Origin of the sequence: Oceanirhabdus seepicola, assembly GCF_023684385.1 — a bacterium.
In the GTDB taxonomy this organism is placed as follows: domain Bacteria; phylum Bacillota; class Clostridia; order Clostridiales; family Clostridiaceae; genus Oceanirhabdus; species Oceanirhabdus seepicola.
This window is the reverse complement of sequence record NZ_JAGSOJ010000002.1, coordinates 173,014-230,684: the sequence shown is the minus strand read 5'-3', so window position 1 is coordinate 230,684 and position 57,671 is coordinate 173,014. Positions and strand designations below refer to the sequence as shown.

The following is a 57,671-nucleotide window of genomic DNA, read 5'->3' as shown; positions in this document are numbered from 1 at the left end:
TGGACGTGCCTTATTAAAAGAAACTGGCAAAGATTATGGATATATTGACAAATCAGGCGACTATGTTATTGAACCTCAATTTGATTGGGCTTCTCCATTTAATGAAGGTGTTGCTACTTTCTTACACAGAAAAAATAATATTTTCTATGAATTCATAAACCCAAATGGCGAAATATTATTAATAATTGAAGATCAAAATAGTTTTGAAATGGTATCTGATTTCAGCGAAGATCTCATAGCAAAAGAAAACGATAATGGGAAAATGGGCTTTATAAACATTTACGGATAATGGATTATTCCTCCAATATACCAAACATCATTCCCATTCAAAGAAGGGTTAGCCTATGTAGAAACTAAAAACGGAAACGGCTTTATTAATAAGAATGGAGAAAAAGTAATAGACCTTAAATACAACACTAGCATTGAATTCAATGACGGATATTCCATTGTTACTTCCTTCAAAACTAATAAGGATGGAGTTATAGACAAAGATGGCAATTTAATTATACCCTATATATATGATACTCTCTTAGATTTTCATGAAGGGATTGCATGCTATAATTCAGGAGGAAAATGGGGTTTTATTGATACCACAGGTACTGAAATTACTCCAGCAAAATTTGAATATGACAGCAACTTTACAAATGGCTTGGCTTCTGTTTGTCTTAAAAATAAGTGTGGTGTAATCAATAAAAAAGGCGAATTGGTTATAGATGCTAAATATGATTGTATTGGAAATTTTGTAGAGATAAAATAGTAAAAAGAAGTTATTAAACCTGTATTTGAAACTGCTTTAGATTTTGTAAGATAAGATTAAATAGCTTAACATAATAAGCATCCACATAAATTTATATTTCCAAAACTTTCTTTACAATCACAAGAAACCTTTTATTCTATATAATACTTATTGATTTTCGGGGGTGTTAAATATGAAAAATGTAAAAAAAAAATTAATGTTCTTATTCTTTATTCAAGTTTTTTTGATGTTTGATTTGTGTAGTTGTGATTCTACCAAACCATCAAATAAAAAAAGTACTCTTTTAAATTCAGTCAAAGAAGAAACAATCACTATTGAGGATGTTAAAGATGAACCACTGGCTATGGTTAAGCATGAAGGTAAATGGGGTGTTATCGACAAAGAAGGGAATTGGGTTAAAGATCCTACTATGAGTTTTAAAGACGTTTGTCAATTTTCAGATAGCTTAGCAAAAGCACAAGCTGAAAATGGCAAATGGGGTTTTATTAATAAGCTAGGGGATTGGGTTATTAAGCCTATATTTATAGGTGATTATGCAAGTGGTTCAACAGGTATGTTCTTTAATAATGATAGAGCGTTCATTGGACTTAGGTCTTCATATGGAATAATTGATAAAGAAGGAAATTGGATTGTAGAACCTCGTTTTTTTTCGATTCATGAATTTTCAGATGGATTAGCTTATGTTTCCTATTATGAAAATGATGAAGAAAAAGAAGGTTATATAGATACTAACGGAAATATTGCATTCATTTTTTCTGATGATAACAACTACGAACTCATTCTTGGTTTCTCAGAAGGATTAGCCCCTAAGGCTAATTCAAAAGGGGAAATAGGCTATATAGATAAAACTGGCGAATGGGCAATAGAGCCAATTTTTGAGGACAGCGGTAGCTTTCATGAAGGGCTTGCATCAGCTACACTAAATGCCAAAGTTGGATTCATAGATAAAGATGGTTCATGGGTCATTAAGCCTAAATTTAGTCTAACTTCTCATTTTTCCGAAGGACTTGCTGCAGTTGAATTAGATTGTAAAGTAGGTATGATTGATACTTCTGGTAATTGGGTTATAAAACCAAAATATTATTATCTCGGTGATTGTATTGAAGGTATGATTGAAATTTATACTGGTGATAAATCAGGATATTTAAATAAAGATGGTAAGGTAATAGTAAAACCCAAATATGATGAAACTTACCCATTCTCCAATGGATTATCAGTAGTTATTCTTAACGAAAAATACGGTTATATAGATAAGAATGGTAATGAGGTTGTTAAACCGGTTTTTGAAGATGCTTTGAATTTTGTAGAATAAACAAGCCCAGCCACAAGGCTGAGCTTGTTAATTCTCCCTATAAACCTGATTCCTCAAATGGAATCCATCCTTTATAATAGTTTCATCAATATTATATTTATCTACTGCATATACATCTATAACGTAATAAGGTATATCATATGTTCCATCACTGATGGTTTCTTCTATTCCTAGTTCTTCGCCTCTAGCAAGTTTCATAGCTATTTCCGCACCTGCTGTTGCCATATCCTCCATGGATTTATATACTGTCATAAGTTGAGTACCTTCAACAATTCTCTGACATCCATCAAGGTCTGCATCCTGCCCTGTAACATATACCTTACCTGCTAATCTATGTTCTGCAAGTGCTCTTATAACTCCACCTGCAAGACTATCATTTCCTGCAATTACACCATCAAATTTCACTTTTTCTGCTAGAAGCTCATTAGTTGTATTAAATGCATACTCCTGCATCCAGTCCTCTGCCCAATACTCACCAATAACCTCAATATACCCATCATCAATATACTCCTGAAGCACATTGTAATAACCTTTTCTAATGAGTCTAGTGTTGTTATCACTTGGATCTCCATGAATTATAATAATTTTAGATCTAGCAATTTTATTTACTATTGCCTTAGCCATCTTCTCTCCCACTGCTACATTATCGAATGAAAGATACACATCTGCATTAGAATCAAGGACTAATCTGTCATATGCTATGACCTTCACCCCTGCATCCTTGGCCATCTTAACAGCTGTAGATGCTTTAGTATGATCATTAGCAACAAGAATAAGTACATCTATCCCTTGTTTTAGAAGATACTGTACCTGTTTTATCTGGTCATCATCATCATTATTGGCATTCTTAATTATTATCTCTCCACCATACTCCTGAATCTTAGCCATTAAGATATCTCTATCCTTTAGCCATCGCTCCTCTTTAAGAGTCCCCATTGAAAATCCAACTTTAACCTTACGACTCACATTTTTTTCTTGTTCTTTCTTCCCATCTTCAATCTTAGAAATACTACTTATCTTAGATGCTGTAATTGTTATAAGAACAGTTAAAATTCCAACTAATATTAAAATAAATAATACCTTTAATTGCTTCACCCCAACATCCCCCCATTAATTAAAATCGCTCCCATAAATTATATACTCAATTTTTCCTAAACTCTGTGGGTGTTACTCCTGTAGCCTTCCTAAATGCTTTACTAAAATAGTTTGGATCTCTATAACCTATCTCATAGCATACTTCTTTCACACTTAAATTTCCCTGTTTCAGTAATTCCTTTGACTTCTCAATTCTTATCTCAGTTAAATAATCAACAAATTTCTTTCCTGTGGATTCCTTAAAGAATTTACTGAAATAGTGATAACTCATATTGAACTCCTCAGCAAGATCATTTAAGCTAATGTTCTTGTTATAGTTACGCTCCATATAATCAAGAACATTGGCAATTATTCCATGAAGTTCTTGCTCTCTCTCCTCATTAATTCCTGTAATAATACTCTTAAGATGATCTGAAAATGTCATCTTCAACACATCAAGATTTGTAATCTTTAAAAGTTTCCTAAGATATTTATGTTCATATAGGTCCTTTTGCAATATATCATATGGTATATTTCTTTTCATCAGTATTAGTATCTCTATAAGATAAGATTTTATCTTATCAAGATCATCACTGAAATTTGATGTAAAATACAAGAAAAGATTCTCGAAGGCTCTCAGAGCCCCTTCCTTATCACCCATAAGTGTCTTATTTATTAATATACTCTCCTTAACCTTAGGGTAATCATCTACTTTTTCCGTTGTTATTGCAACATCTTCAAAATGAGTTACCTTATGAAGATTTGGGAGATTCGCAGCCATATAAGCTTCATTACACCCGTTTGAAAAGTTCTCTATAGTATACGGTCTTCCAATTCCTATTCTATACTCTATTCTTATTTTATCATCTATTCTCTTGTATAATTTACGAGCTATATCTATTGACCTATTTCTGATTTCATACGTATCCTCAATTTCTTTAACTGGAATGTATGCAACTACCCTGTCAACCAAAGGTAATCCTACAAGACATGGTGTGAGTTTCTTGATCTCATGAGTAAATATTTCAAAGAACTCTTGATCCATCAAGCTATCATTTATCTCCTCTTCCTTTGAATCTTCCTTCTTATGTTTAACAATCCCCATTATTGTATATCCATAATTGAGATTCATGGAGAACATATCCTGATAAAATGCAATTCCTTTTGTTTTTGAATTTATCATCTTAGAGTAAATAAACTGACCTTCAATTATAGGAAGCACCTTATTTACCTTTTCTTTAAGTATCATCTCTCTTTGAAGTGCTTCTCGTTTATCCTTTATTTCTCTCTTAATAGCTTTTAGCACATCAATCATCTTATCCTTGTTAATTGGTTTAAGCAGATATTCATACACACCCAACTTAACCGCCTCTTTTGCATAATCGAAATATTCATATGCTGTTGTAATAATAAAATAAATATCATCAACTCTCTCCTGTATCTTAGCTATTGCCTCAATACCATTTATTCCCGGCATTCTTATATCCATAAAAATCACATCTGGTTTAAGCTCTATCGCCTTCTCAATACCCTCTCTTCCTGACCTTGCTGTGCCAACTATCTCAATATCATCAAAGTTCTTCTCCACAACAAACTTTATAAAATCCAATGCTAAGTATTCATCATCTACAATAAGAAGCTTTATCATATCTACACCCCATAACCTTTTATATTAGTAAAATTGCCCTTTGGAATCTTTAATGTAACCGATGTTCCCACACCTTTTTGGCTCTCTATATGAATTATGTCTTCCGTATCACTTATTCCATAGAAAAGTTTTAACCTATCAATAACATTTTGGGTACCAATTCCAGTAACATGACCACTGCTGCCCTTATCACCGCTGGGATTAAGTATCTCCATAACCTTGTCTTTTTCCATCCCTGCACCATTATCCTTAACTGTCACCTCTATGGTATCATTATAATCTTTAACCTTTAAAAGTATCTCTCCATGCTCCTCTATTTCCTCAAGTCCATGTATATATGCATTTTCAACTATAGGTTGGATTATTGTACAAGGAATTTTCTGTTCCTTAACACTCTCATCCACATCTACTGAGAAACTTATCCTATCTCCGAATCTTGTTTTAAGAATGTACATATAAGCACTAACATTATTAACCTCCTCCATTATTGTCACAGGTTCTTCTAACTTTCTAAGACTATATCTAAATAACTCTGCTGCTTTCAAAATGAACTCAGATGACCTATCAGCCCCCTCCATGGCTGAAAGCTGAGATGCTGCATTTAAAGTATTGAAAAGAAAGTGCGGATTTATCTGAGACTGGAGTGACTTTAGTTCCGCATCCTTAAGAAGATTCTTCATTTTTAAGTTCTGCATCTCCTGCTCCTTTAGTCTCTTTTCTGTCTCAGCTTGAGTCTTTATACCCTCAATATGAAGCTTTATACTATCTGCCATCTTAGTAAAACCTGTTGCCAATGTTTTAAGCTCATCATGAGTCTCTACATTTATATGTTCAATATCGTAATTTCCCTTTGAAATCTGCTCAGCCGCATTAGAGAGATCAATTATAGGTTGCGTTATCTTGTATGTAAATACCACTGCCGTTATTATACTAAATACTATAACCATAACAATAAACAAAATATTAAAAACATTGATCCTTTCTTGATTACTGCTTATAACCTCATATTCAATAGAACCTGTCTTTAGCTTATTATTAAGAAGATTATTTACATAGAATTTTATATATTCACTTATCTTATATGTTCTTATAAAATGATTATTATATTCACTACTGCTCCTTCCACGCTTTGCATTTATAGCCTCATCTGCTTCTTTCAACATTTCATCTATCATATAACTAATATCTTTCATCATAGTATCATACTCACTAAAACTATTATCTCGACTTATGGCCTTAGCCTTTTCGCTGAGTTTACTATGTATATTATAGTAATTCAATAAAGCCGCGGAAGACTTTGAAGAAAGATACTTCTCAACTTCTGTTTCTAATGTTATTATGTCCTCTCCAAGTTCATTAAGATATACATATTCATCTATTATATGTGAGAATTTTTCAAGACCTTCTTTTCCATTAATATATGAGTAAATGTTTGTAGCACCAAACACCGCTGTTATCACAAGAATTGCCAATATCATTTTAGATCTAAAACTACTTAACCTGAATAACTCCTTCACAAAATCACCCACTGTCTCTATTTAATAATCCTAAAACCTGTATCAATAAACGTTGATACACTCTTTCCCTGTTTTACCTGAACAAGAGTCTCTATACTCTTTAAACCAATCTGCTTAGGGTTCCCTATTATAGTTCCATAAACAACACCTTGTTCAATAAGTCTTTTTATCTCCTCAGTATCACCATATCCAACAAGCTTCACCTTTCCAACCTTATTGTTGTCAATTATAGCCTGAGCAGCACCCATAGTATCTATGGAATTTGTTGTGTATATAGCATCAACATTCTCATTATTCTTTAATATATTCTCCGTTATCTCCTCAGCACTTAGTATTCCAAGCTTTGATGACTTTGTTTCAATTATATTCATGAAATTATTATCCTTAAGTGAACTTATAAACCCATTGACTTTATTATCATTGGCAGAGGAATTTTCCTCATATCCACCACCCTCAATTACTGCAATATCCGCTATCCCACCAGTTCCTTTAATCATGAGATTAGCTGCTTTCTCACCTAACTGAAAACTATTTGCCCCAACAAAAGCATCTATATTGCTATTAGGAAGATCATTTTCTACGAGAATAACAGGTATCCCCTTCTCCTGTGCTCTATTTATTACCTCTCTATAGTCCTCATTATTAAATGCATGTGTTATTATTCCATCCACATTTGATAATACAGCAATATCTATATACTTAAGCTGTTCCTCAATATTTGTGAATCTAGGAGCATTATATTCAACCATAACATCATATTCTGATGCTCCCTCTTTCACCCCTATCATAACCTCCTGCCAGAAAGGATCTACCTTATTCTGCCCTATGAAATAGAAGTGATAATTAGGCTTCATACTATCCACCTTATAGTCTAATAACCTATTAACATACATCATTATCCCTGACGTTATCAATATCATAGTTATTAAGATTACAATTATTCTATTTAAAAAAATTCTTTCTCCACTGTTTTTCATATTCAGCTCTCCTATATAAACTCTTCAAGTTCTTTATATCCTCTATTATTATATAATTCTTCAAAATCGATTCTTTCCCTCTAGTAATTTCTTGTCATCATAGGGGAGATTATTGTTTTAAAAAGCACCTGCGGGGCTTTTTTAAACTTTTCATTCAGTTAAGTTTTCCATGTAATACTATAGAATTTACCCAATCTTCAGCATATTCTAAAGTGAGGTGGTCTCATGAAAAAGTATAATGTTCTTTTATTAATAGTATTAATACTATTAATAACTTCTCAAGTAGTCCTTATTATTGAGAAGTATGACCTAAAAAGATACATTACAAAGAACATCACCATTGAGAGTATTCCATTAGATGAACTTGATAGACTCCTCCTTAGAAGTCAAAATATAAACTCATCATATTTATTTAAGCTCAATGGTTTAAGAAAAGACTACACATATAATATTCACATATGGGTAGAGCAATGTATAGACGGGAATTTAATTAAAAAAACACTATTAATAGATTCTATAAACACTTTTTCCACAAGCAGGGATATAAAACACACCTATGTGTTGATAACTTTCAAAGATTCAGAAACTCAGTGTATTGTATTTCTAGCAAATCAACCTGATATTAGTTCCTCAAATGAACCTTTTGGAAATATTAACTCATCAAGATCTGTCCCTATTAAAGATACTAAAGATTTTAAAAATAATATTCCAATTACTATACTAACCATGAAAAAAAACTCTTCTGTAGAATACAAATTTAAACTTAAATTATCAAAAGTTTCTTAAACACAATAAAACACCAGAACCTTTGGATTAATTCTGGTGTTTTTCAGTACGATATATTTTATTACTTCAGGAGAAGTTAATGTTTCCTATGCAATTTTATCTTATCTATATTGAATATTCTCAATGAGTCTTTTATTTTCTTTTCAATAGCCTTGTCACCATATTGATCTACAATAGTTTTACTCTTTGGTCCAAATGAGATTGAACCAGCACCGTGGATACATCCACCTTCACAGGCCATACCTTCAATGAAGTTCCCCTGTAACCTTTTAATCTTTGCCATTTTCAATGCCTTGTCACACTCTTTTAAACCATCACACTTAATAGGCTTAAATTCCCCTTGTATGTCATATTCCTTTATAGCTTGTATTATGGCTTCTGTTACCCCTCCGCTTCTTGCGAATATCCTTCCATAATAAGAACCATTATTTAGTTGTGCCTCAGGGCATTCCTTAACATTTATATCAGCAGCATCAAGCATTGCTAGTAATTCCTCAAATGTTAAAACATAATCTACCCCATCTTCAATATCACTTTTCTTTGCCTCCATCTTCTTAGCCATACATGGTCCTATGAAAGCTACCTTTGCATTCTTATCTGTATCCTTTATCAATCTAGCTGTTGCTATCATAGGAGATACAGATGTTGACATATTATCAATTAACTCTGGATAATTCTTTGTAATATACTCAACAAATGCTGGACAACATGATGTTGTCATAAATTCTTTATCTTCCATCACTTCTGCAAATTCTTTTGCTTCATGCTCTGCAATAATATCTGCCCCAAGTGCAACCTCTACAACATCATTAAATCCCACTTTCTTTATAGCACTAACTACTTGTCCAATATTAGCAAAAGTAAACTGACTTGCTATTGCTGGAGCTATTATTGCATATATATTATGCTGTCTTGATTCATCCACTATATCTTTTATAACATCACTTATCTGTGATTTATCCATTATCGCTCCAAATGGACACGCTTGTGAACATTGTCCACAACTGACACATTTTGAATTATCTATAACAGCTTTTTTTTCATCATTTATTGAAATAGATTTTGCTCCACATGCCCTTATACATGGTCTCTGTATATCAGCAATGGCATTATACGGACATGCCTTTTGACATCTACCACACTCTTTACATAAATCATAGTTAATCACTGGTCTTCCACCAACAATCTCTATAGCATTAAACGGACATGCTTTAGCGCATTTATGAGACAAGCACCCTCTACAAGCTTCTGTAATCTTATATCTATCTATAGGACATTCATCACATGCCGCTGGAATAACCTCTATTATATTCTCATTCCCAATATCCCCACCATTTGCAAGTATCACTCTTTCTCTAATAATTTCTCTCTCGTGATATATACAACATCTACTTATAGGTTTAGGACCTGGTACCATCTTTTTTGCAATCTTATTTACATCACAATCTATACCCTGAAATGCTACACTAGCCACTTCTTTCAAAACATCATATTTTATCTGTTGAACATCACTTTCAAATTTCATTAACTCAACATTGCTTCCCTTCCCCATAACTTCTTCCTCCTATAGCCCTGATTAAATGGTTATTTTTTTAACAAGTATCCATAAAAAAATTATCTTAGTAAAGATAATATTTCTTTTTCAAAAAACTCATCCACCTGCTCTGGAGAAACGGAGTGAATTTTATTATCATTGACTCTAACAGATACCGATTCAGTACATCTTCCTAAACAGAAAGCAGCCTTAATCTCAACTTCATTCTCTAATGATTTAACCTTAACTATTTCCTGAAGTCTATTAACAACATGATAAGAACCTTTTAAATGACATGCACTACCAACACAAATCTCTATAGTAACCATATATTCAGCTTCAATATATTTTGAAGCTTTTCACCTCCAAAAATTTATTGTCTTTATGAAAACGTAAGATAATTTCCTTCATATATAATAATTTCCAAGAATAGTGTAACACTTTAGGATTGTTAATTCAATAACAATATCCATATCTTTTAAAAATTCTTTATTTTCTAATTTTACAGAAAACAAAAGAACGGTGGTCAGCCGTTCTTTTGGGGAGGATATTACATTACCTCAACAATATTAGGTAATATATTTCTTTCTACCTTTTTTTATTAAACTTCATGGTCAGTGAAGTTATCAAAGGTAATTTGTTCAATTTTATCATTTCTTATGTCACTTAGACTTTTATATCAAAGCCTTTTAATTTGTTCTGGAGGTATAAATTCCATTACTCTATGTTACTTGTTATCTTTGCATCTGGTCAAAATGCGATTTTTATTAAGGATATTAGTATGTTTTGTTCTTTATCATGACTTTATTATACTGCTAATGATAATCATTGTCAATAACATTTTGTATTTTTTTTATTTTATTTCTGTTATGTAGAGTTCTTAACAATCCTCGTATCTCATTAGCAATCTCAACTTCTTTAAAAGCTATTTCCATTGTATTATTATTGCTCATTATATGTACTCTTGCATCAATCCCTTGTACTATATTTATTGGCAGTATTAAGTCTTTAATTTTTATAATCTTATCTTTATATATAATTCTATCTATATGTATTTTAAATATATTTCTTCTTTTTTTTATCTCTACTATAGGCTTTTCCCACTCATATAAACTTCCTATGTACAAATATTTGGCATCTATTCTCATCTTTATCTCTCTCAAAGAATTTAAATTTATAGCTATCCTCTCATCATTATTTAACAACAACATTTTACTTATTTCATTTTCTGTAAATGATAAACTCATTTTATTCCCCATAGTATCTATACACTCATTAAGTATTTTTTTCTCAATATCATTAGCTATATATTTATCCATATTTAAATTTTCACAAACAATATTAAGCATTTGTTTTCCATTTCCATATATATATGACCCATCAATCACTCTTTCCCTTACCTTATCAAGATATAATTGTTCCATGAAATTATTTTTCATAACTACACTCACTTTCAATTCTATTTCTTTTATTTATAAATTATTCTCCCTTCTATTCAAAAATATAATTCAGTTTTACTCAAAAACACTGTCAATTCAGTTGCTTTTTGCTTATATTAATAGTAAAATATTGGTAATCAATAGTAGGAGGGATCCCAATGAAATATATTTATTGCAGCAAGTGCGGTCGCTATGTTCCTCCAAAATATGACAATTGTCCCCATTGTGGGAGCATAGTGTGTGAGAAAAGATATTCTAGTAAACTTAAAATATTAATAAAAAAAATATTGCGAAGAGAACACTAAGAATAAAAAGCACAAAGTTCTTACTTAAATAAGAACTTTGTGCCTTTTTATACTATATTTCACATATTATCTCTATTGACAATCACTATATGATAGTTTGTCCACTTCACCTGTGCTTCCATTCACTATCTCTTTTTAGATTTCCCTTTGTTATCTTTTTCTTTCTTCTTCATTTCTTCTCTTTTTTTGTCATACTCTTTTCTTTTTTTCTCATATTCTTTTTTTCTATCTTCTTGTTTCTCTTTCATTTTTTTCGTATATTCTTCTTTTCTTTTTTCTTCTTTCTTCAATCTTTCTTCATACTCTTTTTTGATTTCTTCTTCATTCTCTTTTATTTCTTTCATATATTCTTCTTTTCTTTGTTTAACTTTATGTGTATATTCTTTCATTTTTTCTTCTAAGTCTTTTTTCTCTTCATAAAGCTTTTTCATTTCTTCTTTAATCTTAATTTCTTCTTCTTCAGTTAAATCTTCATCTTCAAGCTGTTCTTTTAGCTCTTCTTTATCTTCTTCAATTTCGTCAACAGCCTCTTTATATTCTTCCTTTACTTCTTCATACTCTTCTTTTAATTCTTCTTGTACCTCTTCTAATTTTTCTTTAACTTCTTCATCTTTTATAAATGATTTTTTACCTCTATATTTTTTATTTATGTCCTTTTTATATTGGAAAGCTTCATTCATTTCTTCTTTAACGTTTTTATATTCTTCTTTTATGTTTTTATATTCTTCATTAAGATTAGTGATTTTCTCTTCAATTAATGCCTTTTCTTCTTCAGTTAAATTATTTTTCTTAAGCTGGTGCTTAAGGTTTTTCTCAATCTTTTTAATTTCATTTTCAGACTTTTTAAGTTGCTGTCTTGTTGAATTTAATTCATGTCTCTTTTCAACCATTTCCTTAACAGATTCAAGTTTCTCTCTTTGCATTTGGAAAACAGCTTCTAATTTTTCATTACCTTCTGCATTCTCAATTCTTTCTAAAATTTTTGAAAGAATCTTATTGTAAATGTCTAACTTTTCATTTTCTTCTTCGATTTCTTCTTCATCTATTTCTTCGTCAACTTCGTCTTCTTCAGTTGTTTCCTCTTCAGTTGCATCTTCTTCTGTTGATTCTTCTTCAGTTGTTTCTTCTTCAGTAGCTTCTTCCTCAGTTGCTTCTTCTTCAGTTGCTTCTTCTTCAGTTGTTTCTTCCTCAGTTGCTTCTTCTTCAGTTGCTTCTTCTTCAGTTGCTTCTTCTTCAGTTGTTTCTTCTTCAGTTACCTCTTCTTCTGTTGCTTCTTCTGTTGCTTCTTCTTCTGTTGCTTCTTCTTCTGTTGCTTCTTCTGTTGCTTGTCCTTCTGTTGCTTCCTCTACAGTTTCATCTATCATTTCAATCTTTTCTTCAATGTCTTGAACTAATTTATTTATAAGCTCTTGTGTATCTTCTTCACCTTCTAGAGCCTCAATTTCTGCTAATCTCTCTTGGATTATGCTACTTATAACTTCTAATTTTGATTCATCATCAAAAGCTAATTGCAATTTAATATCTTCCACTAATTTATCAAATACATAAAGAATATTATCTGGTAAAATTCCACTTTCTACTTCTTCATTTTCTACTTCAGTCGCTTCTTCTGTTACTTCTTCCCCTATATTTTCTTCTGTTTCAGCACTTTCTGCGTCCTGGCTATTTGTTTCTTCAACAGTTTCCTCGTCAGTTGCAGTAGTCTCTTCTGCTGTTATATTTTGCTCTATCTGAGTTGTTCCATCATTATCAGCCCTAGCAATTGTATACCCCTGACTAAACAATACTGATATAGCTAATAAAATAGCTGCTGCTTTTTTCATAATTAACTCCTCCTTAAGTTCCTTTGATAATCAAATTATCCTTATACTTATATTTACGAGTAAAATATGAAAATTTGAGGGGGTAAAATAAAAAAAATTTAATGACATGTAAAACATTCGCTAAAAGGAACTGAGAGTTGAGAATTATAAACTGAGAATATAAGAAAAAAGATGGTGTTCACACACCATCCTTTTTTCATTTACAAGTAATACATACTATTAATAGTTTATTACAAAGTCAATAGTAACTGCTTCTGATAATGGGTTCATAGTATCCCATCCATCCCATACATAAACCTGAGCTTTACAGTTTCCTAAAGTTTCATTGTCTAATGTAAATCCTATTGCATATTCATTCATAATTTGTTTTTTCAATTCAGTGTCTTTTATAAATCCTATTCCTATTACTTTATTCTTGCTGTCAGTTAGTTTTACAATAACTGTTCCATTTGCAGAATCTTCTGTACTATTTTTTATATTTGCTTTAACTACTACAGTTGCGCCTTGTTTAATTTCTGTTAATACATTACCATTTATATCCATAATTATAACATCTTTTATTTCTATATCTTTTTCAGGGATAGTTGTATCTGAATCAAAAGCTATCTGAGCTAGTACAGGATCATGGTCACTTGCTCTTCCCTGTTCTTCTGTAAATTCAGCATTAATGTGCACTACATCTATTTCTGTAGTATCCTTTAAATTATTAGTTACAAGTATATTATCTAGTACTTGAGAATTGCCTGAATAAACGTAAGTAAATCTTTCATTTTTAGGCAGTGAATCTATCATATTGTGCATTACTCCACCTTTAAGAATATTTACAGTCTCAGAGAACTCGAAATCATTTAAATCACCTAAAACAACAACATTTGCATCTGAATTCTTTGCTAAAACTGAATCCACAAAATCATTTACTATTTGTGCTTGTGCATGTCTCTGTACCTCTGAACCTCTAACTGGAGGTTGTACATCTCCAAATAATCCATTATCTCCTCTCTTAGAACAGAAATGATTTGCAATAACAATTACTTCATTACCCTTAAAATCAAACTCTGCAGCAAGCGCTTTTCTGCTACTTTCAAAAGCTGCGTCATTAGGCACTATTTTTCCTGGATTATGTGTTAAATTACCCTGATTAGTAACGCCTACTGCTGTAGTAGCGTCTCCACTTGTTCCTTCTTTTAAAGAAACTCTTTCAGTTCTATATATATATCCAACTCTAATATTTCCACCTGGTATTCCACCATCTTGATCATCTACAGGTGCTATATCTGTATAAGCATATAGTGGTCCACCCTTACTTGATATTGCATCTATAAGTGTTTGGTAGCTTTTAGATGCATCTGTGATACTATCATCTTTGTCTCCATTATTATCTTGAACTTCTATCAACCCAATTATATCTGGATTATTTAAATTATTAACTATTGAGTTTGCTATTTTATTTACCTTTACAGTGTCAGTTAATGCTGAGAAATTTTCAATATTGTATGAAGCAACCGTTAATTTATCTTCATCAAATTCAATTGAAGTTGTTTCTCTTTGTAATCCTGCACTTGTAACACTTGGCAATACCTGTGTATTGTATACCTTATACATCCCAAAACCATAACTCATTACACCAACAACAGAATCATTGAATTTATCTCCAACATTAACCGATGGCTCATTTTCAATAATTACATCATCAATCATAATTGTATTTGGATTAGTCTTTTCAGCAGTTATCATTATACCACCATGAATTGTTCTTTCATTAACTGCATCTTTACCATTTTCCGGCATTACCACTATTTGTCCATATTTATCAGTTGAGGCTACAACAACTGCATTATCTATTTGTATAAGCATTCCTTCTAAACTTTCATAGAAATCAATAGCATCCTCTTGTGGCTGGAATTTACTAAAACTATCATTTTCAATTATTTCTTTAGGTGGCATAATTCCATTATCACCTATAATAATTGGTTCTGGTAAAGCATTACCAGTTGATTCAATTTCTACACTAGCATTCTTTATATATGTTATTGAAAGTTGATTATCGAATGGATAAAGTTTTTCTTCATATACCTTACCATTTACAGTTACCAAGTCACCAGCTTTAATTCCAATGCTTGTAATTCCAGAATAATCTACATAAATACCTTCTGATGTATTGTCATTATCATCTGCAATAACTTCTTGAATATAGAAACCTTTATCATATTGTCCGTTTACCACGCTTGTTACAATACCTTTTATCTTAACTTTGTCTCCTACTAATGGAGATATATGTGCTTTTCCCTGTATTTCGCTAATCTTTGTTATTTCACCAGGTTGGGGATGACCTCCGTCTCCATCTCCTACTTTAATTACATCACTTTCATTTCTTATTTTTAATTGATAAGTTCCCTTGAACTGGTCAACTACTGCAATAACATCTACTATATTACCTTCTACTATACTACTATTTATTCTTGGTTTAAAAGCCGTAATTGTTCTTCCTTGAGAATCTTCAAATACTGTATTTCCACTTGTATTAAGAGTTGTCATTGTTAAATTCTCAAGTTTCACAAGCATGCTTTCTTTTGATTCTACTATTTGATCAATTGTTACTACTTCTGGTGTAACAGTGTTTCCTGAATTTATTATCTTTACATCCTCTATACCTGATGGTACTATTTCTAATACATCAAAATGTGCTGTTACTGTTCCTGTAACCTGAACCTTATCTCCTTCTTCTACATTTAATCCACCATTTTCATCGTAAATGAATATTCCTGCTGTCTCGTCTTGGAAGTATACTTTTTTACCATCTGTATAACAGTAAGTTGCGATACCTTCTACAGTTACGATTTCACCAACTTTTTCTCTTGCTGCTACTATAGTATTATTTTGTGGTGTAGCCCCTTCTTCTAAAACTGTAACAGTAAAGTCTTTAGTATCATTTGCATTTCCTTTAGTTATTGTTGCTTTTAATGTTACCCTTATATTTCCTTCACCATTTATTGGTCTAGTTACTGTTCCATCATTTGCTATAACTGCTTTATTGCTTGAATCCCAGCTTATTATTGTGTCATATGAGCCTATTGTTGATAAATTTAGATTTGAAGTTACTTCAGTTGTATTTCCTAATGTTAATGCATTTTTAGCAGCTATTACTGCTTCTTCATCTGTAATGTTAGATGGTTCTCCCCATATTTCATCTGCCCATTCTGGATGATCTATGAAAGGATTTCTATTATGCTGATATTTTTCATATATAATATTATTTCTTGTCATTTCAAATTCACTTATAGGGTCCTGCTTATTCCACTCTAACAGTACTGAAAGTTTACCATGCTCAGGATTTGGATAAGTATTTACTCTGTCTGCAAGTTCTAAATCTTTTTCCCCATGTTCACCTTCATATCTAACAGCCATGTAGAAGATTATTCTGGCTACGTCACCCTTAACTTCATCTCTTGGTTCCCAAGAATCACTATCGTAATTACACTCTGTTGCTTCTGAATGAGGTTTTCCACCATTATCAAAATCAAGATGTCCTCTTGAACTATTTACACTAACATCTGTTGGTCTTAATTGATGTATGTCAGTTCCTGGCCCCTTTGATGTACCAAAATCGCCATGCGACTTAGCCCATACATGCTCACGATTCCAACCAGCTCCATCAGCATATTTTGCCGGTCCATTAACAGAACGACCAGTATATAATAATATTACATTTCCAGGCTTATTTGGATCTTCATCTGTTTCTACTAAAGCATCATATGCTTGAGCATAAGATAAGGTTGTATTATTATTATCTATAATATCATTTAGAGCTGCTTTTAGCGCTTCTCCAGTTTTTCCATATGCATCAGTATAATATGTTTCATATGGATCAGCACCTTCTTCTAAAACAGTAATAATAAACTCCTTAGTGTCATTTGCATTGCCTTTAGTAATTGTTGCTGTTAATGTCACTTCTATATTTCCATTTTCTGGTCTAGTTACTATTCCATCATTTGTTACAACTGCTGTATTACTTGACTCCCAACTTATTATTGTTTCATTTAATCCTGTTGTTGGAAGATTTAAATCTGTAATTACAGAAGTTGTATTTCCTAATGTTAGCGCTGCTTTAGCGCCCGCTACTGCTTCTTCATCAGTCATAATTACTGTAGTTGCAGTTACATCACTTTCACTTCTTATTTTTAATTGATAGTTTCCTTTGAACTGATCAACTATTGCAATAACATCGACTATATTACCTTCTACTATACTACTGTTTATCCTTGCTTTAAAAGCCGTAATTGTTCTTCCCTGAGAATCTACAAATACTGTATCAGCACTTGTATCAATAGTTGTTATTGTTAAATTCTCAAGTTTCACAAGCATACTTTCTTTTGATTCTACTATTCCATCAATTGTTACTACTTCTGGTGTAACGCTGTTTTCTGAACTTATTATCTTTACGTCCTCTGTACTTGAAGGAACTATTTCTAATACATCAAAATGTGAAGTTACTGTTCCTGTAACCTGAACCTTATCGCCTTCTGTTACAGTTAATCCACCTGCACTATCATAAATGAATATTCCTGCTGTTTCATCTTGGAAGTATACCTTTTTACCATCTGTATAACAGTAAGTTGCGATACCTTCTACAGTTACGATTTCACCATTTTTTTCTCTTGCTGCTGCTATAGTATTATTTTGTGGTGTAGCACCTTCTTCTAAAACTGTAACAGTAAAGTCTTTGGTATCACTTTCACTTCCTTTAGTAATTGTTGCTGTTAATGTTAAAGTTGCATCACCTTCACCATTGGCTGGTCTAGTTACTGCTCCATCATTTGCTACAAAAGCTGTATTACTTGACTCCCAACTTATTGTTGTTTCATTTAATCCTGTTGTTGGAAGATTTAAATCTGTAGTTACAGAAGTTGTGTTTCCTAAAGTAAGTGCTGCTTTAGCACCAACTACTGCTTCTTCATCTGATAAAGAACCTGAACCATCATCAATAAATTCTATAGATGATACACTTACGATACCTTCCTCTCCACAATAACTATCTCTTATCCCTGTTACTCTTACTTTTTCACCTTGTGCATCTGGATTCTTCTGAGGGTTGAACTGTTCCCTATCTCCAGAATTTAGTTTAACAGCTATATATGTTTCTACTTGTGCATCATTTATATCCGCTACTTTTATACCATATTGCGTGTTAAAGCCATCTACCAAATAACCTTGTATTGTTACTTCTGTACCCTGTGCTTCACTAAGTGCTTGTTCAACAGTTAAATAATCTGCTGCTTGAGCTGCATTTACTGTTACATTAAATGTTGTGTTTACTGTTCCACCTTTATTATCATTAGCAGTCACTGTTATATTAGTGGTTCCCTCTGATACTGGTGTAACTATAACATCTGTTCCATTTACTACTACTGTTGTTACCTCTTCATTATCTGAAACTGCACTTATTGTAAGTGTATCTCCATCTGCATCTGAGAATGTTCCACTTACATCTATTGTTATTTCCTCATCACCTTCTGTAGCTATTTGGTCTGTTATTGTTTGTGCTACTGTTGGTGATTGATTTTTTATTACTTCTGGATTTACTGTTACATTAAATGCTGTACTTACTGTTCCACCTTTATTATCATCTGCAGTTACTGTTATTACAGCTGAACCTTCTGATACTGGTGTAACAACAACCTCTGTACCATTTACTGATACTGTCACTATCTCTTCTTTATCTGACTCTACATTTAGTGTAAGTGTATCTCCATCTGCATCTATGAATGTTCCACTTACATCTATTGTTATTTCGCCCTCACCTTCTGTAGCTATTTGATCTGTTATTGTTTGTGCTACTGTAGGAGCTTGATTTGACGTAACAGGTGCAATACCAAAACCAGTTAAATCTGTACCATCTGCCACTTTCTCAAATCTTATACTTGGATCTGTCCATCCAAATGAATCAGCCCCTGTAGTAATTCCAGATTTCAATTGAATATTTGTGTTTTTTGTCTCAACACCATTTCCACTCCATGCTTTTCCTGGATCCTCTCCTGGAGTACCAAAAGTATCCACAATTTCTCCATTTAACTCTATTTGAAGTGAATCATCTCCATTAAATTGAAATGTTTTTTCTTCATATAACACAGAACTTAATCCATTTTCATCCAAATAAGTCCCCATGTCCCTAGTACCTATTACCATTACTTCACCAGAAGCTAACTTTCCTGCATTTAGAGTAAAAACACTACTTGGTGCTCCACCATTTCCGCCTTTTAATACACTGAGATTAGTTGTTGAAAAGTCAATATCTGATCCTGAAACGTTCCAAAGTTCTATTCCTTTTGGATATGTTCCTGAACTAGTCTCAATATACTGACTTATTACTAACTTACTTACTTCATCAGCTTTTACATTCTGTATACCACCTATAAAAGTAAGATTGCTAAATATCATTGCAGCTGCAACAAAACTACTTATCCGCTTTAGAAATTTGTTTTTCATGCTTATCCCAATTGCAGATTTTGCAATCAGTCCCTCCTTTTATTTTTAATTATCAATAGTAAACCCTTTAGCTTGAATTTTATTCAAATAAACTATATTGATATACGCCTTATAAACTCCTGGCTCTAGTCTTATCCTAAACTCACATACTCCATTCTGAAATTTACCCTGTTCGTTGTATTCAATGGAATTATTGCTTTCGTCAATTATTTTAATAGTTACAGTGGTTCCCTCAACAGCTGGATTCATTACAGCATATGGATATATCATTCTAATTACTGTATCATCTTGATCTTTATAGATTTCAATATTTCCATATTCCCCTATTACAGTAAATGTTGATTGAATTATCTCTCCACTATTAACAACATTTATATATACATCATATCGCCCAGCTTCTAGCCTTACACGAAATTTACACTCTCCATTTTCAATTTTAAGTTGCTCATTGTACTTTATACTATTGTTACTTTTATCAATTATTTTAATAGTTACATCGTTACCCTCAGCAGTAGCATTTTTCACTTTAACTGTTGTATAACCTAAAAACTGATCAATAGATACAGATGTTTTGTTTTCAAATACAGTCATATTGAAATTTGTACTTACTGTTCCACCTTTCTTATCATCTGCAGTTACTTTTATTACAGCTGTTCCCTCAGATACAGGTGTAACTACAAGCTCTGTTCCATTTACTACTACTGTTGCTACCTCTTCATTATCTGACACTGCACTTATTGTAAGTGTATCTCCATCTGCATCTATAAATGTTTTGCTTACATCTATAGTTATTTCATCTTCACCTTCTCTAGCTATTTGGTCTGTTATTGTTTGTGCTACTGTTGGCACGTGATTTATTATTTCTTTTGGATTTACTGTTACATTGAATGTTGTACTTTTACTTTTATATCCATTTCTTCTTCCAGTTACAGTTATTAAAGCTTGTCCTTGGTTCTTCCCAATCAAATGAATGGTATGACCATCTATAACAGTCTCTACTATATCGTTATTACTTGAAGAAACCTCTATTCTTACATTTGAATCAACAGATAAATCAATTGCTTTTTCTTGGTCAACATTGATACTCACATCATTAATATTACTTAGTCTTACTGTTGGTTTGTTGTGTTCAAAATCACTTCCATTATTTCTTTCATTTTCATATTCATGACTATCATGCGGTTTATCTCTTGATGATTTATCATCTTTCCCTTTAATCTTAGTAACTCTCCCTTTGCTTTTACCTTCAAACTCAGCATTATCCCTGATATCTTCCAACAATTCAATCACAGCATCTTCTAGAATTATTAATATTACTTTTGAATTAGCAATTAACTTCTTTACCTTACCACTAGTAATTCTCATATTTGACTGTCTATTAACTTCTACAGATTCAAAGTTACCCTCTAGATTAATTCTAGGATTGAAATTCACTGGTTCTATTTTAACTTTTTTAATCTTTGCATTATGTGCTGCCTTTAAATTAATATTACCCCGTAATACTATAGAACCCCTGAAACTTCCTCTTAACTCCACTATTTTTTCATCAATATAAAAATTTTCTATGTCCACTGTTCCAAACTCGCCGTTTATTACATCTAGGATTACATTTGATGAAATAAATGTTTTAAGAATTTTAGTATTAGATTCTAATACTACCCTCACTAATTTACTTTTATTTTTACTCATAATATTTAATTTCTTAATTTCTGAGTCTATTAAATGTATACTATTTTCTCCACCAGATAATACAACTATTTCATCAGCTTTTACATTAGCTATTTCTACATTACCCTCGTCTCCTGGATCAACAAATATTTTACCTTTAATAGTACAATTCTTAATCTTTAGATTACTTCCACTTAAATAAATATCTCCATTAACCACTTTTGAACTAAAAATCTTTTCTGTAGCAATAATATCCACATTGTTAAGTGTTGATTCTTGCAGCTTACTAAAGTCATTCAATAGTAACGTATTTTTCTTATAGGCTGAACCAATACTATTATGATATGAGTCACTTATTTTCTCTGAAACATAGATGTTATGCTTTTTATCTAACTCTAATGGACTTTCCAAAACTATAACTACGGTTTTCTTATCATCCAATAATTCAATCCTATCATTGTCTCCAAGAATTTTGCTATCCACAACATACATGCTCTTATCCAATGCTGACGCTTGATCCACTTCCTTGTTAAATATAATTTTCACTTGACTATCAGATAGAAATGATGCAGAAATAACTTCTAACTTAAACTCTTCTCCATCATAATGATAATACTCTGTAATTTTCCCCTCCCCATTTTTATAGGTTACAAATGGAATATTTGTATTATCAACAATGTTACCACTTGAATTTTGATACCAATTGCCATCAGACCCTTTAAGATAGATTTGATAATCGTCAATTAACATTAATTGTTCAATAATTTCTGGATAATGCTCTTTTGAGTTGGCATATTTAAAATTATATGCTTTATCCCCCAGTACTACTGTTTTATTAGGAATATCTGCATAAACTGATGGCATAAATATCAGCATACCAAAACACCAGAATAGAAACATTAATTTAAAGCTCCTCATAACTGTTACCTCCTTTCTCATATTTAGGAAATTCAACACAAATGAAAGCAATTCTAAATCAGCTTCATTTATGTTAAATTATATCATTTTTGTTATTATTTAACAACGTTTTCCAACACTATTATCTATATATGACTTACAAACATTTTCAACATTAATTTAAACCACGACCAAAAATTCTTGATATAATTATTAAGTGGGAATATATTTACCTTAAATTGGAATGCAAAAAAAACAAAAATTCCCCCTTAAACTTTAAGATTATATCGTATACTTAAATATAGAGGTGATATTAATGTCTTTTCTCTACTCATTGATCAGTGGGGTAATACTAGAACCATTTAAAAGATTAAAATTTAATAAAGATAAATTAAAAAAAGAAAATAGAGAAAAATTTATTGAGGAAAATAAATCTTTCATATATAAATCTGCTTCTTCTATATGTAATAGAAAGTTAAGCTGGGAAAATGACGATGAACTAAGTATCGCTATGATTGCTTTTAATAAGTCATGTGACGTATATGAAGATACAAGAGGAAATTTTTATTCTTTCTCAAGAATGGTAATAAGGAATTCTATTTATGATTTTTTTAGAAAAAGGAAAAATACGCCTTACCTTGCCTTTCAAAAAGAAGATGAAGATTTTGATTATATTGATGTAGTTCAATCATTAAATGAACATGAAAAAAAGTTGGAAAATAAGAATAGAGCAGATGAAATATCTGTTTTAAAAGAGGAACTTTCAAAATATGATATTTCCTTTGAAATACTTATATCTTCATCTCCAAAACATAAAGACACTAGAAATCATCTTTTAAATCTAGCTTTCAACTGTGCTAAAGATGATACTATTGTTGACCATATAAAAAACAAAAGAAGACTTCCTGCAAAAAAGATTATAGAAATCTTTAATGAAAAAAGAAAGTTCATCGAGAGATGGCGTAATTATCTATTAACATTGATAATTGTATTATCTAATGATGAATATTTACATGTTAGAACATATTTGAATATAAAAGCAGGTGATAATAATGATTAGAACTGGTATGGTTTTAGAAATTAATAATAACAAAGCTGCAATTCTTACAAATGATGGTCAGTTTTTTAAGGTATGGTCTAAGAAAAAAGCCCCTTCTATAGGTGAGATTTATTCAGGTCAAGTTATACAACAAAATACACACTTAAGATTTGCTTCATTAGCTGCATCACTGCTCCTTCTTGTATTTCTAGGAGCATTTACAGGATTTTATTTTACACCTATAACTACAGTTGAGGTTAACATCAATCCTTCAATTGAACTTAAAGGAAATGTATTTAATAGAATTATCAAAGTTACTCCTTTAAATCAAGATGGTGAACAAATTTTACAGAGTACAAATTTAAAGAACAAAACAATTGATGATGGTCTTTCAATGATTATTGAAGAAAGTAAAGAGCAAAATTTCATTAATGAAAAATATATTTCTTCTGGTAAAATTATTAATGTTACATTTACAGGAAAAAAAGATTCTGAAGTAAAGCTTGATAACTTCTATGAAAAAGTAGAAAAAGAAGGTTTACATGTTAATATTAAAGGTTCTGAAGATAAATCAAATGAAGAACATATTAAAATCAAGATTAAAAAAGATTCTCATAATGAAATTGAAATTAAACCTAAAAAAGAAAAAGATAAACCATCTAAAGATGATAAAAAAGATGATTTTAAAAAAGATACTGAAAATAAAATAAAAAATCCTAAACAAAATAAAAAGGATAAAGAAAAAAATCTAGATAAATCAAATAATGATAAAAAGAATAATTCATCATATAAAAATAAACCAGATGACAAAAATACTTTTAAAGGTATTGATAATAAACAAGACCATGAATCGTCAAAAAATAACAATAAAAATACTGATAAAAAACTCAACTCGAAAAATGAGAATAATTCAATTAAAACCAAGGATAAAACCCAAGAAAATAAAGGGAATACTTCCTCTCAAAAGAATTCAAGTGGAAGTATTCCCGATAAAGGGGCAAAAAAGAAAACTTACATAACTAAAGATAAAAAAGATAATTCAAATACTGATAATAGTAAAAAAGAACATAACAATAAAGATACTAACATAAAGAATAACTCAGAAGAGAAACATAATTCTAATAAAAAAGAAGATAAAAGAGATACTTACATAACTAAAGATAAGAATAATGATTCAGTTAAACATAATGACTCAAATGAAAATAATAAATCAACTGAAGATAATGATTCATCTATTGAAAACAAAAAAGACAACATTAATCATAATAATGATAAAGATTCTAAAAATAATAAAAAAGATGATGAACTACAAAAAGATAAAAAATATAAAAAAGACAATCATGAAAAGGGCAAAGAGGATTCGGTAAATAAAAAGCCATCCTCAAATCCAAAGAGAGATAAATCTGATAAACATAAAAAATGAATAAATTTCTAAATTCACCATTAAAAAATGGCTATAAGTATCACCTAAAAAACTTATAGCCATTTTTTTAATTTTATATATAACTTTTATATTTTCATGTCGTATATAGCTATGTAAATATAACAAACGAATATTTACTATAAAAAATAAAGATAATATAACTACGGAGGAATAATAATATGAAAAAGATTTTAAGTATTTTAATGATAGCATTTGTTATGATTTCATTTGCTGCTTGTGGTCAAAAAGAGACTGTTAAGGATATTTCAATAAAAGAGATGGTTGATAAAATTGCAGAGTTACCTACTGCTCAACGACTTATGAAAACTGATCTTTCAACACCAAGCGATGAAAATCAATATTTAATTGACTCAATGGAACTTAATACTGAGGACCTTGAAGAAGGTTACGCTATATACTCTATGATAAATGTAAAATCAGATATGATTGTTGTTTTTAAAGCAAAAGATGAAAGTTCAGTAGAAAATTTAAAGAAAGTTTTAGATAAGACTGCTGAAAATCAAGAAGGGATTTGGTCTCAATACCTTCCTGATCAATACGAGAAAGTACAAAATAGAATTGTTAAAGAAAAAGGTAAATACTTAATCTACATCGTTACTGATGAGCCTCAAGAGGTTGAAAAGATCTTCGATGAAATGTTACAATAATTCTCAGTCAGTTGAAACTCTATAATCAAGAAATATTAAAGCTTGCTGAATAATCAGCAGGCTTTTACTATGACTTAGGCACATGAAGGAGGCAATATGGTATTCAGTAGTTTAACCTTTTTATTTGTTTTTTTACCTGTTACTTTATTCTTATATTTTTTATTCCCAAGAAAATTCAAAAATTTAATTCTTCTTTTAATGAGTTTAATTTTCTATGCCTGGGGAGAACCTGTTTATATTCTACTTATGATTTTTTCTTCAGTAGTTGACTATACTCACGGAATGTTGATTCATAAATACTGGGACAATAAAAAACTTAAAAAAACTTTTTTATTATCCTCAATTATTATTAATATAGGTCTACTATCATTTTTTAAATACTCTGATTTTATAATTTTTAATATAAATAATATTTTTGATACAAGTTTCAAGCTTCTTAACCTCCCCTTACCTATAGGTATATCATTTTATACATTTCAAACTATGTCGTATACCATAGATGTTTATAGAGGTGAAGCCCCTGTTCAGAAAAATTTCATATCATTAGCTGCATACGTTACTCTTTTCCCGCAGCTTATTGCAGGACCAATTGTTAGATATCAAACAATTGCTGATCAGCTAAATGATAGAAAGGAAACCCTTGATCAAATTGGTACTGGAATAAGACGATTTATTATTGGACTTGGAAAAAAAGTTTTACTTGCTAATAACATTGGTTATCTTTGGAGTGAAATAAGCACTTCAACTTTAACAGATATCCCCGTTATCACAGCATGGCTTGGAATAATAGCCTTTGGGCTTCAAATATATTTTGACTTCAGTGGATATTCAGATATGGCAATTGGACTTGGAAAAATATTCGGTTTTGATTTTTGTGAAAACTTCAATTACCCCTATATATCTAAGAGTATTTCTGAGTTCTGGAGAAGATGGCATATGTCATTAGGAACATGGTTTAAGGATTATGTTTATATTCCACTAGGTGGAAATAGATCAGGAACTTTTAAAACAATAAGAAATCTTATTATTGTTTGGTTCTTAACTGGACTTTGGCATGGAGCTAGCTGGAACTTTGTTTTATGGGGAATTTACTTTGGATTCTTTATAGCACTAGAAAGATTCTTATTAAAAGATATTCTTCAGACAATCTCACCCCTATTAAGTCATATTTATGTATTATTAATTCTTGTTATAGGATGGGTATTATTCTATTTTGAAGACATGTCTCAAGTTGTAATATACATTAAATCTATGTTTGCTTTAAACAATAATTCATTTATGGATAATGAAAGTGTATACTACTTCTTTAATAATATAATTATTTTAATTATAAGCATATTAGCTGCAACACCTATTTTTAAAAAGCTTCATGATTATTTAATGAAAAGGTCAAAACTTAACACTTTGTATGAAAATGTTGTAGTTAACTTTAATTGTTTTCTTGTAATGTTTTTATCAACTGCTTATCTAGTTGATGCGAGCTACAATCCTTTTCTATACTTTAGATTCTAAAAAGGGATGGTGATAATTTGAGTAGAACATCAAATAGATTTATTACTTTTATGTGTTCAATTTTTATGATTATTGGACTTTTATTTCACATTATTATTCCAGATAGAAAATTTTCTGAACTAGAAAACAGAAATTTAAGTGCGTTTCCTAAATTCAGCTTAAAGACTCTTTTTTCAGGAAAGTTCACTGAAAAATTCGATGAATACATACAAGACCAATTTCCTTTTAGGGACTTTTGGGTTGGAATAAAATCTGATACAGAAAGAGCCTCACTTAAAATTGATAATAATAATGTGTATTTTGGAAAAGATGATTTTCTTCTAGAAAAGTTTAAGAAACCTGGAGAGAATCTTGATAAAAATATTGATAGTATTAATACATTTAAAAATTACATTGGTGACATACCTATAAACTTTCTTTTAGTTCCAAACTCAGTGAAAATCTACGAAGATAAGCTACCTAAATATGCTATTAATTATGATCAAAAGATACTAATGGAATATGTTAATTCAATGATTAAAAATGAAATTAATTTTATAAATCCTATGGACTATCTTCTAGAAAATAAAGATCAATATCTTTATTTTAAAACTGATCACCACTGGACTATGCTCGGCGCATATTATGGATACAAATCTTTTATGGAAAGTAAAGGTTTGGAACCTATAAACCTAGAAGATTTTGAAATAAAAACATTAACAGATAACTTTTATGGAACATTATTTTCTAAAGCTAACAATACCCATATAGCACCTGATGAAATTATAACTTTTTACCATAATGCATTTGAAGATATTGAAATCACCTTTAATAATAAAACAGAAACCTATGATAATTTTTACTTTAATGAAAATCTAGATAAAAAAGATAAATATACAGTTTTTTTAAATGGAAATAATCCTCTACTTAAAATAACTACTAATAAAAAAAATAATAAAAAAATAATGTTAATAAAGGATTCATATGCTCACTGCTTTATTCCTTTTTTATCAGCCCATTACGAAGAGATACATGTGGTAGACCCTAGATATTATAAGGTTAACTTAAAGGAATATATTAATGAGAACAGCATTAACGAAGTTTTATTCCTTTATAATGTTTCAAACTTTACTGAAGATCCAGCTTTGCCGTGGATAAACATGGGGATTAAGTGATTTTGTAAATGAAACGAGCCTAATCATATTGTTCAGAGAACAATATGATTAGGCTCTGTTTTAAAATAATATCGATAATATCATGATTTAAAAGGAACTCATGGTTCCCTTAATCCGTATTTTATAATAGTTACAATACAAAATATTCTCATCAAGTTACCGCTTTTTATATTTATTAATTAACTCTTTGAATCGCTCATTACCTTTTACCTTATCAAAAATTTCATCTTCAAAATAATCATCAAAAAATATGCCTTTTACAAAGGCCATCTCTAGGTTTTTGTAAAAATCTTCATTGTTATTTTTAATTAAATCAATCTCACCTAAAATAATGTATGAGTCTCCATCATTTGAATCTAATTCAATAGCTTTATTTATATGTTCCTCTGCCAATCGGTTATCTCCAATTTTAATTAATAAATGAGCATAATTTTTATGAGCCTTGTTTAAATTAGGCTTTAGTTCAATAGCTTTAGTTAAATCTTCTTTAGCCTTATAGAAATCTTTAAGACGAATATAAGCAAATCCTCTGTTATTATAAGCTAATTCATTATTAATGTTAATTTCAATAAGTTTTGAAAAATCTTGAATAGCTTTAGAAAATTGTTTTGTATGTATATAAGCATAACCTCTGCCATTATAAGTAATACTATCATTTGGGTTAAGTTCAATAACTTTAGAAAAATCATAGATAGCCTTATTAAAATTTCCTAGTTCAAAATAAGTTGCTCCTCTACTTTTATAACTTTCAGTACTTTTAGGGTTGATTTCAATAACCTTAGAAAAATCTTTAATAGCTTTCAGGAATTCTTGTAATTGAAAATAAATCCCTCCTCTGCAATGATAACTCATCATATCACCAGGATTCAGCTTAATAGTATTCGAAAAGGCATCAATCGCTTTATCAAATTGTTCTAAATTACTATAAATGCATCCCTTCCCATAGTACCCTTTAGAATTAAGTGGATTAAGTTCTATAATTTTAGAAAAATCTTCAATAGCATTATCAAATTCTTTTAGTTCAGAGAAAGCAATACCTCTAGAATAATACGTATCTACGTCATCTGTATAAATATCAATAGCCTTTGAGAAATCCTTTACAGCATTATTATATTCTTTTAACCCAAGATAGACTAAACCTCTGTCTTTGTAACCTAAAAATTTTTCTGAATCAAACTTAATTGCAAGAGAATAAGCTTCTATAGCCTCATCATATTGTTCATTATTAAGGAATGTAGTCCCTTTATTCACTAACTTCATATAATTTTTATCTTTTCTCTTCTTATTCATTAAATCATTCATACGTATAGTACCTATTATAATAACAATTAATAGAAATACTAAAGCAATAATTACACTTAAAATATCTATTCCCCCTTAATATATTTATATCTTAAACTCTAATAATAATGTAGGTTCCGACTTTAATCAGAACCATTCATTATTTCAATTATGTTTTTTAGTGTTTAATTAAAAATCCATTTCAAAAATTCTATACGTCTTATACTTCTTAGCTCCAGCCTTCACTACATCTCTCATCATTACATCATTATATTCCCATATAGTAGAGCCTTCAGCATAATCATATCCTTTTTTCTCACATGCTCTAAAACAATTATAATATATAGCTCCTGCAACTCCTTTTTTTCTATACTCAGGAATTACAAATAAAACAAATAATCTCATTCTGTTAATTTTTTTTCTTCTCATTAAGAACTTAATAAAGCCAAAGGGAAGAACTCGTCCATCTATTTCTTTTAATGGTTGATTATAATCTGGAAGAGCAAGATTAAACCCAATTGGCTCCCCATTCTCATCTCTAGCTATATAAACAAGTTTTGGATCAACAATTTTCACTAGATGTTTTCTTATTATGTTTATTTGATTATCATCTGGTGGTATAAATTCCATCCATTCTTCTGGCATAGCTTTATCTATTATAGTTTTTATATCATCAACTTCACTGTCAACATTTTTCATATCAATAGGTTCTACAGTGAATCCATATTTTTTCATAGCATATGGAACCAACTTACCAAATCGCTCCTGTAATCCCTCTTTTACATTGTACTTATAAGCATAACAATCCCAATACTTCTTAAATCCAAAGTCCTCAAATAATTCTTTATAATATGGTTTGTTATAAGTATTCATAACTAAAGTCGGCTCCTGAAAGTTATCGATTAATACACCTCTATAATCTTCTCCATTTGGTAAAGATAATGGGCCTAATACTCTATTCATACCTCTATCTTTTAACCATTTAATACAATATGCGAATATCTCCTTGGCTACTTCTTTATTATTAAAACATTCAAACAAAGCAATATATCCTTCTTTTATCCCCTTAGCCTCATTGATGTCTTTGTTTATTCCTACAGTAGCTCTTCCTAAAAGTTCTCCATCTCCATATGCAAGTATGTGCTCAAATGTTCCACTCTCTTTGATAGTATTATTCTTTCCCCTTATTGTATTTAAAGCTTCGAAATCAAAGTTAGGTACATAAGCATCATCACCTTTATAAATTATTCTTGGTAGTTTTATAAACGCTTTTTCCTGAGCTTTGTTTTCTACTTTAACAATATTTATTCTCCCCATATCCCTTCCCCCAATTTTTGACACTTACCTTTATTATACTCTTTTTTACTAATATATTCCATATATTAGTAATTATTAAACTTCTACAACAAAAAAAAGTGCACTATTTAATCTAGTGCACTTTATAATATGCTATTTTCTATTTAATCTTGTCTTAATTTCTTTAACAGCTAAATATCCTACCCCAAGTATTGTAGCTCCTAAGAATGAAAAATATAATTTACTTGTGAATAAAAATGTATTATTCGGATAATAAATTATTGTGCCTTCATTTGCATATCCTCTAGTTGCCACCATATCTAAAATCAATGGTGCAAATGCTATTGCAACTATCATAAAAATCATTACCCCAAATGTTAGAATACTAACTTCCCTTTTTCTAGATAAACTATTTCCCATAATTCTCCCTCTCAATTTTTATATGTTTTTATATTTTATGTCGAATAATAATTCCCTTGTTATGATTTAATCTTAAATATATTAAACAGTACTTAATACCACTTTGTTATCAATGATATTATATACCTTTTTTTTCTATTTGTAAAGACTTCTTGAACATATTTAAGGATTTTTATTAAATAATTCATTATATTTATATATACGAAAAAGTTTTCAAAAAGTTACTAAATATCCATCAAATAAATATTCACCAAATCATCATACTTTCTATTTATCTTCTCCTCATCAATAATATTAATAAATATTTCTGCTGTCGCTGTTATAGTTCCCTCTTCAAGATGTCCTCCATATAATTTCATATCTTCATTTGCCATAGATATATGAATATGAATATATGGCTTATTATCCTTTAATGTTATGTTTCCATTTAAATCTATTATCTCATGCTCACCTTTGAATCTCTTTCTCTTATATCCTTTCTTATTCTTTCTGTACACAGCTAAATGAAACTCCTCACCTGCTCCTATACCACTTATTTTTGCGCAATTAACATGCGCATCACAGCAACATTTCATTATGCTCTCCATTATTTTGTCACCAGTCTCCAGTCTTAAGACAATTAACTCTTCTCTCAATCTTTTATATTTCAAAAAATCACTCCTCTATTAAAGTTAGACGCTCTACTTATCAGAAACATCAAATAATTTCTCACAAAATTTTTTAGGGGTTTCATATATATAATTCCAATATTCTAACATTTATATAATTACAATATTCAAACATTCTAAATCTGTATATTAAAATTATGATTATTTTGGATAAATTTCTATAGATAGCACAACATAAAGTTGAGGTAATTTAATTCTACATTAGAATAAGGAGGTATAAATTGGTGAGTCATAAGACATGTCGTAATGAACTAACTGAATCAAAATTTAAAGAGCTCCAAGACTTCATCAATACTCGTCCACAAAACCAAGATTCTCTAATTGAAGTTCTTCATAAAGCTCAAGAAATTTTTGGATACTTACCTGATAGAGTACAAGATTTCATAGGTGAAAAGCTTCATATTCCTACTGCAAAAGTTTTTGGGGTAGTTACTTTCTATTCTTACTTTACGACTGTTCCTAGAGGAGAATATGTAATCAGTATATGTATGGGAACTGCTTGCTTTGTAAGAGGTGCAGAGGACGTATTAAAGGAGTTTGAAAATAGGCTACAAATAAATGCTGGTCAAACAACTCCTGACGGAAAGTATACAATTGAAGTACTTAGATGTGTGGGTGCATGTGGATTAGCACCAGTTGTAACTATAAACGATAAAGTTTACGGTCACTTTACTGTAGAACAAGTAGATGAAGTTCTCGCAGAATATGGGGAATAGGAGGTATATATAATTGAATAAGATTAGTTCATACCAAGAACTTCAAAAAACATATGAAAAATACCGTGACTTATTAAAATTACGAAGAAATGAAGAAGTAGAAATTTCTGATACTTCTCAGATAACAAAAAGAGATATTTTAGTTTGTGGCGGAACAGGATGTCAATCTGCAAATAGTGAAGAAATTATTAGTAATTTAAATAAAGAAATTGAAAAAGCTGGATTAAAAGATAATGTTACAGTTTCTCTTACAGGCTGCTTTGGTTTCTGTGAAAAAGGCCCTATTGTAAAAATTGACCCTGATAATGTTTTCTATGTAAAAGTTACACCATCAGATGCTGAAACCATAGTAAAAGAACACTTATGTGAAGGAAGAGTCGTTGATTCACTTCTTTATGAAGAGCCAACATTAAAACAAAAGGTAACGCGTCAAGATGAAATGTCTTTTTATAAAAAGCAACACAGAATAGCATTAAGAAATTGTGGACTTATTAACCCTGAAATAATTGAAGAAGCCTTTGCTGAAAAAGGCTATATAGCTCTAGGTAAAGTTCTTACTGAAATGTCTCAAGATGATGTTATTCAGCTTATTACTGATTCTGGACTTAGAGGACGCGGCGGCGGTGGTTTTCCAACAGGCCGTAAATGGTATTTTACAAAGATAAATGAAGCATCTCAAAAATACATAGTATGTAATGCCGATGAAGGTGACCCTGGTGCATTTATGGATCGTTCAATATTAGAAGGAGATCCACACAGTGTAATTGAAGCTATGGCAATAGCAGGATATGCTACTGGAGCTAGTGTAGGTTATGTTTACATTAGAGCTGAATATCCATTAGCTATTAATAGATTACAAACTGCAATAAACCAAGCTCGTGAATGGGGACTATTAGGCGAGAATATTTTAGGAACTGGATTCAACTTTGATATGGATCTAAAATATGGTGCAGGTGCCTTTGTATGTGGTGAAGAAACTGCACTTATTAACTCTATAGAAGGTTTTAGAGGAGAACCAAGAAACAAACCTCCTTTCCCAGCTCAAAAGGGATTGTGGCAGGTACCTACATGTGTTAACAATGTTGAAACTCTTGCCAATATACCTGCTATTATCAATAATGGCTCTGAATGGTTTAATTCAATAGGAACTGAAACCTCTAAGGGAACTAAAGTATTTGCATTAGCAGGAAAGATTAACAATGTAGGTCTTGTTGAGGTTCCAATGGGAACAACTTTAAGAGAGATAATTTTTGAGATAGGTGGAGGCATTAAAGATAATAAGCAATTTAAAGCTGTTCAAACTGGAGGACCTTCTGGTGGATGTATTCCTGCTTCTTTATTGGATACTCCTATAGATTATGAATCATTAAATAAAATTGGTTCCATGATGGGTTCAGGTGGAATGATTGTACTAGATGAAAGTGACTGTATGGTTAACATAGCAAAGTTCTACCTAGAATTTACTCTAGATGAATCCTGCGGAAAGTGCACTCCATGTAGAATTGGAAATACAAGACTTTATGAAATCCTTGAAAAAATGACTGAAGGAAAAGCTACTGAAGAAGATCTTTGTCTTATTGAAGAACTTTGTACTACGGTTAAAGATACTTCACTTTGCGGATTAGGTCAAACCTCTCCTAACCCAATATTAAGTAATCTTAATTTCTTTAAAGAAGAATTTGAAGCTCATGTAAAAGACAAAACTTGTCCTTCAGGTACTTGTAAAGGCTTATCTAAATACTTTATTACAGATAAATGTATTGGTTGTACTAGATGTGCTAAAAAATGTCCTGTTGGTTGTATTGATGGCGAACTTAAGAAACTTCATGTTATAGATCAAGAAAGATGTATTAAATGTGATACTTGCTATCAAGTTTGTCCAGTTAACGCCATAACTAAATAATTGAAATAGAGGTGAAAATTTTGAATCAAGTAACTTTAACAATAAACGGACGACAAATTACGGTAGACGAAGGTACAACAATACTTGAAGCGGCAAAGAAACTTAATATTCATATTCCAACACTCTGTTATTTTAAACTGCACGACGATAGAACAATAAATGATCCTGGCTCTTGTAGAGTGTGTGTAGTTGAAGTAGAAGGAAGAAGAAATCTTGCACCTTCTTGTTCAACACCTGTAGCTGAAGGAATGAATGTTAATACAAGTTCAATAAGAGCTATAAAAGCTAGAAGAAGTGTTGTGGAACTATTATTATCTGATCATCCCCATGAGTGCTTGCTATGTGAAAAGAATTTAAACTGCGAGCTTCAAAGTCTTGCAGCAGAGCTTGGTGTTAGAGAACTTCCTTATCAAGGAAAAAAAGCTACATATGAAATAGATAATTCAAGCTACTCTATTATTAGGGATATGGAAAAGTGCGTATACTGTAGACGATGTGAAACTATGTGTAATGAAGTTCAACAAATTGGAGTGCTATCTGGAGTTTATAGAGGTTTCAACTCTGTTGTTGCACCTGCTTTTAATCTTCCAATGGCAGAAACAAACTGTACATTCTGCGGTCAATGTGTATCAGTATGTCCTACTGCTTCATTAACAGAAGTTCATTATATCCCTGATGTTTGGAATGCTATTAACGCAGAAGGAAAGCATGTTGTTGTGCAGACAGCTCCTGCTGTAAGGGTTGCACTTGGTGAAGAATTCGGTTACGAACCTGGAACAATTGTAACTGGTAAAATGGTAGCAGCCTTAAGATCATTAGGTTTTGATAGTGTATTTGATACAGATTTTGCTGCTGACTTAACTATAATGGAAGAAGCCAGCGAATTTGTTCATAGATTACAACACGGTGGAAAACTTCCTATTTTAACTAGTTGCTGTCCAGGATGGATTCAATTACTTGAACACAGCTTTCCAGATATGTTAGATATACCATCGACATGTAAGTCACCACATCAGATGTTTGGAGCTATAACAAAAACTTATTTTGCTGAAAAAATGAATATAAACCCAAAAGACATAATCGTTGTTTCTGTTATGCCTTGTCTAGCAAAAAAATTCGAAGCACATAGACCTGAAATGGAATATGAGGGAAATAGAGATGTTGATATAGTTATCAGTACACGAGAGTTAGCTAAAATGATTAAAGAAGCTGGTATTGACTTTACATCCCTTGAAGATGAAGACTTTGATAATCCACTAGGTGTCTCTTCAGGAGCTGGTGATATTTTTGCTGCATCAGGTGGAGTTTTAGAGGCAGCTGTTCGTACAGCAGCTGAAATGGTAACGGGTAAGGCCGGTGAACCAATTGAATTTATAGATGTTAGAGGATATGACGGCATAAAAGAAGCTTCAATTGATATTGATGGAACAAATGTTAAAGTAGCTGTTACAAATGGACTAGGAAATGCTAGAAAAATTCTAAATGATATTAAAGCCGGAAAAGCTGAATATCATATTATTGAGATAATGGCTTGCCCTGGTGGTTGTATTGGTGGTGGGGGTCAACCATATATCCATGGAGACTCTGATATACTTAAAAAGAGAATTGAAGCAATTTATAAAGAAGATGCTAATAAAGAATTAAGAAAATCTCATGAAAATCCATATATTAAAAAGCTTTACGATGAGTATCTAGGAGAACCTTATGGGACTAAAGCTCACGAGATGCTTCATACTCATTTTACACCAAAAAGATCTGGTATTACCCACGAAACACCAAATGATGTTAAGAAACCAAATACGGATAAAAACAACCCGTAAAAAACATAATGGAGAATGGAGCATAATGTAGGTTCTGACCTCGGTCAGAACCATCCTTCATTATCCATTATCAATTCTCCATTATATTTATAGCCAACTATGTTGGCTATAAATAATTAATCTTCACTTTTTTCCCCAACTTCTCCATACACTTTATTAATTTATCCACAATGTTCAGTTTAATATTAAGCCCTTCAGGAAAATTTGGATTTTGGTGTGCAGGATTTATAGCTCTTCCAACCCATAGAGTCAAGTGTGTACAATCATCCACAAGAATTTTGCTCAGAATTTCTGCCCCATTTGGATCTTGTGAATTAATATCACTTATCTTACCTAATTCTAATTTATCTATAATTTTCACTGTTCTATCTAGTGTCAGAACACCTTCTGTTACTAGATCTATACCTTCAAGATATGCTATCGGTGGTAAATCTGCCGTCATACATGTCATATCAACTTTAAGTTTTTTGTGTAAAACCTTCTCTGTAATATTCGCAGCAGTTCCTCCACAAACGATTTTCTTTCCTTGTCCCTCCATTAACTTCTTAACTATAATCTCATCCTTATTATGATCCTCTGGTGGTCCTGTGAATAAATCAACATATTCTGGCTTTCTTGCTTTAATTGATACAACAGTAGTATCATCTCCTGGTCTACCTCCATATAAATCCAAACAGGCTTGTGATAAACTGTTGCTTATATTTTTAGCACACTTTTTACCCTGTGAAACCTTAGCTAAAAATTGATTAACCTCGTCCCATTGCCACCCAAGATTCAGCACTTCCCCTATACCCGCATGTATAACCCCATCACTAATTGATGTAAGTATATCTCCTTCTTGCATTGTGAAATCACTGACTTTTATTATCTTACCATTTATGTTTATTTTCTCTCTTTCAATATCAATACTTCTACCATTTCTATGCAAAAAACATGGTGGATTATCATACTCTGCAAGATATACTCTTCCATTATTGTTCATTATCACTATTGTGAAGGTGCTATATGCTACTCCTCTAACTGAACAAACAGGTAAAGTATTTATAATGGTATCTACAGTTTCAAATATATCTTCACCATTTTTTATCATTGTAGCAGCTATCTTTGTTGTCAGTGTAGAAAGTATATTAGCCTTCACTCCACTACCTAAACCATCAGCTAATACTATGATTGTTGTATCATCGTCTTTTACAACCTCTACTCTATCCCCACATAACTCCTCATTAACCTTATTAAGACTATTACTTGCAACATCAACGAATAACTCCATTACTTCTCAGCTCCATTCTCACCAGCCACAACTCTTCTAAGTCTATTTAATATTATTTTTGTCTCTGCTGTTGTTTCTCCTAACAACCCTGCAATCTCTTGAGCTACTCTCATCTGTTTCTCAATAACCTCCTGGGCAGCATCAAGTGTCTTTTCCTTCACATCATATAATTCCTTCTTATTTTTCTTCTCTTCTGTAATATTCATCATTACACCAATTAAAACATCTTGTTTTTCTAAGTATGATATGTTTTCTTTGAATACTACACCGTATTGATTATTCTCAACAGTCTTTCCTTCTATATTCTCTTTTGTTTGAAGTACCTCTTTAAAATCACTATCATCCATTAATGAAGCTAATGGTACCCCTCTATATTCACCTATCTTTGCCATAAAAGTTTTTTGGGCTGTAGGATTCATCTCTAATATATTCAGTTCACCATCAACTATTATTACTGAATTGACAGTATTCTCAAATATTATATTACTAAGACTCTCTGCTTTACTCCTCATATAATGAAGACACATATCCTTCTCAGCCATCCCCCTAATTATTGCAACTGCCTTTTCTTCACAAGTTGTATATCCACAAACCCCACAATTTAATTTATCTTCCTCATTATTCTTTCCCATATCTTTTAGAACTCTGTTTATCTCTTCTCTTGAAACTTCTTCATCATGGAGTGGTGATTCGGGATGACTTTTAAAATAATTTTTGTTCCCTAATTCACTTTTAATCTCCATTGTATTATTTTCATATTCTGTGATGAAACGCTCAACCTTATCATTGCTCTCATAGAAATCTCTTTCCCTAATACCCATGCTAGGTCCACCTATACAACTACCGATACATATATTTGCTTCTACAAATGCATTCTTCAATTTCCCCTTAGAAATACTATTAAATATATCTAGGTTCTTCTGGAATCCATCAACAACATATGGCTTTATTCCTTTATTGTTCAAATTATCTGCTAGTCCCATCACTATTCCTCTATCTACTGGGAATTTTCTTCCTTCTGTTATATCTCCATTTATACTTTCATCTATTTCATATGTTGACTCTGTCATCTCTTCAAACCATAACTTTAATTCGTCGAAAGTAATAACATAATCCACACTTTCTTTCTTCTTCAATTGTTCTTTTTCAATTTTCTTTCCTACACATGGACCTATAAACACAACCTTTGCATCTGGTTGTTCCTCTTTAATCATTAAACCATGAACAATCATTGGTGATTCAAAAGGCATAAGGTATTTTGTTAAATGAGGAAAATATATTCTAATTAGATAATTCACTGATGGACAACAACTTGTTATAAAAATCTTATCTTCACTAGCTTCGACATGCTCTCTGTATTTTTGTATAACAAATTGTGCACCCTCTGCTGTTTCTCTCACTTCTTGGAATCCTAACATCTTAATCCTTGAGATTAATTCTACAAAATTCATATCAAAATATCCAAGTGCTGATGGTGCCAATGAAACAATTACCTTCTTCCCGTTGCTTATACACTCTTTCACTTTGCTTAAATCGGTATCAATTTTTCTTGCTTCTTGAGGACATACTTCAAAACATTTACCACATGCTATACATCTCTCTTCAACTATCTCAGCTTGATTATCCTTAAATCTTATACCCTTTACAGGACATTCTCTTAAACATTTATAACAATTTTTACACCTTGCTTCAGTAAAATTGATAAAGCTCATAAACACACCCTCTATCCCTATAAATTAATATACCTGTTGAGTTTGACAAAAAAATATCAAACTCAACAGGTATATTATACCACTCCTCAGGATGATTTACATATACTTTTATTTTTTTTTATTTTATAACACTACACGTTACTCCTTTTTAAGACATAATTTTAAAAGATTAATTCCCTCTTCATAGTAGTCTGGAAATATACCATATGTCCAGCTACATATTCTAACTCCTTCAATCATCAAAAGCAAATTAAGATTCTCTTCAAAATATTTAGGTATCCTTCTCGCCTCTGCATATCCTCTTAAAAATTGTTCTTCAAATCCTTTATCCTGAAATTCTTTGTTAAGAAAATATCTTCTATAGAAGAACACTAAATCCCTACCAGCATAATCAATACAACATTGTTCAAAATCAATCAATCCAGAAAACTTTATTTTTCCTTCAACTATATTCACAATTATATTTCTTCCATCAATGTCATTGTGAATTAGTGATGATTCACATATACCCATTAGGTCTTTAATATTCTTATTTACATATCCTAATGCCTCTTCAATATATTTCATATCCTCTTCAGGGTATCTCTTATTTCTTATCCACCTCTCATATATTTCAAACTTATTTATCATAAACTTATCATAGTTTTCATAACGCTTCTTATATCCATTTTCATAAATTTTATAAAACCCATCTTTTATCATCTGCTTATGTATAAATGCAATGTTTTTACCCACCTGAAAAAAAATTTTCTGTATTTCACATAAATGCTTATCTAATAAATCCTTGTTAAGTATAATCTCATCAAGAGTATAATCTCCAATATATTTCATTATTGCCCACTCTTCACCTGATTTTAGTTGACCAACTTTATACACATGAGGACATCTAATTGATAAATCTTTTAACATACTTAGTGCTCCAACTTCTTTATTTCTCTTATGTTTTTTATAATATATCTTAAAAATCATCTTTTCATTATTACTAATGAAGCAATATACAAGATGTCTATTAAGTTCATGATTCCCTATTGCCTGAATTCCAAATACTTGTTCTTTCAAAATGTCATTTAGTATTTCTTTAATCTGCTTTATGCTATATTCCCTCATATATCCCCTCACCTCTCAATAATATATAAATATTCTCTAGAGTTCCTCTTTATGAGAATCTCTTCTTTATTATAATCTTGAAAATAACAATTATTATTTTCATAACTTTTTATTTTATGTAACTCTCGTTACCGATTTAAACCTAAATTAATCATATAATGTATTCATAAGATGAACACAGACGAGAAACACGCTAACTTAACAAAGTAGAAAATCAAATTAATCAATTATAAATTATATGGAGGGATTTTATTATGAGTATGTTTTGTTACCAATGTCAAGAAGCTGCGGGGTGCACTGGGTGTACTAAAGTAGGTGTATGTGGTAAATCACCTGAAACTGCAAAATCACAAGATTTATTAATTTATGTTGCAAAAGGAATTAGCTTGTTAAACAATATGGCAAGAGAAAATAATATAGCAATAGCAAAAGCTGATAAATTTGTAGTTGATAGTTTATTTACAACAATAACAAATGCTAACTTTGATGAGAATATAATCATTGAAAAAGTTAGAGAAGGTCTAAAATTAAGAGAAGAAATCAAAGGAGCTCTTGAAACTGCTGGAGTTGAAAGTTTCAATAAGACAACTTCTTTCTTTGATAAATTAAAAACTATATTCACAGGTAAAACAGAAGATATCAACTTACATGATGCCGCTGTATGGAGTGCTTCAACACTTGAAGATTTACACTTAAAAGCTGAAACTGTTGGAATTTTAGCAACTGAAAACGAAGATGTTAGATCTTTAAGAGAACTTATAACTTACGGTCTAAAAGGTATGGCTGCATACTTACATCATGCAAATAATCTTGGACATGACAAAGCTGAAATCAATGCATTCATTCAAAAAGGACTAGCAGCTACACTTGATGATAGCTTATCTGCTGATGATTTAGTAGCATTAACTCTTGAAACTGGTAAGTTCTCTGTTGATGTAATGGCACTTTTAGATGGAGCTAATACTTCAACTTACGGAAACCCTGAAATCACATCAGTTAATATTGGTGTAAGAAATACCCCAGCAATCTTAATCAGTGGGCATGATTTGCATGACTTAGAGCAATTATTAAAACAAGCAGAAGGTACAGGCGTTGACATTTACACTCACTCTGAGATGTTACCAGCTCATTACTACCCTGCATTCAAGAAATATGATAACTTTGTAGGTAACTATGGTAATGCTTGGTGGAAACAGAAGGAAGAATTCGAGAAATTTAACGGACCAATTTTAATGACTACAAACTGTCTTGTTCCTCCAACAGCTTCTTATAAAGATAGAGTTTACACTACTGGTGTAGTTGGATTTGAAGGATTAAAGCATATTGATGCTGATGCAGAAGGAAACAAAGATTTCTCAGCAATTATCGCTCATGCTAAGAAATGTAAAGCACCAACTGAAATCGAAAAAGGATCAATCGTTGGTGGATTCGCTCATAACCAAGTTCTTGCTTTAGCTGACAAGGTTGTTGACGCTGTTAAAACTGGCGCAATAAAGAGATTCTTCGTAATGGCTGGATGCGATGGAAGAGCTAAGAGCAGAAACTACTACACAGATTTCGCTTCACAACTTCCAAAAGATACAGTTATCTTAACTGCTGGATGTGCTAAATATAAATATAACAAATTAGACTTAGGTGATATCGGTGGAATTCCAAGAGTTCTTGATGCTGGACAATGTAACGATAGTTACTCACTAGCAGTTATCGCTTTAAAATTAAAAGAGGTGTTCGAGCTTGAAGACATTAATGATCTACCAATCTCATTTAACATCGCTTGGTATGAGCAAAAAGCTGTAACCGTATTACTAGCATTATTACACTTAGGTGTTAAAGACATTCACCTTGGACCAACATTACCTGCATTCCTTTCTCCAAACGTAGCAAATGTACTAGTTGACACATTTGGAATCGCTGGAATCGGAACTGTTGAAGATGACATCAAGTTATTCATGGGGGAGTAATTCAAAAAAGCACGCAAAAAATGCTTTTTATAACAAATGGATAATATATAATGATGGATGCTTCTGACTGAGGTCAGAAGCTACATCTTTTTGTTTATTAGAACAACATATTTATTCTCTTTTATCTGTATATAAATTTTTGTATAAAAAGAATCCAGTATAAATTAAATTTATACTGGATTCTTTTAAATCTTATTGTTCAAGTAAAAATCAAATCGTACATTCTACATTTAATTAAGTGCACTTAAAACCTGTGTTTCATTATTCTCAACAACTATTTCCCCATCCATAATTGTTAATCTTTCTTTTTTACCTTGATTAGTACAATCTGCAATATACATGTTGTTATTTATTTTCCTAACTTCAACATTCTTCATATCATATCCACTTTTAACATTTAACATTGTTGATATTCCTTGTGCCACAAGAGCTTCATCTCCCTCTTGGTTAGCCACTATGATACTCTCTAAATATTCCTGTACGGGATCAATCTCTTGATATTTCATAAAGTTCTCAACAAAGCTTACGGATAATGTATTATCTTCGTTATACTTTTTATCTATTACCTTTCCGTTAACTATCAAGAATAAATTCACAATATTAATACTTTCTGTATCATCAAAGAAATTCACCAAATATACGTTATTATTCATTTTGCCAACAGTCATCTGTGCTTCATCATAATCATACTCATCTGCTACTATCTTAATTGCTTTGTCTCTATCTACAATATCAATTTCATCAAGAAGGCTTGTTCTCATATATTCTATATAATCATTATCTTCATTAATTTTATTATAATTTAATTTAACGACCTTACTTTCTATGTCATTAATTGAAATGATTTTTTTAGTAACTTCATTCTTATTTAAATCAACTTTCTGATTAATTCCAATGCCACCAACAATACTCATAACAATACTTGTACTTACCGCTAAAGCTACTAATTTGTTCATCATCTCACCTCATATTTTCTATTTCATTATCTTAATTAAATTATATCAATTTAATGTTTTTAAAAGATTACGAAATAATTACAACTTAATTTTTTTTTGCTAAATCAAAATTAATTTAAGTATTTTGAATGTTAATATATAATGTTAGAATTATATTCTTTTTTATGAAATCATTCTTGTGATTTCATTATTCTTATAAACATATAAAATTATAACCTTTTTGTAACCAATTTAGTCGAATTAAGTATTATAATAATGTCGAAAATAAATATAAAGGGAGGATATAAATTGAAGAAAATAATATTAGGAATTATTACTTTATTAATTACTGTAAGTGCTGTATCATTTTCATATATGATGTTGAAAAAGAAGGATACTATAATTGATGAAACAAAAATTCTAACACAAAAATACGATACACTTAAGAACGAAAAAAATACTCTTCAAAAAGAGAGAACAGATATAACAAATAGTTTAGATGAGATTGAAGGAAAAATTGATGAATTAAATACAAAGATTAATCACTAGTACAGAATAAAAAGATATTTACAGGAGGCTTTCAATGAGAAAAAGTTATTATAATCATCGAAAAAAACGCAGAGCAAGTTTTTTATCACTTTTCATATTTTTATTTCTTATTACAGGATCAATAGGGTATGTTGTTTATGCTCAAACAACAGTTTCCAAAGCAAAAAAAGAATACAACCTTTTAGTGGATAAAATAAATGATGCTGAAAAAGATAATATTGAAATTACAAACAATATTAAAAACCTAGAAGATACTGTTAATGAAAAAAATAATGAATATGAAATAATGCTATCAAAAGCTAAAATAGCTTATTTAACATTCGATGATGGTCCATCTAGCAATACACTTGCAATATTAGATATTTTAGATAAATATAATATTAAAGCTACTTTTTTTGTTAATGGACATGAAGGTTTAGAACATTTATATAAAGAAATAGTTAATAGAGGTCATGTAATTGCAAATCATACATTTAGTCATGACTATTCATATGTATATAGTTCTGTTGAAAATTTCAAAGAAGATGTGAATAAATTAAATGATTTCATTGAGTCTACTACTGGAACTGCACCTGCAAAACTCTTAAGATTTCCAGGTGGGTCAAACAATCAAGTAAGCTGGTCATATTCTGGAAAAGGGTTCATGAATGAGTTAGTTAAGGATATGACTAACGAAGGATACAATTATTTTGACTGGAATGTTGATTCAAAAGATGCAAATGCCTACAGACAGAAAAAAGATGTTATTGTTAAATCTGTTTTGAATGGTGCTAAATATGTTCAGAAAGCTAATGTATTAATGCATGACTTAGGACCAAAAACAACAACGGTTGAAGCACTTCCTGAAGTAATTGAAGGTCTTATTTCACAAGACTTTATATTTGATCCCCTTACAGAAGATGCGTACAAGCCTCACTTCTTAAAAGTAAAATAATTATAATATTTATATATATGCAAATAGTACAAGCTCACCATTTCTATACCTGGTGCCTTGTACTATGCGCTTTACTCTCCATTATTCTCATAATATTTCTTAATATATTCTTCTATTTCTTTAAGCTCACCTTTTAACATATAAGAATTATCTTTTAATTCACAAACAGATCCTTTACCTAATAACATCATATATATTTTAATATTATTTATAAGCTCTCTCAATACTTCTAGTGCTGAATCTCTACCATTTTCTAAAAGAGTTCTTAATACTACCCCACTAACACCAACAATATCTGCTCCTAAGATTAATGATTTTATCACATCTTCACTTTTATTAATTCCACCGCTACAAATTACATTGCATTCTCTGTAGGCCGTCGATGTCATTAATAAACTATGAGCTGTAGGTATACCCCATGAATAAAATTCATTGTACTTAGATGATTCATATCTCAAATCTTCTATCTCTATAAAGTTAGTACCACCTTTTCCACCTACATCTATATATTCAATCCCAATTTCTCTCAGCTTTATTGCGGTCTCATATGATATTCCAAAACCAACTTCTTTTATTATTATTGGCTTTCCAATGCTATCCTTTATATGATTTATATTTTTAATGATTCCTTTAAAATTTCTATCTCCCTCTGCCATACACATCTCTTGAGGTACATTTAAATGAAGTTGTATTCCATCTGCCTCAATCATTTCTAATGCTTTTTTAACATCTTCTACACTCTTGTTGGCACTTAGATTTGCTATAACTACGCCCTCTTTACCCATAATTTCTCTAACACACATGAACGTCTTTACAGCATCACTATACTTCAAAGCAATTGATTGAGACCCCACCGCCATAGGAATATTTAATTCCTTTGCTATATATGCTAGATCTCTATTTATCTCTTCCGCTTCCTTGGTTCCACCTGTAATAGCATTTATCATTAAAGGAGCACTTATACTTTTATTCAAAAAAGTTGTTTCTAAAGAAATCTCTTGGAAGTTTAACTCAGGAAAAGAGTTATTAAAAAGAACTACATCTCCAAATCCATTGTCACTTTCCCCTACTCCCTTTAGAAATCCACTTATATGTTCTTTTTTTCTGATTCTAATTTTATCATCTATCATTATTATTCAATCCTTTATTATATCTCTATTAGCTCGTATTCACTACTTCCCATTCCTATTTCTTCTCCGTAGGAAATCTGAATTTCTCCATGAGTATTTTCCCATAATTCATTAAAATGACCTTTTCCACAATTACATTTTTCATTTTTATTAGCGTTCTCTTCTAAAAGAGTGTTGCTTAAAGCAATTTGTTTATTAACTAAATCTAGACTGGCCTTATCAATTGCAACAGGATCAACAGAAGCCAATATTCCTATATCAGGAACTATAGGCGCATCGCTCCAAGGCACGCAATCACAGTGTGGAGTTATATTCATAAGAAAGTTAATATACGCTACTTTTTTCTCTTTATTTTTTACTGAAGCATATGCATATTCAGCCATCTTTTCACAGAACTCCAATAAATCTGTAGACCAATCAAATTTAATTGCCTTTGGTGCACATACTGTCATACATTCTCCACATCCAACACATTTCCCCTTATTAATACAAGAGACATGATTCTTCATCTTTATAGCTTCTTGTGGACATACTTCTATACACTTGCCACAACCTACACATTTTTTTTCAACAACCAATGGTCTTAAAGCGTGTTGTTCTTGTTTACCAGCAGCTGGTGCACACCCCATAGCTAAATTCTTTATTGCTCCACCGAACCCAGCCATTTCATGTCCCTTAAAGTGAGACATAACAATCATTGCATCTGCATCAACTATATCTCCAGCAATTTTTGCTTTATCAAAATGTTTTTTATTAATTTCAACTTCTTTTATGTACTCACTCTTCAATCCATCTGATATTATAACTGGTGCTCCTACTACAGAGGGAACAAATCCATGTTCAATAGCTGTATTCATATGATCTACTGCATTGAATCTACTACCTGAATAAAGAGTATTGGTATCTGTTAAAAAAGGTTTTCCCTCAGCCTCTTTTATTTTATCTACTATTGGTCTAACAAATATTGGATTTATAAATCCATCTCCTCCACTCTCACCAAAATGAAGTTTTATAGCAGTCAAATCATCCTTTTCAATATTAGATGCAATATCCATTTTATCAAAAAGCATTTTAAGCTTATTAATTTTATTTTCCCCAGGATTTTTAGCCCTTAAATTTACAAAATAAACCTTACTCTTCATAAAAACCTCCCTTTAACTTTTACAATTTAATATTATCACGTTGTTTATGTTATTTCCATATAAGATATTTTTACCTAAAAATAGTATAATACACTCTCTAATATTAATATACTTTAATATAAATAGTTTTAAACAATATCCATTAATACTAATAACCTCAAGTAACTATTCACTACATTATTGTATTTTATGTATTTATTATGTAATATTATCTTATACAATTATTTTAATTTTTACGGAGGCATAATAATGGATATTTTTATTGCTAGACAGCCAATTTATGATAAAAAAGATAATGTTTTTGCTTATGAATTATTATATCGTGGAAGTGAGGAAAACTTTTGTAACTGCCAGGACTTAGATAAGGCAACTATATCAGTTTTATTAAATGCTTTTGTTGATATAGGTATAGATAAAATAACACATGGAAAAAAAGCTTTTGTAAAATTTACAGAGAATTTGTTATTTTCTAATATATTCGACTTTTTACCTAGTAATAAAGTAGTTATCGCAATCTCTTCTGATATAAACCCATCAAGAGAATTGTTAGACAGATGTTTAGAATTACGAAGAATGGGATTTTCACTAGCATTTGATAATTTCGTTTTTAAGGAAAATCTGATAGATTTACTTAAGATAACACATTATATAAAAATTGATTTCTCATCTACAGATATAAAATATCAAGGTTTATTAGTAAATAAGCTATCTAGCAAAAATATAAAGTTTATAGCCTCAAAGCTAGAAACAATTTCTGATCACTCAGTATCTCGTGATTTAGGCTATAGTTTTTTCCAAGGATATTATTTTAGTAAGCCTTCAATAATAAAATCAAAAAAAATACCCATGTCTACACTTACTAAAATAGACCTATTAGGAAAAATAAGTTCTGAATTTCTAACCTTAGATGAACTAGAAGATATTATAAAAAAAGATGTTTCATTATCATATAATATCTTAAAAATAATTAACTCAGCTAAATACGCTTTACGAAGTGAAATTAAAACTATAAAACATGCTATATGCATGTTAGGAGAAGCAGAACTTAAAAAGTGGTTATACTATCTTATTATTCAATCTGAAGCAACTAACTGTCCACCAGAACTATTTAAACTTTCTATAATACGTGGTAAGTTTTCAGAGTTAATTGCAAAAGAAACAGATAATAAAGAGATAAGCTTCGATGCTTTTATTATGGGTGTTTTATCCTTAATGGACAGACTTTTTAATGTATCCCTTGATACTATAATTGAAAATTTATTTGTTTCTGAGGATGTAAAATCAGCCTTATTTGAAACATCTAATAATAATCTCTTTAAAATCCTTAACGTTGTAAAGGCTTATGAAAATGCCCATTGGGAAGAAGTGGAACAATATGCTCATGAACTTAATATTGATCCTAAATATTTAGGTGATGCCTATTTAGAAGCTTTAGATTGGGTAGATTTAGCATAAAATAGGCACTACCGTGCCTTAAAACCAAATATAGAATGGTCAATCATTGACCATTCTACATTATCAATTATATAACGGGGGTTTTTTATGTCAAAAAATCAAGATATCCTATCATATGATAGTTTGCAGGCCATTCACAGCAGCACTTTTTCTTCACTTTCAAAGAGACGACAAGATACAACTAATAATCTATTAGATGAAATCACATCCATAAAGAACAATATCAAAAAACTTATTAAAAATAAAGATATTGTTATGAACTCCATTTCAGAAGATGAAAAAAGTTATTTAACCAATACAATTGAGGATTTAACTAATTCTTTTCAAGAGTTAGATACCTTAGTTACAAGCCTTCAATCAATTACAAATGATTATGATTTTGAGCTAAACAAATATATATCAATGATTAATGATCCTAATGGTAATTTAGATAATACTGCAACTAAAGAACTACTTTCTCAAGAAGATAATGTTTTTAAGTGTCCAAACTGTTCCATTTCATTCACATATGATTCCAACACTAAAAAATGTCCTTCATGCAACACTACCCTAAATAAATAAATTCAAAAGGCGTTTTTCATACGCTTCACTAACCTTGTGGTTCACTTTTACTCAACTATCGTTATTTAGCACTATCCTTAAACAAGATGTTGAAAAAGCCCATGCTTTTTAGCATGGGCTTCTTACTTACTATTTATAACATATCTATTTCTACCGTTACTTTTAGCTTTATACAAGGCTCTATCTGCATTCTCAATAAAATCATCCGATACATCTTTTTTATCTGGTATTCCTTTATACGCTCCTAGACTTATTGTCACATAATTAGATACTTCTGATTTTTCATTTTTTATTTTCATCTTTTCTACTTCTTCAATTAATTCTTTTAACATATGCTCACTATCGACACAATCTACATTAGGTAAAATCACTAAAAATTCTTCTCCACCATATCTTCCTATATACCCGTTATATTCATTGATAATTGAATACAGCTTGTCCGAGATTTTTTTTAAACATTCGTCCCCAGCAATATGTCCGTATGTATCATTAAATCTTTTATAATAATCAATATCAATCATTAAATACATTATTTCAGTATCGTTTACAGCAGACTTATTATACTCCTGTGTACTTACTTCTTTCAATTTCTGTTTGTTATATAAATGAGTCAAAGGATCTAATATTGACAATTTATATAGTTCCTCATTCATCAACTGTAATTTCTCGTTTTTTTCTTCAATCACTTTTAAATGAACATGAGTTTTCATCGCCATCAAATACTTTGTATAGGATACAAATAGACATATCAGTAATATAGCAAATGAGTTTATAATCTCAGGATACACTCTTCCTAATCTAATTCCAGTGAACCTTATCATAAATATATATACAAAATAAGTTAAAATATATATTGTTAAAAGGTCCTTAAGTTTTATATAAAAAAATACTGATATAAATAAAATCATCTCAATATATACTATAGAAGATCCACCATTAATTAAATCCTTTCCGCTAATCATAATTGCCCAAATTATAAATAAAAAGAAATAAATATCAATAACCATATTTATCCTATAGTCATATTCTCTAATCTTTTTATTTGAAATATTAATAATTATTATGCCAATAATACATATCACTATTAATGCCATATACATTTGAAAATAAAATTTTGTGATTATGATACTGAAATTAAAATTATATTTCAACAAAAAGGGAATACAAAATAATATTTCTAACATAATACTTATTAATAATAATTTCTTACCTGTATTCAAATTTCTTTTTTGACAATATAATTCAAAATCTTCTTCGTACGATAAACCTGATAGATTAAATATGTTTTTAATATTACTTATCAATTGTCTCTTATTGCTCCTTTCTAACTAAAAAAATTTAAAATAAAATCTGATAAAAAGCTATATCTTTACTTACATTTAAAGAATTTCTTTTTATATTACTATTATACGAAAAACTGCTAATTCTTACTAGTAGCTTTTACTAGAATACTATTTCAAAAAAATAACTGACCAAAGAGTAACTTAATACCTTAATCAGCTATTTTTATAACTTTATTCAATTACAACTTGAACCACTGTTCCATGAAGCATTATTATAATAATCTTCTTCTTTTTAAACACAGTGATTTTTTTAATAATCCTAAAAACTTATCCATTTATTATGTAACCACCATTAACATGAATCATCTGCCCAGTTATATAAGAACTATCATTACATGCCAGAAATACAAATGCAGGCGCTACCTCAACAGGCTGCCCCACTCTTCCAAGAGGTGTTTGTGTCCCAAATTCAGCAACATCTTTTTCCTTAAAACATGATGGAATTAATGGTGTCCATATAGGTCCAGGTGCAACACCATTTACCCGTATTTTCCTATCTGCAAATGCTAACGCCAAAGATCTTGTTAATGTCACTACAGCACCTTTCGATGAGGAATAATCTAATAAGTCTACATTTCCTTTATAAGCAGTTACAGATGCATTATTGATTATTGTACTGCCAGGCTTCATATGATCAACTGCAGCCTTAACTAGATAAAATATTGAAAATACATTAGTGGAAAATACTTTAATCAGTTGTTCTTTAGATATACCATTTATATCAGTATCTTCATAATGCGTAGCTGCGTTATTAACAAGAATATCTATTTTGGAAAACTTATCTATAACCTTCTTAATCACACTATTACAGAATTCTTCCTCTCCAATATCTCCACTTATAAGCAAACATTTCTTTCCTTCTTTTTCAACAAGCATCTTTGTTTCTTCTGCATCTTCATGTTCATCAAAATAAACTATAGCAACATCTGCGCCTTCTTTAGCATATGCCACTGATATTGCTCTCCCAATTCCACTGTCTCCACCTGTTATTATTGCAACCTTACCTTCTAACTTACCACAGTGCTTATACGCTTCATTATCATAAATAGGTCTAGGATTCATAACACTCTCAATCCCAGGTTTCCTGTCCTGATGTTGTGGGGGAAGTTTCTCAATGAAATCAAATTCTGGATTATTGTTCATAAAAAATCACACTCCTTCAATATAGTATTTTTTGAAAGAGTGTTATTTTTTATTCCACTATTTATCACTTAATATTCCTTTTTTTATTGCACTTGTTGGACACTCCTCAACACATTCTCCACACCTTATGCACTCTGTACTATTAGGGGTCTTATAGATATCCACATCCATTTTACAAACCGTAGAACATTTTCCACACTTTGTACACTTATTATCATCTACTGAATATCTGTATAAACTTATTGGATTAAAAAGAGCGTATATTGCCCCTAATGGACATAAAACTTTACAGAATGGTCTAAAAATAAATATACTCGCAATTATTATTAAAATAAGAATACTAATCTTCCATGTGAATAATACACCTGCAGCACTTCTAAGACCTTTATTTAATATTAATAATGGTATGCCACCCTCTAAAGTTCCTGCTGGACATATATATTTACAAAAAGTAGGGTCTCCCATTCCAAAATCGTTAGTCCACATTAACGGTAATATAATAACAAACACTAGTAAAACCACATACTTTATGTAAGTTGTCCATTTAGGCAATCTGGTTTTCACACTTTTAATCTTATAAAGCAACTCCTGCAAAAGTCCGAATGGACAAAGCCAGCCGCATACAAAACGTCCCATCAATGCACCAAAAAATATTAAAAATCCTGTTACATACATTGATATCTTATACTTATAAGAACCTAAAACAGCTTGCAATGATCCTATGGGACATGATCCTAATGCACCTGGACAGGAATAACAATTTAGCCCAGGCACACAAATTTTTTTAAGTTTTCCCTGATATATTTTTCCTGATAAAAATCCTTTAAAATACCCATTTATCAATATAGTATTAAAAAACTGAATAAATTTTCTTTTCATATTTAACTACCCAATCCCTATACATTCTAAACAAATTTTAATTGCTTTTGAAAATACCGTATTTACTTCCCCTTCAGTAAACCCATATGCTATCAGATACATACCTAATAGAATCGCTACAACACTAATCCACCTATTTTTCATCTTTACTCTCTTCTTTAAGAAGATTGTTGATTTTCACTAAATATTCTTCCTTTGTTTCAGCTCCAGCACTGAATACCCCTTTAATTTTTCCTTCTGAGTTAACAAATATTGAAACCGGAACATATCCAAACTGAGAAACAATATCCTTTAAAGAACTATCCCCCATTAATATATTTGTGTATTCAACCTTGCTTTTATCAAGAATTTTATTTGCCATTTCAATGTTTTCTTCACTATCTCCATCTGAAACTATACCCACTAAGTTAAACCCATCATCCTTCTTCTCAGCATATATCTCTTGCAAATATGGTATCTCTTCTATGCATGGTCCACAAAATGTTGCCCATATGTTTATCATAGTTATTTTTTTATCTTTGAAAATCTCTTCTGTTACTTCATTTCCATTAATATCTTTAACTTTAAATTCTGTTATACTTCTCCCAGCAACAGGATTTTCTTCTCCATTAGATGTGTATTCTTCCTTTCCATCTTTAGCATTTACTTTACCATAATTATTTTTTCCTCCACAAGATACCAATGTTATCACACATAATACAATCATTAACATTGAAAATATTCTCTTCATTTTGATTCCTCCAGTCTTATTTAATATTTCTATCCTTATATGTTTTATTCTAGCAATAAAATGTGTACTTTATGTGTTTTACACACATTTTTTCTCTCTACTATAAGTAAATCTCCGAAGTAGTTTATCTATATCATATTATATTTTCAAGTATTTCTTGTGGATATCCAACAACCTTTAATAGTTTTATAGCGTTCCTGCTATCAGATACCCCTTCATTTATTTTATAATCAAACTCCATACCATTACCTTCAACCTTTTCAGTGAAGTAATAACAATTATATCTATCTTTCAAATTACCAGTAAGTTCCATATCATGAGTTGCAACAATAGGGATACACATATGTTTTTCTAGATACTTTAGTATTCCCGTAGCCGCAGCTATTCTATCTACTGGATTTGTACCATTAAGTATTTCGTCCACTAATGCTAATACCGGAACCCCTTTACTACTCTCTTCAATTATCCTGAATAGATTTTCTACTTCAACGAAATAATAACTCTTCTTGTTGTTAATATCGTCATGTATATCGATAGAACTTATTATCTTCATCAAACCAGTTTCAAATTTCTTTGCTGGAACTGTTACTATAGTCTGACTGAACAACTGGCATATTCCTATAGTACGTAAAAATGTCGATTTTCCAGACATATTGGACCCTGTAATTATTATTCCCTGGGCAATATTTATTGTATTTTGGACACAATTTTCAACCAAAGGATGATAGATTTCAACAGCATCTATGTTGCTTTTATTTTCTTCTATAAATTCTGGCAAACAATATGATATATTCTTTCTATAAGAACCTACAGCAATCAACCCTTCAATTTCACCTAATAACATAAATATTTCTATTAACTCTTCTTCATACTTATTTATATACTTTATGCCCTTTGCCATCTTTCTATAATTATTAAGGGTCATTATATTAAAATATTCTGCTAGCAAATCAGATAATTCATTTCCAGGCACTTCACTTTTCACCAAAAGAGAACTATTTTTTCTTATGACGTCACACTTTTTTAACATATTTTGCAGCTGTGAAAAACCCTCTTCAAATTCCCTTTCTCCACTTATCTGTTTTACAATCTTATTTCCAGATATGATCATCTTACCCATTAAAGAAAATATTGGAGCATTCCCCTCCACTTCATTTTTCAATTTAAGAGAAAGTAACATATTTACAACGAATAATATCACAGTAAATAACACTGCTGCTCCTCCAGAAACTAAGAACCAAATCGGAACTATTAATAAGAATAACTTTGAACACACAGCGATAGCCATCTGATCATTTTTATGTATCTCCATTTTATTCTCTTTAAAAATATATGATGATAATAGATACTCCTTATCTTTTCCTATGTTTGCAAAAGCAAATTGAATTTCTTCTCTTTTTTCCTTATTTTTCTCAAACCACTGAATTATGTTTTTTCTTCTTAATATCTTTTTCTTATCAAGCAATGGATATCTCAACATAAAATACATTCCAATTTCCCCTAAAAAGGAATAACTTCTATCAAGCTTTTTATAAATACCATCTCCATTTAAGTCTAACCAAGTTTGATCATCTATATAAAATTCCTCACTAGATTTATTGCGATGTTCAACTATACTTTTAAATATGTTGCTAACCTGATCCAATTTTCTCTTTTTCTTAATTTCCTTACCCCACTCCCCCTTAATCTCAATTATCAACTTACACATCTTACCTTTCAAAAACATAAAATAAGTCAGCACTGCTGAAATAACCGCTATACAAATAAATCCATATCCATAGTGTCTTCCTATTGACTCCATTCTATCTGTAATTACTAACACACCCAAGTATCCTACAATAAATGTGATTACCGCTCCCAAAGCAGTTGCAATATTATAAAGACTATTTCGTTGTTTTATATTCATGATTTCATCCCCTTTGCAAAAATAACTTTCATTATATTTACTATAAATAATAAGATTAAACCTCTAAATGCCATGTTCAATAGCATCCCCCCGCTTAAATACCACTCTATGTTTTTTAGGAAAAGATGCACAAATAAGATTAATCCAAACTCTATATAAACAAACACTTTCAAATCTTTCATAAATTCATAAATATTCATTCTCCATGGTGTATATATATTAATCATCTTATATTTACCAATACCAGTTGCTAAAAATATACCCACTAAAAGTAGTATTAAACAATCTCTTAAATCAACTATTTCAGACTTTTCAACCCCTATCATAGAGAATGCAAAAACAACTCCTATTTCAACTAACATCACTACAATGAAAATCTCTAACCATTTAATTACTCCATATATTTTCCCCAACCTAGATGTTCTCAGTGATTCAATAGTCTTCTCACAAAATTCTTCATGATTTCCTCCTAAAAGAGAAGATATATCCTTGTTATTTTCTTGATAATCAAGAAACATCTCAAGAATATCACTCATCACCTCTTCTTTTTGTATCTTTAATACTGAACTCCCCAAAATATATCTCCTTACATTGCAATATGCCTTTTTATATTCCCCTGTTAGCTTCTCTTCATACCCAACTCTATTGTTCTTTAATTCTTCGACTTTATTAATATTAATCGCCCCCAATCTATTAATCATTTAAGATTTTATTTGTTATATAGCTAATCTCATTCCAGTTTTTCTTGAACTCATTAAGATATACTTCCCCCTCATCAGTTAGAAAATAATATTTTCTCATAGGTCCATAAGGAGATTTTTTTCTTTCAACTCTTATAATTTCTTTCTTTTCTAATCTTAGAAGAAGGGGGTATACACTTCCTTCTGATAATTCTTTATATCCATATTCATTTAAAGTCTCAAGGATTTTGTATCCATAGGCATCCCCTTTACTTATCACCTTCAAAATACATCCTTCTAGAATACCTTTTAATAGTTGAGTATCTTTTGCCATTTTTTTCACCTACTTTGCATTACTTAGTAGCTATATGCAAATTGTACCAATGCTACTTTGCATTGTCAAGTAGGTATAAAAAAAAGCATGCTCCACATGCTTTTTTTAATGTATAATGGATAATTGATAATGGAGAATGATGGATGTTTCTGCTTACGCAGAAACTATATCTTATTTTTCTTTAGCACAAGAAGATTTTACTCATTTTATCTTGATAAAATATTGTATTTAAAATATAATGTTTCATTTAATTGAAACGAGTAAACCTCTATTGTCCAAGAAACAATAAAATTATAATTTCACGAAGAGAAATGTCAATCATTCTCCATTATACATTATCAATTCTCCATTTGTTTCTAAATCTTTATATTATCATCTCATTATATATCTTTATAACCTTACCATCCTCTTCTATATCGTCAATCGCCTTAGGCCTCTTTGGCAAAATTTTAGCAGGTATACCTACTGCAGTGGATTTCTTACTTGTATCCTTAAGAACCACTGCATTTGCTCCTACTTTACTTCCTGAGGCAATGTATATATTTCCTAGAATTTTAGCACCAGCTCCAACAATTACATCGTCTCCAATAGTGGGATGTCGCTTACCTTTTTCTTTTCCTGTTCCACCTAAAGTTACTCCTTGATATATGGTAACATTATCACCAATTATAGTAGTTTCTCCAATAACAACTCCCATTCCATGGTCTATGAACAGGCCTTTTCCTATTTGTGCACCTGGGTGTATCTCAATTCCTGTAAAGAATCTACTTATCTGACTTATCATTCTTGATAATAAAAAAAACTTTTTCTTATAAATAGCATGAGCAATTCTATATCCAATTAAAGCATGAATATGAGGATATAATATTAGTACTTCCAGAAAACTCTTAGCTGCTGGATCTGTTTGGAGCACATGATTTATATCATATTTCAAAGTTCTAAAAAATCTCATTCTCTTCAGCTCCTATTATTCTTCTTCTATTTAATAGAGACCTGTTGATAAATATTTCACTCCATCATCAGGGGAAACAACTACTATTTTCTTGCCTTTTCCTACTTCTTTAGCAAGTTTTATAGCTGCTGCAATACTAGCCCCTGACGATATTCCTAATAATAACCCTTCACTTTGAGCAATTTTTCTTGCAGCTTCAACAGCTTCTTCGTCTTTAATTGTAATAATTCTGTCCACTACACTTCCATCATATATTTTCGGTTCAAATCCAGCTCCGATTCCTTGAATCTTATGTGATCCCGGCCCTTCACCTGAAAGAACAGCTGAATTTGTAGGCTCAACTGCTACATTTGTTATATTCTGATTCAATTCTTTAAGTCTTCTTCCTACTCCAGTAATAGTCCCACCAGTTCCTACTCCAGCTACAAAATAATCTACATCTGATATTTCACTATATATCTCTTCTGCAGTAGTTTCATAGTGCTTCAAAGAGTTCGCCTCATTATTGAATTGTTGAGGAATGAAATATCCGTCTTTACCTTCAGCCATTTCATACGCCTTTTCAATTGCGCCTTTCATCCCTTTTGCTCCTTCTGTCAATACAAGTTCAGCTCCATATGCCTTCATTATAGCTCTTCTCTCTTTACTCATTGTATCAGGCATTACAAGAATTACCTTATGTCCTTTTAACCCACCTATCATAGCCAAGGCTATTCCTGTATTTCCACTAGTGGGTTCTACAATAACATCTCCACTCTTCAATAACCCCTCTTTTTGTGCAGCTTCTATCATTCCTAACGCCGCTCTATCTTTTACACTTCCTCCTGG

Annotated in this window: 46 protein-coding genes and 1 pseudogene (2 of these 47 only partly in view); 17 read left to right on the top strand and 30 right to left on the bottom strand. The window is 30.8% G+C overall.

From position 1 onward, the window contains the following. The 3 genes from KDK92_RS08750 to KDK92_RS08745 all read left to right on the top strand — a co-directional run. Nucleotides 1-289, top strand: partial view of a WG repeat-containing protein gene (locus KDK92_RS08750; protein WP_250858853.1) — the 3' end only. 365 nt of this gene lie to the left of the window's left edge; 289 of the gene's 654 nt are visible here — the last part of the coding sequence; its start codon lies off the left edge, out of view; the stop codon is at nt 287-289. Nucleotides 290-292: 3 nt separating this feature from the next. Then, nucleotides 293-757 (top strand): WG repeat-containing protein, encoded by a 465-nt coding sequence (locus tag KDK92_RS24915; RefSeq protein WP_420852338.1) that lies wholly within the window; start codon nt 293-295, stop codon nt 755-757. 172 nt (nt 758-929) lie between these two features. Then, nucleotides 930-2,069: a WG repeat-containing protein gene (locus tag KDK92_RS08745; protein ID WP_250858852.1), complete on the top strand. Its 1,140-nt coding sequence runs from the start codon at nt 930-932 to the stop codon at nt 2,067-2,069. A gap of 27 nt (nt 2,070-2,096) precedes the next feature. Here the strand turns inward: KDK92_RS08745 and KDK92_RS08740 are convergent, their stop codons facing one another. Genes KDK92_RS08740 through KDK92_RS08725 form a run of 4 tightly spaced genes read right to left on the bottom strand, consistent with a single transcriptional unit; the run spans nt 2,097 to nt 7,285 of the window. Continuing rightward, on the bottom strand, nt 2,097-3,164 hold the full coding sequence (locus KDK92_RS08740; protein WP_250858851.1) for a sugar ABC transporter substrate-binding protein: 1,068 nt from the start codon (nt 3,162-3,164) through the stop codon (nt 2,097-2,099). Nucleotides 3,165-3,210: 46 nt separating this feature from the next. Continuing rightward, entirely contained in the window at nt 3,211-4,791 is a 1,581-nt protein-coding gene (locus KDK92_RS08735) for a response regulator (protein ID WP_250858850.1), read from the bottom strand. 2 nt (nt 4,792-4,793) lie between these two features. Further along, nucleotides 4,794-6,269, bottom strand: coding sequence for a sensor histidine kinase (locus KDK92_RS08730; protein ID WP_250858849.1), 1,476 nt, complete (start codon nt 6,267-6,269; stop codon nt 4,794-4,796). A 56-nt stretch (nt 6,270-6,325) separates the two neighbouring features. After that, entirely contained in the window at nt 6,326-7,285 is a 960-nt protein-coding gene (locus tag KDK92_RS08725) for a substrate-binding domain-containing protein (protein ID WP_250858848.1), read from the bottom strand. A 225-nt stretch (nt 7,286-7,510) separates the two neighbouring features. On the opposite strand from KDK92_RS08725, the gene KDK92_RS08720 reads away from it, so the two are divergent. Continuing rightward, the gene (locus tag KDK92_RS08720; protein WP_250858847.1) at nt 7,511-8,071 is read left to right on the top strand and encodes a hypothetical protein; all 561 of its coding nucleotides are present in this window, start codon (nt 7,511-7,513) and stop codon (nt 8,069-8,071) included. Between the two features lie 76 nt (nt 8,072-8,147). Here KDK92_RS08720 and KDK92_RS08715 read toward each other — a convergent pair whose 3' ends face one another. From KDK92_RS08715 to KDK92_RS08690, 6 genes are all read right to left on the bottom strand, one after another. Continuing rightward, entirely contained in the window at nt 8,148-9,623 is a 1,476-nt protein-coding gene (locus KDK92_RS08715; protein ID WP_250858846.1) for a 4Fe-4S dicluster domain-containing protein, read from the bottom strand. 62 nt (nt 9,624-9,685) lie between these two features. After that, nucleotides 9,686-9,934, bottom strand: coding sequence for a (2Fe-2S) ferredoxin domain-containing protein (locus tag KDK92_RS08710; RefSeq protein WP_250858845.1), 249 nt, complete (start codon nt 9,932-9,934; stop codon nt 9,686-9,688). 486 nt (nt 9,935-10,420) lie between these two features. Next, nucleotides 10,421-11,044, bottom strand: coding sequence for a hypothetical protein (locus KDK92_RS08705; protein ID WP_250858844.1), 624 nt, complete (start codon nt 11,042-11,044; stop codon nt 10,421-10,423). A 430-nt stretch (nt 11,045-11,474) separates the two neighbouring features. Further along, the gene (locus tag KDK92_RS08700) at nt 11,475-13,172 is read right to left on the bottom strand and encodes a DUF5667 domain-containing protein (RefSeq protein ID WP_250858843.1); all 1,698 of its coding nucleotides are present in this window, start codon (nt 13,170-13,172) and stop codon (nt 11,475-11,477) included. A gap of 219 nt (nt 13,173-13,391) precedes the next feature. Further along, nucleotides 13,392-19,655, bottom strand: coding sequence for an immunoglobulin-like domain-containing protein (locus KDK92_RS08695; RefSeq protein WP_250858842.1), 6,264 nt, complete (start codon nt 19,653-19,655; stop codon nt 13,392-13,394). A 45-nt stretch (nt 19,656-19,700) separates the two neighbouring features. Then, nucleotides 19,701-22,241 carry an Ig-like domain-containing protein gene (locus tag KDK92_RS08690; RefSeq protein ID WP_250858841.1) on the bottom strand — a complete coding sequence of 847 codons (2,541 nt, stop codon included), beginning with the start codon at nt 22,239-22,241 and terminating at the stop codon, nt 19,701-19,703. 295 nt (nt 22,242-22,536) lie between these two features. Here KDK92_RS08690 and KDK92_RS08685 point away from each other — a divergent pair, with 295 nt between their 5' ends. The 5 genes from KDK92_RS08685 to KDK92_RS08665 all read left to right on the top strand — a co-directional run bounded on the left by KDK92_RS08685 (nt 22,537) and on the right by KDK92_RS08665 (nt 28,016). Then, a complete protein-coding gene (locus KDK92_RS08685; protein WP_250858840.1) occupies nt 22,537-23,280 on the top strand; it encodes a sigma-70 family RNA polymerase sigma factor in 744 nt (247 codons plus the stop codon). Further along, on the top strand, nt 23,273-24,682 hold the full coding sequence (locus KDK92_RS08680) for an anti-sigma-I factor RsgI family protein (RefSeq protein ID WP_250858839.1): 1,410 nt from the start codon (nt 23,273-23,275) through the stop codon (nt 24,680-24,682). Before KDK92_RS08685 ends, KDK92_RS08680 begins: the two co-directional genes overlap by 8 nt. Nucleotides 24,683-24,861: 179 nt before the next feature. Next, on the top strand, nt 24,862-25,350 hold the full coding sequence (locus KDK92_RS08675; RefSeq protein WP_250858838.1) for a DUF4358 domain-containing protein: 489 nt from the start codon (nt 24,862-24,864) through the stop codon (nt 25,348-25,350). Between the two features lie 96 nt (nt 25,351-25,446). Then, on the top strand, nt 25,447-26,862 hold the full coding sequence (locus tag KDK92_RS08670; protein ID WP_250858837.1) for an MBOAT family O-acyltransferase: 1,416 nt from the start codon (nt 25,447-25,449) through the stop codon (nt 26,860-26,862). 17 nt (nt 26,863-26,879) lie between these two features. Continuing rightward, nucleotides 26,880-28,016 (top strand): DHHW family protein, encoded by a 1,137-nt coding sequence (locus tag KDK92_RS08665; protein WP_250858836.1) that lies wholly within the window; start codon nt 26,880-26,882, stop codon nt 28,014-28,016. Between the two features lie 156 nt (nt 28,017-28,172). Here KDK92_RS08665 and KDK92_RS08660 read toward each other — a convergent pair whose 3' ends face one another. The 4 genes from KDK92_RS08660 to KDK92_RS08645 form a co-directional block, all read right to left on the bottom strand. Then, nucleotides 28,173-29,306: a tetratricopeptide repeat protein gene (locus tag KDK92_RS08660; protein ID WP_250858835.1), complete on the bottom strand. Its 1,134-nt coding sequence runs from the start codon at nt 29,304-29,306 to the stop codon at nt 28,173-28,175. Nucleotides 29,307-29,486: 180 nt separating this feature from the next. Further along, nucleotides 29,487-30,614 carry a GNAT family N-acetyltransferase gene (locus KDK92_RS08655; RefSeq protein ID WP_250858834.1) on the bottom strand — a complete coding sequence of 376 codons (1,128 nt, stop codon included), beginning with the start codon at nt 30,612-30,614 and terminating at the stop codon, nt 29,487-29,489. A 132-nt stretch (nt 30,615-30,746) separates the two neighbouring features. Continuing rightward, nucleotides 30,747-31,013, bottom strand: coding sequence for a hypothetical protein (locus tag KDK92_RS08650; protein ID WP_250858833.1), 267 nt, complete (start codon nt 31,011-31,013; stop codon nt 30,747-30,749). Between the two features lie 224 nt (nt 31,014-31,237). Continuing rightward, entirely contained in the window at nt 31,238-31,663 is a 426-nt protein-coding gene (locus tag KDK92_RS08645; protein ID WP_250858832.1) for a PPC domain-containing DNA-binding protein, read from the bottom strand. 242 nt (nt 31,664-31,905) lie between these two features. On the opposite strand from KDK92_RS08645, the gene KDK92_RS08640 reads away from it, so the two are divergent. The 3 genes and pseudogenes from KDK92_RS08640 to KDK92_RS08630 form a co-directional block, all read left to right on the top strand. Then, nucleotides 31,906-32,397 carry an NADH-quinone oxidoreductase subunit NuoE family protein gene (locus KDK92_RS08640; protein WP_250858831.1) on the top strand — a complete coding sequence of 164 codons (492 nt, stop codon included), beginning with the start codon at nt 31,906-31,908 and terminating at the stop codon, nt 32,395-32,397. 13 nt (nt 32,398-32,410) lie between these two features. After that, nucleotides 32,411-34,300 carry an NADH-quinone oxidoreductase subunit NuoF gene (nuoF, locus tag KDK92_RS08635; RefSeq protein ID WP_276575930.1) on the top strand — a complete coding sequence of 630 codons (1,890 nt, stop codon included), beginning with the start codon at nt 32,411-32,413 and terminating at the stop codon, nt 34,298-34,300. Between the two features lie 20 nt (nt 34,301-34,320). Continuing rightward, nucleotides 34,321-36,042 (top strand): annotated as a pseudogene (locus KDK92_RS08630) (NADH-dependent [FeFe] hydrogenase, group A6); the annotation flags it as partial. A 184-nt stretch (nt 36,043-36,226) separates the two neighbouring features. On the opposite strand, the gene KDK92_RS08625 reads toward KDK92_RS08630, so the two are convergent. From KDK92_RS08625 to KDK92_RS08615, 3 genes are all read right to left on the bottom strand, one after another. After that, nucleotides 36,227-37,390, bottom strand: coding sequence for a SpoIIE family protein phosphatase (locus tag KDK92_RS08625; protein WP_250858829.1), 1,164 nt, complete (start codon nt 37,388-37,390; stop codon nt 36,227-36,229). Then, the gene (locus tag KDK92_RS08620; protein WP_250858828.1) at nt 37,390-39,102 is read right to left on the bottom strand and encodes a [Fe-Fe] hydrogenase large subunit C-terminal domain-containing protein; all 1,713 of its coding nucleotides are present in this window, start codon (nt 39,100-39,102) and stop codon (nt 37,390-37,392) included. The genes KDK92_RS08625 and KDK92_RS08620 overlap by 1 nt, the downstream gene beginning before the upstream one ends. A 138-nt stretch (nt 39,103-39,240) precedes the next feature. Further along, nucleotides 39,241-40,209, bottom strand: a complete 969-nt coding sequence (locus tag KDK92_RS08615; RefSeq protein WP_250858827.1) for a phosphotransferase — start codon at nt 40,207-40,209, stop codon at nt 39,241-39,243. Nucleotides 40,210-40,463: 254 nt separating this feature from the next. Here KDK92_RS08615 and hcp point away from each other — a divergent pair, with 254 nt between their 5' ends. After that, a complete protein-coding gene (hcp, locus tag KDK92_RS08610) occupies nt 40,464-42,170 on the top strand; it encodes a hydroxylamine reductase (protein WP_250858826.1) in 1,707 nt (568 codons plus the stop codon). A gap of 230 nt (nt 42,171-42,400) precedes the next feature. Here the strand turns inward: hcp and KDK92_RS08605 are convergent, their stop codons facing one another. Continuing rightward, entirely contained in the window at nt 42,401-43,126 is a 726-nt protein-coding gene (locus KDK92_RS08605; protein ID WP_250858825.1) for a hypothetical protein, read from the bottom strand. A 288-nt stretch (nt 43,127-43,414) separates the two neighbouring features. On the opposite strand from KDK92_RS08605, the gene KDK92_RS08600 reads away from it, so the two are divergent. Both KDK92_RS08600 and KDK92_RS08595 read left to right on the top strand, forming a co-directional pair. After that, the gene (locus KDK92_RS08600) at nt 43,415-43,654 is read left to right on the top strand and encodes a DUF3450 domain-containing protein (RefSeq protein WP_250858824.1); all 240 of its coding nucleotides are present in this window, start codon (nt 43,415-43,417) and stop codon (nt 43,652-43,654) included. Between the two features lie 34 nt (nt 43,655-43,688). Continuing rightward, complete coding sequence (locus tag KDK92_RS08595; RefSeq protein ID WP_250858823.1) at nt 43,689-44,588, top strand: polysaccharide deacetylase family protein; 900 nt, start codon at nt 43,689-43,691, stop codon at nt 44,586-44,588. A 71-nt stretch (nt 44,589-44,659) separates the two neighbouring features. On the opposite strand, the gene fni is transcribed toward KDK92_RS08595, so the two are convergent. Both fni and KDK92_RS08585 read right to left on the bottom strand, forming a co-directional pair. After that, nucleotides 44,660-45,718 carry a type 2 isopentenyl-diphosphate Delta-isomerase gene (gene fni, locus KDK92_RS08590; RefSeq protein ID WP_250858822.1) on the bottom strand — a complete coding sequence of 353 codons (1,059 nt, stop codon included), beginning with the start codon at nt 45,716-45,718 and terminating at the stop codon, nt 44,660-44,662. Nucleotides 45,719-45,735: 17 nt separating this feature from the next. After that, entirely contained in the window at nt 45,736-46,860 is a 1,125-nt protein-coding gene (locus tag KDK92_RS08585) for a DUF362 domain-containing protein (protein WP_250858821.1), read from the bottom strand. A 249-nt stretch (nt 46,861-47,109) separates the two neighbouring features. Here KDK92_RS08585 and KDK92_RS08580 point away from each other — a divergent pair, with 249 nt between their 5' ends. Then, the gene (locus KDK92_RS08580) at nt 47,110-48,315 is read left to right on the top strand and encodes an EAL and HDOD domain-containing protein (RefSeq protein ID WP_250858820.1); all 1,206 of its coding nucleotides are present in this window, start codon (nt 47,110-47,112) and stop codon (nt 48,313-48,315) included. 87 nt (nt 48,316-48,402) lie between these two features. Then, a complete protein-coding gene (locus KDK92_RS08575) occupies nt 48,403-48,876 on the top strand; it encodes a hypothetical protein (protein ID WP_250858819.1) in 474 nt (157 codons plus the stop codon). 122 nt (nt 48,877-48,998) lie between these two features. Here the strand turns inward: KDK92_RS08575 and KDK92_RS08570 are convergent, their stop codons facing one another. From KDK92_RS08570 to cysK, 10 genes are all read right to left on the bottom strand, one after another. After that, on the bottom strand, nt 48,999-49,970 hold the full coding sequence (locus tag KDK92_RS08570; RefSeq protein WP_250858818.1) for a GGDEF domain-containing protein: 972 nt from the start codon (nt 49,968-49,970) through the stop codon (nt 48,999-49,001). A 516-nt stretch (nt 49,971-50,486) separates the two neighbouring features. Further along, complete coding sequence (locus KDK92_RS08565; RefSeq protein WP_250858817.1) at nt 50,487-51,362, bottom strand: SDR family oxidoreductase; 876 nt, start codon at nt 51,360-51,362, stop codon at nt 50,487-50,489. A gap of 57 nt (nt 51,363-51,419) precedes the next feature. Then, nucleotides 51,420-52,241 (bottom strand): 4Fe-4S binding protein, encoded by an 822-nt coding sequence (locus KDK92_RS08560; protein WP_250858816.1) that lies wholly within the window; start codon nt 52,239-52,241, stop codon nt 51,420-51,422. A gap of 6 nt (nt 52,242-52,247) precedes the next feature. Beyond that, nucleotides 52,248-52,385: a CD1871A family CXXC motif-containing protein gene (locus tag KDK92_RS08555; RefSeq protein WP_250858815.1), complete on the bottom strand. Its 138-nt coding sequence runs from the start codon at nt 52,383-52,385 to the stop codon at nt 52,248-52,250. Then, entirely contained in the window at nt 52,375-52,971 is a 597-nt protein-coding gene (locus KDK92_RS08550; RefSeq protein WP_250858814.1) for a TlpA disulfide reductase family protein, read from the bottom strand. The genes KDK92_RS08555 and KDK92_RS08550 overlap by 11 nt, the downstream gene beginning before the upstream one ends. A gap of 133 nt (nt 52,972-53,104) precedes the next feature. After that, nucleotides 53,105-54,877 (bottom strand): MutS-related protein, encoded by a 1,773-nt coding sequence (locus tag KDK92_RS08545; protein ID WP_250858813.1) that lies wholly within the window; start codon nt 54,875-54,877, stop codon nt 53,105-53,107. Continuing rightward, entirely contained in the window at nt 54,874-55,578 is a 705-nt protein-coding gene (locus tag KDK92_RS08540) for a hypothetical protein (protein WP_250858812.1), read from the bottom strand. Before KDK92_RS08540 ends, KDK92_RS08545 begins: the two co-directional genes overlap by 4 nt. Further along, nucleotides 55,571-55,891 (bottom strand): PadR family transcriptional regulator, encoded by a 321-nt coding sequence (locus tag KDK92_RS08535; RefSeq protein WP_250858811.1) that lies wholly within the window; start codon nt 55,889-55,891, stop codon nt 55,571-55,573. Before KDK92_RS08535 ends, KDK92_RS08540 begins: the two co-directional genes overlap by 8 nt. Before the next feature lie 364 nt (nt 55,892-56,255). Beyond that, nucleotides 56,256-56,843 carry a serine O-acetyltransferase EpsC gene (gene epsC / locus KDK92_RS08530; RefSeq protein ID WP_250858810.1) on the bottom strand — a complete coding sequence of 196 codons (588 nt, stop codon included), beginning with the start codon at nt 56,841-56,843 and terminating at the stop codon, nt 56,256-56,258. Nucleotides 56,844-56,873: 30 nt separating this feature from the next. Continuing rightward, nucleotides 56,874-57,671, bottom strand: the 3' portion of a protein-coding gene (cysK, locus tag KDK92_RS08525; protein WP_338115264.1) for a cysteine synthase A. Its footprint extends 111 nt past the window's final position; the window shows 798 of its 909 coding nt (coding positions 112-909); its start codon lies beyond the right edge, outside the window; the stop codon is at nt 56,874-56,876.

Coding starts and splice junctions, on each gene's coding strand:
- KDK92_RS08565 (WP_250858817.1), bottom strand. CDS start 51,362: ATGAACAATAATCCAGAATTTGATTTCATTGAGAAACTTCCCCCACAA.
- fni (WP_250858822.1), bottom strand. CDS start 45,718: ATGATAGATGATAAAATTAGAATCAGAAAAAAAGAACATATAAGTGGA.
- KDK92_RS08650 (WP_250858833.1), bottom strand. CDS start 31,013: ATGGGAAATAGTTTATCTAGAAAAAGGGAAGTTAGTATTCTAACATTT.
- KDK92_RS08670 (WP_250858837.1), top strand. CDS start 25,447: ATGGTATTCAGTAGTTTAACCTTTTTATTTGTTTTTTTACCTGTTACT.
- KDK92_RS08725 (WP_250858848.1), bottom strand. CDS start 7,285: ATGAAAAACAGTGGAGAAAGAATTTTTTTAAATAGAATAATTGTAATC.
- KDK92_RS08595 (WP_250858823.1), top strand. CDS start 43,689: ATGAGAAAAAGTTATTATAATCATCGAAAAAAACGCAGAGCAAGTTTT.
- KDK92_RS08705 (WP_250858844.1), bottom strand. CDS start 11,044: ATGAAAAATAATTTCATGGAACAATTATATCTTGATAAGGTAAGGGAA.
- KDK92_RS08710 (WP_250858845.1), bottom strand. CDS start 9,934: ATGGTTACTATAGAGATTTGTGTTGGTAGTGCATGTCATTTAAAAGGT.
- KDK92_RS08685 (WP_250858840.1), top strand. CDS start 22,537: ATGTCTTTTCTCTACTCATTGATCAGTGGGGTAATACTAGAACCATTT.
- KDK92_RS08605 (WP_250858825.1), bottom strand. CDS start 43,126: ATGAACAAATTAGTAGCTTTAGCGGTAAGTACAAGTATTGTTATGAGT.
- KDK92_RS08715 (WP_250858846.1), bottom strand. CDS start 9,623: ATGGGGAAGGGAAGCAATGTTGAGTTAATGAAATTTGAAAGTGATGTT.
- KDK92_RS08625 (WP_250858829.1), bottom strand. CDS start 37,390: ATGGAGTTATTCGTTGATGTTGCAAGTAATAGTCTTAATAAGGTTAAT.
- KDK92_RS08675 (WP_250858838.1), top strand. CDS start 24,862: ATGAAAAAGATTTTAAGTATTTTAATGATAGCATTTGTTATGATTTCA.
- KDK92_RS08735 (WP_250858850.1), bottom strand. CDS start 4,791: ATGATAAAGCTTCTTATTGTAGATGATGAATACTTAGCATTGGATTTT.
- KDK92_RS08690 (WP_250858841.1), bottom strand. CDS start 22,241: ATGAGGAGCTTTAAATTAATGTTTCTATTCTGGTGTTTTGGTATGCTG.
- epsC (WP_250858810.1), bottom strand. CDS start 56,843: ATGAGATTTTTTAGAACTTTGAAATATGATATAAATCATGTGCTCCAA.
- KDK92_RS08615 (WP_250858827.1), bottom strand. CDS start 40,209: ATGAGGGAATATAGCATAAAGCAGATTAAAGAAATACTAAATGACATT.
- KDK92_RS08720 (WP_250858847.1), top strand. CDS start 7,511: ATGAAAAAGTATAATGTTCTTTTATTAATAGTATTAATACTATTAATA.
- KDK92_RS08730 (WP_250858849.1), bottom strand. CDS start 6,269: ATGATATTGGCAATTCTTGTGATAACAGCGGTGTTTGGTGCTACAAAC.
- KDK92_RS08550 (WP_250858814.1), bottom strand. CDS start 52,971: ATGAAGAGAATATTTTCAATGTTAATGATTGTATTATGTGTGATAACA.
- KDK92_RS08585 (WP_250858821.1), bottom strand. CDS start 46,860: ATGAAGAGTAAGGTTTATTTTGTAAATTTAAGGGCTAAAAATCCTGGG.
- KDK92_RS08580 (WP_250858820.1), top strand. CDS start 47,110: ATGGATATTTTTATTGCTAGACAGCCAATTTATGATAAAAAAGATAAT.
- hcp (WP_250858826.1), top strand. CDS start 40,464: ATGAGTATGTTTTGTTACCAATGTCAAGAAGCTGCGGGGTGCACTGGG.
- KDK92_RS08540 (WP_250858812.1), bottom strand. CDS start 55,578: ATGATTAATAGATTGGGGGCGATTAATATTAATAAAGTCGAAGAATTA.
- KDK92_RS08620 (WP_250858828.1), bottom strand. CDS start 39,102: ATGAGCTTTATCAATTTTACTGAAGCAAGGTGTAAAAATTGTTATAAA.
- KDK92_RS08560 (WP_250858816.1), bottom strand. CDS start 52,241: ATGAAAAGAAAATTTATTCAGTTTTTTAATACTATATTGATAAATGGG.
- KDK92_RS08700 (WP_250858843.1), bottom strand. CDS start 13,172: ATGAAAAAAGCAGCAGCTATTTTATTAGCTATATCAGTATTGTTTAGT.
- KDK92_RS08570 (WP_250858818.1), bottom strand. CDS start 49,970: ATGGCATTAATAGTGATATGTATTATTGGCATAATAATTATTAATATT.
- KDK92_RS08555 (WP_250858815.1), bottom strand. CDS start 52,385: ATGAAAAATAGGTGGATTAGTGTTGTAGCGATTCTATTAGGTATGTAT.
- KDK92_RS08660 (WP_250858835.1), bottom strand. CDS start 29,306: ATGAATAAGAAGAGAAAAGATAAAAATTATATGAAGTTAGTGAATAAA.
- KDK92_RS08575 (WP_250858819.1), top strand. CDS start 48,403: ATGTCAAAAAATCAAGATATCCTATCATATGATAGTTTGCAGGCCATT.
- KDK92_RS08655 (WP_250858834.1), bottom strand. CDS start 30,614: ATGGGGAGAATAAATATTGTTAAAGTAGAAAACAAAGCTCAGGAAAAA.
- KDK92_RS08535 (WP_250858811.1), bottom strand. CDS start 55,891: ATGGCAAAAGATACTCAACTATTAAAAGGTATTCTAGAAGGATGTATT.
- KDK92_RS08745 (WP_250858852.1), top strand. CDS start 930: ATGAAAAATGTAAAAAAAAAATTAATGTTCTTATTCTTTATTCAAGTT.
- KDK92_RS08545 (WP_250858813.1), bottom strand. CDS start 54,877: ATGAATATAAAACAACGAAATAGTCTTTATAATATTGCAACTGCTTTG.
- KDK92_RS08695 (WP_250858842.1), bottom strand. CDS start 19,655: ATGAAAAACAAATTTCTAAAGCGGATAAGTAGTTTTGTTGCAGCTGCA.
- KDK92_RS08680 (WP_250858839.1), top strand. CDS start 23,273: ATGATTAGAACTGGTATGGTTTTAGAAATTAATAATAACAAAGCTGCA.